We start from the raw sequence: 57,671 nt of genomic DNA on the forward strand, positions 1-57,671 counted from the left end.
AAAGGAAAATAAAATCCCTACACCAGTAAATGAATTTGTCACTAATCTTATTCATTCAAAAGAAAGCCAGCGTCAAGCACAATAAATAATATAAGTAGTCCATTATCTTTATCATTTAAAAAGATGTGTACTACTTTTTTTGTGGAATGTTAGATATGCTTGAGTCATTTGTTGAACGGGTAAAACGAACAATGCAAATAAAAAGGAGTTGTTATCATGTCTAACACATGTAGGAGAATCATGTTGACAGGTATTGCAGGAGGATTTATTGGTGGTGCAGTTAAAATGGGGATGGGAAGCACTTGTTCCGCCAAGAACACCTGAACGTGACGAAGAACCTCCACCAATGACATTACTTCATAAACTTAACTTATCAGAAAATGTGAAAAACGCTAAATATACCTATAATCAAAATGACATTCCAATTACAGTGATGGGTGTACATTATGGGTTCTCAATAGCAAATGCTTTTGTGTATGCGCTGCTTACAGAAAAATGTCCGAAATTCTCAACGTTTAGAGGAGGGGCATTTGGTATTATGATTCATATTCTTTTCCCTGAATACTTACTTCCTAGACTTGGTATAACACCAGAGGTTGAAGATTTACCAAAAGAAGGACGACTTTCTGAGCTATTCGCACATATGATTTAGATGAATTCGATTGAATTTGTAACATTAGCTATCAAATAATATGAGGGTGGTACAGAAATCGTATTAAATTCGTTGACCCACCGAGGTCCCCCGTACCCCAACTTGCAATGTCTGTAGAATTTCTGAGAGAAATTATGGAGATCCAGGCTTGTAAAAGATAAAATGTCTTCAATAAATTGAAATAAAGCACGATTTACAGCGAGTTTAAGTAGAGATATAGTCTCTAAACGTGTGCTGTATATCGTGCTTTTTTTAGTAGTTCATCAGTGGTTTCTAATGTCTTCGGCTTCTTTACTTGTTAAATTTTGTTGTAATTGAAGCGCTTCATGTCGAGCAAGCTTTTGGTAATATGAATGTGCAAAATGCATTTGCACGATTAAGAAAGCAGCACTTATACTCCAGTATAAGCCTATAGCTGCCGCTGAATGTAGGGAGGCGTAAGTGATAAATAGTGGTGAAAACACCATCATAAAATAATATGTCTTGCGCTGTTCTTTAGGGTAATGTATTGAGTTGACAAGTGGTTGTATAAAATACATCATTGCCGCAATAAAAGTCATAATAATATCTGGCTTAGTTAAGTCAAACCATAAAAAATGATGATACTTAGTGATTCCATCACTTGTAGGATATTTCAAGCTCATATATAAGCCCATCAAAATAGGCATTTGAATAATGACGGGCAGACATCCAATCATGTTTTTTAGTGGATTGATGTCATATGATTTATATTTTTTCATTAAAAGCTGATTAGCTGCATTTCGTTCTTCTTGTGAATCAGCGTGTTTAATTTTTTCTCGTACAGCATCTAGTTCTGGTTGTACAATTTTCGTTTTTTCTCGCATCATATGCATGTTTTTAACTTGAATTAACATTAAAGGAAGTAAGATAAAACGTACGATAAGCACGATGGCTATAATCGCAAATCCGTAATTATCATGAAAAAGTCTTCCTAAAAAGTGAAGAAACCCATCCATAGGTTTAACGAAAAAGCTATAAAAAATACCAGTTTGATTTTCCTTTTTAGAATAGTCGCATCCTGCCAATAATACAATTAAGCTCATTATTATAAAAATCAATCGTTTACGCATAGCTATACTTCCTTTTTCTATCTGTTCCTAGTATATATATAATTATTCTAATATTCGCCTTTAACAATTACGCACAAAGTAATTAAATTTAAATTTGATTGTACGCTCTTAAAGTAACAAAATTTATGCCTATGCGTCACTACTGATTACTAAATGTTCATATTATTTTCTTAAATGTTTTGTTTGATAACTAATGACTTTGATTGTTTAGTCAGAATGATTAGCGATAACCAAACTGTTACCATTAAAACAAAGAAATAGATACTTGCAATTAACCATTTTGGGTATGAAGGTAACCAAGATAAGATAAATGACCAACTTGCTCCACTGAAAATAAATATTGGAAGTAAATAAGCCACTATATTAAATAGTGTGAATAAAGTAATGATGATGATAAAAGTGATGAAAGATTGCTTTTTATCGTTATAAATTAAAAGTTTACGTCGTAAATCTCATTAGCGTTAACATTGTAAATAATAACGTACCAAGTATAGCAATGATTGTGGTTGTAAGTTATTCACTTTTTGATTGATTTATCTTGTCTTCAAGTGTTGTATAATGATCATTATTTAAAATTTGTGAGTTTATATTGTTCGCCAATTCAAATACTTGTTTAGATTTCATATTTGCTAAAACAACGATTCCGTAAGATTTTTTAGGATTTAACAAGATTTCAGATGAAAAATTGTCTAGTATTCCTGTATGAAAAATAATATTATCATCCGTATTGACGAACCAACCTGCACCATAACCGTCTGCATCATCTTTACCGATAGATGTAGCAAAAGCTTTGTGAGATGTCTCGATAAGAGGTTGACTAGTCACTGGTGGCTTTAATTGAAATTTAACCCAGTTTCTTAAATCTTTAGTACTAGACATCATAAAGGCGGCGGGTGTGTCTCCAATATTAAATTCAGGTTTAGATTTTTCTACATTTCCATTGAATAATTCATAGCCCGTCGCATCATCTTTACCTTTGACATTCGTAGTTTTGAATGTCGTATGCACCATATTTAGAGGGTTTAAAATGTGATGTTGAATATAAGAAATATAAGATTTGTGTGATACATTTTGAATGACTAGTCCTAGAATATCGTAATTCATATTGGAGTATTCAAATGTTTCACCTGGACTATGATTTAGCGACTTACCTTTTGCATACTTAACAATATGGTCTATCGTATTGTAATCTTTAAAATAATGATTTTCTTCAGTGATATCAAAAGGTATTCCACTAGTTTGACCGAGCAATTGTTTGATGGTTATATCTTGTTTTTCATCGTCATATTTCATATAAAAATCAGGTATGTATTTAGATACCTTATCGTTTAGATTGACCTTTCCTTCACGAACCAGTTGCAAGATAGCATATCCTGTGAAAGCTTTAGTATTAGAGGCGATTTCAAATTTTGTTTTCGGGGATACCTTTTTCTTTTGTGCTACGTTGGCATACCCATATCCTTTATCCATAAAGACTTTGTTATCTTTAATAATTAACACAGAGACACCGGGGATATCTCCTTTTTCCATTGTTGAAAGAACCATTCTATCAATTTGTGTTTGAGAATGATCTGTAAGCATTGTTATATTTTTACTATGAGCAGTGTAGTGCTTAGTTACTATGGCTACAAATAATAAAATAATTAGTGTGACGACAGTGATTTTAAACTTTTTTCTTTTCATTGAACATCCTCTACCTAATTCCTTTCAGTTTATTGTTCACAATTTAGATGTAATAAGTGAGTTTATTATAACAGTTTTTTTGAAAAATTATTCAAATGAAGTCACATTACATCGTTTACAACTAGTTTTTTTAGTTAAAAGTTGCAAATTTTCAACTAAAAATAAGTGTACAATAACACTATTGGAGTAAATGAGGTGTTAAAAAATATGTGAAAAACCTATACATTTTAAATTTATGGGAGTATAGTGTACCCATCGATATAAGAGTTAAAGAGGTAGGAGTCATGTTCAATCAATTTAAAAGACTTTTAATCGGTAGACCTAAGAAAAATAGAGATTTGAAGGATGAAAAAATTACAAAATTCAAAGGTCTAGCAATCTTGTCTTCCGATGCTTTATCATCTGTTGCATATGGGCCAGAGCAGATTTTGATTACTTTATCGGTAATTGGAGCAGTCGCTTCTTGGTATACTTTACCTATTGCCGGTGCTGTTTTAATATTACTTACAGCTTTAATTATGTCGTATCGTCAAATTATATATGCTTATCCTAAGGGCGGGGGCGCATATATGGTGTCTAAGACGAATCTCGGTGAAAAATGGGGATTGCTTGCAGGCGGTTCTCTATTAGTAGACTATATATTGACAGTTGCTGTGAGTATTTCATCAGGAGCAGATGCTTTTGTAGCTGCCTTTCCTAATTTGTATCACTTTAAAGTATTAATTGCTTGTTTATTAGTATTGTTTATTTTGATTATGAACTTACGAGGGTTGACTGAATCAGCAACTGTATTATCTTATCCAGTCTACTTATTTATCGTAGGATTAATTATTCTAATAATTGTAGGAACATATCGTGTCGCTATTGGGGATGTACATCCACACATGCAGTCAACTGTTGGAACTGCAGTACCAGGCGTTACGTTATTTTTACTTTTAAAAGCATTTTCTTCTGGTGCATCATCCTTAACAGGGGTCGAAGCGATTTCTAATGCTGTCACTAACTTTAAAGATCCAGCACCGAAAAATGCTGTTAAAACTTTAGTGATGATGGGTACAATATTAGCCGTTCTATTAGTGGGTATTGTCTCATTATCATATGTATATGGCATTATGCCACAAACCGAAACGACAGTGCTTTCACAGCTCGCTTCAAAAATATTTGGTGAAAATGTCGCATTTTACTTTGTACAAGCAACGACTGTAATGATTTTAGTTTTAGCTGCGAATACAGGATTTACAGCATTTCCAATGTTAGCAGCATCAATGTCTAAAGATAAATATATGCCACGTATGTTTATCGTGCGTGGTGATCGATTAGGCTATTCTAACTCAATCATTACATTAGGTGTGTTAGCCATTATCTTAATTATTGTGTTTAATGGTATGACTGAAAACCTAATACCTTTATATGCGGTAGGTGTGTTTATTCCATTTACACTAGCTCAATTTGGTATGGTTTTAAAATGGACTAGAGAACGACCTAAAGGTTGGAGTATCAAACTGTCATTTAACTTAGTTGGTGGAACGATTACTTTTATTGTTTTTATGATTTTATTAGTCACTAAATTCAATCAAGTATGGCCAATTCTTTTATTCTTACCATTTGTCGTACTCGTATTTATAAGAATTAATGTACATTATAAAAATATTGCAGATGAATTACGATCTGATATTGATGTCCATGATATACCAGTTGTTGATCGTAGTTTGGCGATTGTTCCTATTCAAAGCATTACAACAGCAGTAGATAAATCTATTTACTATGCTCAAATGCTGGCAAATAATGATGTTATCGCAGTGCATGTCACATTTGGTGATGAGGATGAAAAGGCCTTTTTGGCTAAGTGGAAACGTCATTTCCCTGAAGTAAGGCTTGTTATTTTGCATTCTGAGTATAGAAGTATCATTCGTCCTATATCGCGTTTTATTGATAAGATTCGCAAAAAAGCGAATGATCAAAACTATTTAATCACTGTAGTTGTACCAGAATTTATTCCCAAAAAACCTTGGCACAATTTATTACACAATCAAACAAGTGTAAGATTAAAAATGCATTTGATTTATCAAAAAAATGTTATATTATGTACTATTCCATTTAAACTTATGAAATAAAAAAAGAGGGTCAGAACGTACATTCTAGGATGGGTTTTTGATCCTTTTTTAGATTTAAATATTTCTACTAATTCTTTGATCTGAAGTGCTTTGTCTACGTGCAAGCGCCTCAGCATTCTTTTTATATTTCTTATAATAGAAGAACAAGAAAATAAACTACAGTGGTGAAATAAAAATAGCAGCTCGGGTATTGTTGCTAAAGAATAATAAAATAAATACGAAGAAGAAGAAAGCAAGTACAATGTATCCCATCATTCGACCACCTCTTAATTTAAATTTATTTTCTTTATGTTCTTGTGGATTATAGACAATGTAAGACATAATAATCATTGCCCAAACAACTAAGAAGAGAACAGTTGATAGCGTTGTGATATAGATAAATAATCGTATTGCATTTGGAAAAATAAAGTTAAGCAGTGCTGCAATTAATAAGGCGAATGATGATACGAACATTGATAAGTATGGTATCCCATTAGCATTGGTTTTTGTAAGTTTTTTAGGCCCTAATCCCTGTTTAGCTAATCCAAATAAGATTCTACTGTTAGAGTATATTCCACTATTTGTTGCAGAAGCAGCTGCAGTTAATAATACCAGCAGCTAATGGCACGCCAATCAAAGTAAACAATTTAACGAATGGACTGCTGTCTGGGTCAATATTATACCATGGGATGACTGACATAATGACGAGTAGTCCTCCAATGTAGAAAAGTAGTATTCTAATAGGAACGTTATTAATTGCTTTAGGTATTGTCTTTTCAGGCTCCTTTGTTTCTCCAGCAGTGACATCAATCAGTTCAATACCAATAAATGAATAAACTGCAATTTGGAAAGACATTAAGAAACCGAATATTCCGTGAGGGAACATTCCATGATGATGAACTAAATTTCCAAATGAAGCATGACCATATTCTGTTTTAAATGATAGAAAAATAAGTACGAGACCGACGATAACCATTGCAATAATTATTACGACTTTAATAATTGAAAACCAAAACTCTAGTTCCCCAAATAATCGAGCACCGAGTAAATTAAACGAGATTAAAATCAATACAATGAATAGTACAGTTAGCCAATGGGGGACTTGTGGATACCAAAAAGCAAAATATTGTCCCGTAGCTGTAAGATCAGACATACTTGAAACAATCCAACAAATCCAATATGTTCAACCAATAACAAAGCCACCAAAAGATCCTAGATATTCATCGGCGATATCATCAAACGAATTAAATTTAGAATTGCTTAGCAGTAATTCTCCTAATCCACGCATAAATGCGAATAATATCATACCAATAATCATATAAGTGAATAACAGTGGTGGTCCAGTTAATGCAATTGTTTGCCCTGAACCTAAAAATAACCCAGACCTATTGCACCGCCAATAGCTATCAATTGGATGTGACTGTTACTCAATTCTCTATGCAACTGCCTAGCCATAAACTTCCCCCTAAAAGTTCTTTTATGAAAGCGTTTACTTAAACATAATGTTATAGAAAGCATAATTATAAAGCAAGAATTTTCAGAAATATAAGTAAATACATATATTTGTATGACTATGATAACTATTACTTATAATTATTTTAATTTCAATATGTTGGAATATTTATAATGAAAATTATGATTAATTATAGTCTTTATTTTTGAAATAGCAAGTATTTGTATCATGCTCAATGATTAACAATCAGTATGGACTATGTAATAATGATGTTTATTGTATTAAAAGTGAAAGAGTGGGTAGTGAAGATGAAAATAGGTGTAATTTCAGATTTACATATAGATCGACATTCACATTTAATGCTAAAAGCATATATAACAACACTATGTGATGTTGTTAAACAAAGAGACATAGAAATGCTTATCATTGCGGGAGATATTTCCAATCATTATCAACGTAGCTATCAATTTATTAAACAGTTAAAAGCTAATAGTGAGATATCTGTTGTCTTTATTCCGGGTAATCATGACTTTTGGATAGATGAAACTGATCAATCTTCAGCGGAAATACTAGAATTTTATCAGTCAAAAGCAGAGTGTTTAATTGGAAATCCTCATATCATTAACGATTCTTGGGCGATAGTAGGGCATACAGGTTGCTATGATTATAGTTACACAGATAGCCGTTTTTCTCAGTATAAAATAGAAAGGGGACAACATTATGGGGGAACTTGGTAAGATAAAGTTCGTATAGACTGGTCTATTTCTGATCAGCAACTATCTATAAGTGCTGCAAAAAGGGTAGAATCGGATATCAAGAAAGTAGGAAACAGGCAAATCATTCTAGTGACGCATGTCGTCACGCATCCTCAATTTGTAGTACCTACACCTCATCGTATTTTCGATTTTTTTAATGCATTTATAGGTACACATGATTTCGATCAGATTTATGAAAATTATCCTATTCGTTATAGTATTATAGGGCATGTTCATTTTAGAAAAAAACTTTATGAACATGGTATTCATTATATTTGCCCTTGTTTAGGTTATCAAAGACAATGGAGAACTCAAGATATAGTTAAAGAAATGAATGATGCATTAGTAGAATTTCATATATAAGTGTAGGAATATAGCAAACCACAAAGAAATAACTTTATTTCCTTGTGGTTTATTTTATTATGATTATTAATGAGGTTGAATATAAATACATTTTTGACCTGGTGCGTTATAACTTTGTTCTAACTTTTCTTTTTTAATCTTAATAATTTGTTTATTGTTAGGAATGATAGATGGGAATATAATATATTTTGATAAACGACTCCATAGCGGATCAATGTAATAATGGTAATGTTCATCATATCCAATTAATAACGTAATATGAATATTTGAAACTAGCTTGGTCGGTTTGTTATCTAAATGAAATACGCGTCGAAGTGCCTTTGCACCTAAACTTGTATGATAAATCATCACGGGTTGACCTTGATTGATGACGTGTTCAAGTTGTTTCAAACTTGTACCTGTACCATTAATAAAATGTGAATCATATTGTGTAAGATAAGGAACAAACGCATCAGGAAAAATGGTTTGATGATGACCCAATTTAACCAATAGTGGATGACCCACGTATCCTTTATAAGGATTATTAGGATGTTTCGGCCACTTACTCATAATTTCAGTAGCTTTTACAGAATAATGATTAAATTGTAGTAACATCGCAGCTGAAACACCTTCACATCCCATGACTATAGGTATTGGGAATAATTGGCTTATAGGTTTAACTGGTAAAATTTTCTTCATAATATTTTCCTCGACGAAATATAATATATACAACAAACAATATTATATAACGTACCATTCATTTAGTATATAAAAATGATTTAGCACATTGATAGTGGTAATCGTTTCTGAAAAGGGTTATAAAAATTAAAATAAACATGAGATAGGGGTAACTAAAATGGACTTTAAAAAACAATCAATAGGAGATATAAAGGTTATTGGTGTATACAGACATTTTAAAAGCAGGGGGCATGCACAAAGTAATATTCCAGACTTTTGGGAAGATGTTCACAATATGAAGCTAGATCAACGTTTATTAGAAAAGAGCAATCATATATTCCATGGATTACTAGGTATATGTATACCTCAAGAAGATTCAACTATGAATTATGCAATTGCTGTGACCAGTGATGACAAACCTCATGATGGATTGGAAACATTCAACATAGATGCTGGCAACTATATGGTGGTTGAAGCACTTGGACCTGTTCCACAAAGTGTGCAACAAACAATGAAACAAGTTCATAGTAAATTAATGAACAATAGTGAGATTCATTTTAAAAATGGCCCTTTTTTTGAAGTGTACAGTGAAGGAAATATGCAAAGTAAAGACTACGTAACTGAAATTTGGTTACCTGTAGACTAGAAAAAAAGGCAATTTCTGATTCTACCATGCAAAAATTGCCTTTTAATTATGATTTTGATTGACTAGAAATCATTTTAAAGTAGATTAATTGAAGAACAATAAGTAAAATAGCTGTCATACTTATAATAAGTAAATAAGGCGTCATATCTTGTTGACCATTTAAACCTACTAGTGGTGAAATCATACCACCTAAAATAAATTGAAATAAGCCAAGCAAACTTGATGCGTTGCCACTTCCACCGGAACGTTCAGCCATTGCCATTGAAAAACTTAATGGTGCAATTGAAGTGACGGGACAAATATTGATAAAAAAGCCAATCAGTAGTACATATAAAGGAAGGTGCAACGTTAGAGCTAATATGAGAATGATGACACCAATGATTTGACATATTGTTAAATAAATCAACATAGTATGTCGGTTTGTTTTTTCTACTAAGATAGCAGTAATTTGGCTTAAAAGAATTAATCCAATACCGTTCATTGCAAACATAAAGCTATATTGTAGTGCACTCATGTGATACATTTTTTGAGTTATAAAAGGAGAAGCGGCAGAATAACTAAATAGCATGACATAAGTTAAACCTTGCAATAACATTGGTATGACAAATGCAGGTCTTTTTAGTAGTTGACCAAAGTCTTTAAATATTGTTTTGAAATTAAGTTGTACATGTGACGTTTGGATATGAGAAGGCATTTTAAGAAGAATACCTATCGATACAATTAAAGTAATCATTGTAAGGAAGACAAATATCATTCTCCAACTTGCAATAGATAATGACAAACCTCCCAAAAGTGGAGCAATAATTGTAATGATTCCATTAACAACCATCAATGAAGTTAAAAATTTCGCCAATTCATCCCCATCATATTTATGTCCTATAGAAGCTTTAGCAATGACAATTGCGCCACCTCCAGTTAGTCCTTGAATCAACCTGATAGCTAAGAATAGTGTTAAATGAATTGAAAATATTGATATTAAAGTCGCTATAAGATAGACAGCTAATAAAATAAGTGCAACCATTTTGCGACCATAAACATCTGATAAAGGGCCAAAGAGAAATTGACCAATAGCTAAACCTATCATCGCAAAGGATAATGTGAGTTGAATTTCTGAAGTTGTAGAATCAAACGCTTGTTGAACTCTAGGTAAAGAGGGTCCATACATGTCGATTGTTAATGGACCAAATGCTGTCATAACGCCTAGTATAATGATTAATATCTTTGGAAAGTGTTGAGCACTTGAAGTCGTCATCATCAAGCTCCTTTTAAAAAAGTTACAGCATTAATTATATACGTTTTACATGAATTTGTAATTACATAACGTTAATATTGATATTTGAATATATAAAATCCTAAGAAGATATATTGCTATAAATCTTCCTAGGATTGTTTACTGATTAGAGAATCGTTAATTATTTTAATTTCCTGAATTGGAACCATTTAAAATGCTTTCTAACTTTGATTTGATGCTATCAAATTTTGTATTAATATCTTCTAGCATACTATTGATTTTGCTTTGATTTTCGTTATTTTGTTGAGCGTTATTGGCACTTTTAAGTTTATCAATCTGTTTTTGATAAAACTGAGTGAACTTGGAGTCGGCATTGTTTTGTTCTTGTTGTTTTAATCGATCAATTTGATTTTGTAATTTTTCAATTTGAGATTCACTATTTTTTTTGTTTTTAATGTCACTCTTAGCTGAGTCTACCTGCTGATTGATATCGTCATTTTGACTTTCAACTTGTTTTTCATAATTTTGAGATACATTTGGATCATTGCTTGCTTTATCATCGTTATGATTCATGATTGCACGCGTGATAAAGATTGCTACGATAATTAATAAAATAATAATGATAGCGATGAGCCACTTTTTCGTTTTACTTGATTTTTCATTTTCCTCTTCTAACTGTTGTTCTCTACGATAGTCACGACCATTATAGTAACGCTCTGGTTGGTCTTCGTAGTCTCGAGGATTTTTTTGTTGGTCAGGTCGATGATTCATTCTATTTTGAGACTGTTGTGTGTGACTATACTCATCTTCTTCTGAATGTCTTCGATGGTTCTGGTATTGATTGTCATACTTGTAAGAATTTCTATACTTATCTGTTCTTTTCATTCTGCCACCTCATTAAAAAATTTCTTTATCAATTGTTGTTCCTTTTATCTTGAGTTATATTAACCTAGCGATATTGGTTGCGGTGTGATTCAAATAACGTGTGCCGTTTTGGAGAGCATCATTTAAATCGCCGGGATGCTCAATAATACTAAACACACTATCTATTCCGTGAATGTATATCTCCTGATAGTCTTTACCTAAGCTACCACAAATGGCAATAACAGGGATATGAAAAGCTTTAGAATCTTTGGCAACACCTATAGGGGTTTTCCCATAAATGGTTTGTTTATCTATTTAACCTTCTCCTGTTATGACTAGATTGGCATCTTTTACTCGATTTGTAAAATGTGTTTCTTCAAGAACAACTTCAATTCCTAGTTGTAATTGTGCATCTAAAAATGCCAATAATGCAGCACCTGTTCCTCCAACGGCGCCTGCTCCAGGAATATGTTTAATCGTTTTGTTTAATTCTAATTCAATTTTATCATGATAGTGATTAAGTGCGTAATCCAACTTTGGTATCATCTTTTGTGTTGCACCTTTTTGAGGACCATAAACAGCCGTGGCCCCATTTTGATCTAAAAAGGGATTTGTTACATCACACGCCACCTTAATTTCAATATCTTGTAACTTAGGATTGATATGAGAGACATCAATCCTTTCGATATTTGCTAAATTAATACCGCCTGGTTGAATCTCATGTTGATACTGATCTTTAAATGAAATACCTAAAGGTTGTAACATGCCAACGCCACCGTCATTCGTAGCGTTTCCCCCAATACCTAAAATAATCTTTTTAACCTTATGATTAAGCGCATCATTAATCAGTTGCCCAGTACCATAAGTAGTTGTATAAAGTGGGTTGCGTTCATTGTCGTCTAGTAATGCTAAACCTGAGGCAGCCGCCAATTCAATAATTGCGGTTTGATGCTTATCACTTCTTGCATAATTAGCTTCAATATCTCTAATCATGGATCTTTGATTTTAACCGTATAATTAGTAGCATCGAGTGCTTCTCGTAATGTTTCAGTCGTTCCTTCACCACCATCAGCCATAGGGATAATTTCGTAAATCACATTTTCGTCAAATATGTTTTGAAATCCTTCTTGAATAGTTTGAGCAACTTCCTTTGCTGTCATGCTTTCTTTAAATGAATCTGGTGCAATGACTACTTTGTAATGAGACACTCGCATCACTTCCTCAATAGATATCTTACTTTCATTCTATATAAAAATTAAGTTTAACTAAAGTAATCTTATTATTTAAGATGGAAATAGATAGTGAATTGTATAATAATATGATTATAATGAAATAAATAAAGAATTTGATACTTTAAACTAGAGTAATAGCTATCATCAAATTTACTGTCATACTTAGCTCATTTCTTATAATTGGTGATAAAAATATCACAACTAAAAAAGCGCAGAGAGGGAACACCATGAAGCAACTAAGACACAACGAATACCTTTTGTGGTATATAGGAATTTTTGTATATTATAGTATTATGTCAGTGATTACACCATTGTCGTATGTAGATTGGCACGTTCATTTAAGTCAACTCATGCATCATATTTCACAAGAAAATGGACGTTACTTAGGAAATCTCTTTGAATGGCTTGCCATGAATAGTAGCATTTTAAAAATATTGATATATGCTACACTTTCATGTGGAATCATTTATCTATGTACACTCGTTGCTCAAGTACATAAAAATGTATTCTATGTGATTATCAGCTTTATAGCACTCTTGTGTATGCCTAGTTCAATTTATGGGGAAACATACGGATGATTTGCTGGTTTTTATAATTATATTCCTTCAACAATCATTGCGCTTTATATATTTTATATAGTTGTTCGTATTGTTGATGATAACAAAATACTTTCTGATATATATTTATGGTTATTTCTATTAGCAAGTTTATGTGGACAATTTTTTCTTGAAAATATTTCAATAACAAATAATTTAGTGATATTAATAGGTAGTATCTTATACTTCTATTTTAAAAGAAAGTTGAGCTATTACTTAATTATGAGATTAATGCTTAGCTTGATTGGTGCTATTATCATGTTTTAAAATCCAATTTACTTTAAAATTAAAGATGGACAAAGTGTATATTACTCATTTTCAGATAGTAAAAGGCTTATACATAAAATGGGTGTTACAGTATTAGAGCAATTACCTAAATACATCTTAATCAATATCTGATTTTAACAATTATTTCATTAATTATTGCGGGATTATTATATCGAAATGAAAGATTTCGAAGTCAAAAGATAGTGATAAGAGTAGCACTCATAATGAGTTTGTTTACGGTTTCATTTTATAAAGTGATGGTCTATGATCAATTTAATTTTGAGTCTTATCAAAAGGTATTGTTCATAGATATACTTAATGTGCTCGTATGTTTTATCTATTTTGTTAGTCTCATTTATTTTTTGATAGTGATTGTAAATGAGCGTTATACCTGTATGATTGCACTTGGATGTCTTCTTTCGATTGCATTATCAGTGATACCGCTATTATTCGTATCACCGATAGGCAATAGAAATTTTTACTATATATATGTTTTATGGCTTATAATTTTACTTTGTATTATTAAACAATATAAGGTTACAACTTCCTATGTACAGTTCATTTTACGAATATTGGCATGTACAGTAGGTACTATCACGATTTTATGATTTAGTTTGATATACTTTAATAGTGTACAAAGAATTGTAGAAATTGAACAACAACTCGCTCATGGGAAGCGTCACAATAATATAGTCTTAGAAAAGTTGTCATTCGAAAACTATACACCCTTTTCAACACCAATGACAAGTCAACATTTCAACGACTTTAAGAACTATTATCACTTACCTAAAGATTTAAAAATTAAAATCATGCCGTATGGTTCAAATGAATAAGTATTAAAGGAGAAACATATGAGATTAAACCAAACACATTATGAAATCATTAAATTTGTAATAGTGGGTGTAATTAATACTTTAAATTACTATATTGTATATCTTTTCCTTCTTAAGTTATTAAATGTTAATTACTTAGTCAGTCATATTGCAGGATTTATTGTAAGTTTCATCATTTCATATTACCTAAATTGTTATTTTGTTTATAAAGTTAAACCAACTTTGAAGAAATTTCTTAGTTTTCCTTTAACTCAAGTGATTAATATGGGAATACAAACGGTACTTTTATATGTATTTGTAAAATGGTTTCATGTGTCATCGGAAATTGCACCTTTTGCTGGATTAGTTATCACTATTCCTATTACATTTATTCTTTCAAAGTGGTTATTAAAGGATTAATTTATCGTACCATGCTAAGTCAATATATTTAGGTGGTACTTTTAATTATCAAACGTGATTAAAAAAAGAGAAGTTATTTTTCTAGAAACGTTGAATTAGGTTTATCTAAAAAAATCATTTGATTATAAATATAAAAAATATGAAAATAAAAAAACGTTGTAATGACCAAATGAATGATTCATACTATGATTACTAGAGGATTTTAAGGTGGTAAGTAAGGATGTCTCAAAGCGAAAATTTGAAGATTGCTCAACGTGGAGCTTTCCTTAGTTTAGTGGTATATATCGTTCTTTCAATCGCTAAATACATTACTGGGTATGTATATGATTCAGCAGCCGTTCGTGCAGATGCTTTGAACAATATGACCGATATTATTGTGTCAGTTGCTGTGATTGTAGGACTCAAAATTTCTATTAAACCTGCAGATAAAAATCATCCGTATGGACATATGAAATCTGAGAATATCTCAACGTTATTAGTTTCATTCATTATCATGTTTGTAGGTATACAAGTCGTTATTGAGAATGCGCCAAGATTATTTACTCAAGACACACATGTACCCAATTTCGTGACGATAATCGTCAGTGTACTCAGTGGTATCATTATGCTAGGAGTATATTTTGTTAACTCTTTACTTGCTAAAAAAACAAATAGTAGTTCATTAAGTTCGGCATCAAAAGATAATCTATCTGATAGCTTAGTGAGTATAGGTACAGCTATTGGTCTGATTTTCACCCAAATTGGGTTTCCTATCGTCGACATTATTTTAGCGAATATTTTAGGTTTATTGATTATTTATACAGGCTTTGGGATATTTAAGGAATCTATTTTTGCTTTGAGTGATGGTTTTAATGAGCAAGATTTAGAAGAATATCGCAAAGATATTTTAGAAGTAGACGATGTGATTGCTGTCAACAATGTTAAGGGAAGATATCACGGTAGCAGTATCTTTTTAGATGCTACGATTGTCGTAAACCCTAATTTATCTTTATATGAGGCACATCAAATATGTGATAGGGTAGAAATTCATTTGCATAATAAAGGGATTTCATCCGTTTATGTGCATCCTGAACCAAGTAAAGCAAAGTTTAGACAATAACTTTATTCCAATCTTATGTATACAATTGAGTGGCAACCAGTATAAAAAAGTATGTACGTGTTTTTTAGGCTGCCGACAAACATTTCAAATTTTGTTGGCAGTTTTTTATGTATTTATTTCTGAGATGACTTTAGCTGTCAGATGTTGACTAGCATTTATTTTTTGTATCAGCGAATCTAGTTAAATTTTTATTTTTAAGCTTTAAGTTAACAAGATATTACGAAAATAGTCATATAATCGTTTTGGAAAATAAGTTTAAGAGTTTTATAATGGGAGTAGAGAAAGATAAAAGTGAAATCAATGATTCATGTAATCGTAAGAACATGTTAATAATCTAATTGTTATGTAACAAATTCATCACTGAGATTGTTAATACGTTGATTACATAATTACAAATGAGAAAGGTGTTTGAACTTATGCCAAATTTAATATTATGTCGTCACGGACAAAGTGAATGGAATGCAAAAAATTTATTTACAGGTTGGGTGGATGTAAAATTATCTGAACAAGGTATTGAAGAAGCACAAACTGCAGGTAAAAAAATTTATGAAAATAAAATTGAAATAGATGTTGCTTACACATCATTACTTACAAGAGCTTTAGAAACTACTCAATATATTTTAGCTAGTTCTGAACAACAATGGATTCCAGTTAATAAAAGTTGGCGCTTGAATGAACGTCATTATGGAGGTTTACAAGGCTTAAATAAAGATGCTGCCAGAGAAAAATGGGGGGAAGAACAAGTTCACCAATGGAGACGTTCTTATGACGTTCAACCTCCAAAAGAAAGTGAAGAACAAAGAGAAGAATATTTAAACAATCGTAGATATCAACATCTAGATAAAAGAATGATGCCATATTCTGAAAGTTTAAAAGATACTTTAGCACGTGTAGTTCCTATTTGGGCTGATCGTATCTCTCAACATTTATTAGATGGTGAAACTGTGTTAGTATCTGCACATGGTAATTCAATTCGTGCACTTATTAAATATCTTGAGAACCTTTCAGAAGAAGAGATTGTAGGTTATGAAATTAAAACAGGAGCACCACTCGTTTATGAACTTACAGACGATTTAGAAGTTAAAGATAAATACTATTTACAATAGAAGCAATCATTTTTAAATATCATTAAAAATGTTAGTTAGAAAGAAGCCATTAAATGAAACGTCATACTTTCATTTAATGGCTTTTCAATTGTGTAGTTATATTGTTAGTATTTGAGAATTTGAAGAAGTAAATATACGTTTGAAAAGATTTAAATCAATGGTTTAACCATTGAAGAGAACAGTTAAATAAAGTAAGAAGTATTATTATTTATCTTGATTTTGGTGTTGTTTAATTATTTTTAAGGCACGTTTGCGCGTTTTAATATTAGGACTATTAAGATTACGACGTGCAGTTTGTAAATCTTGTTTCATCATATCTTCCTCCTTATGTAGATACATTACATTATGAAAGAAAATCATCACTTTGTAAACAGTAATTATTGTGATTTGTAAAGTTTTTATTAGTCAAATCTTTGATGAGCCGACTTAATGAACATTAAGATATAAATATGTATGTATAATTAGCTGATGTCTTATTTGATTGTATATGGAGGGGCAATAGGGTGAGCTTAACATTTAAGTTAATCATGATTATAATGATGTTGCTCGGAGGGTTTTTTGGTTTATTAAATGAAACGTTATTAACAACAGCATTACCAAGTATTATGAAAGATTTCAATATTGAATATTCCCAAGTTCAATGGTTAACAACTGCATTTTTACTAACTAACGCTGTAGTCATACCATTATCAACACTTGTTATTCAACGATTTACGACACTACAAGTATTTTTAACAGGTATATTTATCTTTTTCATTGGAACAATTGTAGGTGGTTTTAGTCCTAATTTTTCAATGTTGCTTATTGCGAGAATTATTCAAGTGCTCGGTTCAGGTATTATGATGCCATTAATGATGACAACTATTTTAGATATATTTGGGCCTAATGAACGCGGTAAATACATGGGGATATTTGGTCTAGTTATTGGATTAGCTCCTGCTATCGGTCCAACATTGTCAGGATATTTAGTAGAGTATTTCAATTGAAGATCTTTATTCCACGTTGTTGCACCAATTGCAGCAGTCACTTTTATCATGGCACTATTCACAATTAAAAATGTAGGAACTATTATGAAGGTACCCATTGGCATTCTTTCTATTTTACTCTCTATTTTAGGTTTTGGGGGATTACTCTATGGAACAAGTTCAATTTCACATGATGGTTGGAATAATCCATTAATATTAATAACAATCATTGGAGGTATGATACTTGTTGCTTTGTTTATTTAGAGACAATCACGTTTAAAAATACCTTTACTTAATTTTAGTGTATTTAAAAATAGATAATTTACTATAGGCATATTAATTATGGCCGTCACTATGGTTTCATTGATTGATTCAGAGACAGTATTACCTATGTTCGTTAAAAATTTACTGCATCACTCTGCCCTTGATTCAGGACTTATTCTGTTACCTGGAGCTATAGTTATGGCAATCATGTCCATGACTTCTGGTGTCATGTATGAAAAGTTCGGAGCTAAGCCCTTAGCCATTATTGGTATGCTAATTGTTATCATAACAACTGCTTACTTCGTAGTGATGGATGAACATACATCAACTATAATGCTAACGACTGTATATGCAACTCGTATGATAGGAATCGCAATAGGGTTAATGCCTGTGATGACATATACTATGAATCAGCTCTCTCCAGAAATGAATGCACACGGTTCATCTATGACTAACACAGCACAACAAATTGCTGGATCAATAGGTATAGCTGGTTTAATAACTATTTTGAGTCAAGCAAGTCAACATTACTCACCTAAAATGGGTAATTATCAAGGAATGAATAAGCAAGAAATGATTGAACAAATTAAAATAGACATAATGCTACACGGTTATCATGCAAGCTTTTTATTCGCAGTTTTAATTACAGTGATTAGTTTTTTATTTACGTTTATGTTGCAGAAAAAGTCTAAACAGTCGCAAACGACAAAGATTCAAAACTAAACTGCTAACCTGGTTTAAGATTCAATTTATAGATTTGATGTAAAGAACTTCTTGTTGACTATTATAATTGAAAGGGATAAAATGTTTTTATTCAGATTAGAATAATAAGAATAAGGAGTTTTGATTAATGAAGAGACTTTTACTTTGTGTCGTATCACTTGTTTTTATATTAGCAGCATGTGGTAATAACAATTCATCTAGTGATAAAGAGAGTAAATCAGATAATAAAGATGGAAATACAATACGAGTAGGTACTGAAGGTACATATGCACCTTTTACTTTTCATAATAAGAAAGATCAACTTACTGGCTACGATATTGATGTAATTAAAGCAGTAGCTAAAGAAGAAAATCTTAAATTAAAATTTAATGAAACATCATGGGATTCAATGTTTGCTGGTTTAGATACAGGACGTTTTGATGTCATTGCCAACCAAGTTGGAATTAATAAAGATAGACAGAAAAAATATAAATTTTCAGATCCATATACATATTCAAGTGCGGTGCTTGTAGTTCGTGAAAATGAAAAGAATATTAAATCATTTAATGATGTAAAAGATAAAAAGTTAGCACAAACATTTACTTCTAATTACGGTCAATTAGCGAAGGATAAAGGTGCTAGTATTGCTAAAGTAGATGGATTTAATCAATCTATGGATTTATTACTTTCAAAGCGCGTGGATGGAACTTTTAATGATAGTTTATCTTATTTAGATTATAAAAAACAAAAGCCTAATGTTAAGATTAAAGTAATTAAAGGTCATGCTGAACAAAGTAAATCAGCTTTTGCATTTTCTAAGAAGGTTGACGATAAAACAGTTGAAAAATTTAATAAAGGTCTCAAAAAGATTAAAGACAATGGTGAATTAGCTAAAATAGGTAAGAAATGGTTTGGTCAAGATGTTTCTAAGTCTGAATGATGAACAGCAACACGCTTTAGATGCTGCTAAACAGGCTTTTGGCCCTATGTTAGAGGGATTGGTGAAATACTCAATCCCTATTACTTTAGTTACATTTATTTTGGGATTAATTATAGCGTTGTTTACTGCTCTAATGCGTATATCAACTAGTAAAAATTTAAAAGGCATTGCGCGCATTTATGTTTCAATTATTCGTGGAACTCCGATGATTGTTCAACTATTTATTATATTTTATGGTATTCCAGAACTTGGTAGATTAATAATAAATGATGCAGATAATCAATGGACATTAGCTCCAGTTGTTGCAGCGATTATTGGATTGTCCTTGAATGTAGGGGCATATGCTTCAGAAATTATTCGTGGTGGAATTCTTTCCATTCCTAAAGGTCAAACTGAAGCGGCATATTCGATTGGTATGAATTATCGACAAACAGTTCAACGCATTATTTTACCACAGGCAATTAGAGTATCTATCCCAGCGTTAGGTAATACATTTTTAGGGCTGATTAAAGATACGTCATTAGTAGGATTTATCCTTGTAGCTGAAATGTTTAGAAAGGCTCAAGAAGTTGCCTCAACAACATATGAGTACTTAACAATATATCTTTTAGTCGCATCAATGTACTGGGTAGTATGTTTTATTATTTCAGTGATTCAAGGATGGTATGAATCACGCATTGAAAGAGGGTATCGCTCATGATTGAATTATCAAATATCCATAAATCTTTTAATGGTACTGAAGTAATTAAAGGTATTGATTTAAAAGTTAACAAAGGTGAAGTTGTCACTTTGATTGGTCGTTCAGGTTCAGGCAAAACTACATTACTAAGAATGATTAATGCACTGGAAATACCTACTGAAGGAACAGTTTATGTTAATCGACAAACATATACCGAGAAGGATAAAAAGTCACAAATTACAGTACGTCAACAATCAGGTATGGTCTTTCAAAGTTACAACTTGTTTCCACATAAATCTGCAATAGAGAATGTGATGGAAGGTCTTATCGCTGTAAAGAAAATGAATAAACAAGAAGCAACACAACAAGCGATGGAGTTACTAGAAAAAGTTGGACTCACTCATGTAAAGAATCAATGGCCCCACGCGTTATCTGGCGGACAACAACAACGTGTAGGGATAGCTCGTGCTTTAGCGATGAACCCTAAAGTCATGTTATTTGATGAACCTACATCAGCACTTGATCCAGAATTAGTTAATGATGTACTTAAAGTGGTTAAAGAGTTAGCAGATGAAGGTATGACAATGGTAATAGTTACACATGAAATGCGTTTTGCAAAAGAGGTTTCCAATCAGATTGCATTTATTCATGAAGGTGTTATTGTTGAGCAAGGTTTACCTAATGAACTATTTACACATCCAAAAACAGAAGAATTAAAACGATTTCTTAACGTAATAAATGACGATTAGATGATGAGAGTGGTACAGCATTCGTATTGAATTCATTGTCCCATTCTGGGTTCCGAGACACAATTAGTATTGTTGTAAAATTTCTGAATGAAATTCCTAATGTTGGGCTCGGACTAATTTTGAAAAAAGCTTGATATAAGTAAATTTTCAATTCAGTCATCGACTACCAACACGTAAAAGATGCCTAAGATATTGATTGATGTCTTAGGCTTTTATTGTGTTAAAGTAAGTGTGATTGAATTCATAATCATTACTTAGAGGTGGGAAATTTGGAACACTCGATGAAATTATTATATGGACCATTTGAAGCTGCCCGTTCGGGTAATAAAAAAATTGAAATTCGTTTAAATGATGTGAAAAGACAGTCGGTTCAAATTGATGATGTGATTATATTTTCTAAAGTAGAAGAACCAGAAGTTAAATTAAAAGTTAAAGTTATTGAGAAAGATACCTATGATACATTTCAACAATTATTAAGTCATTACGATAATGTTGAATTAGGTTTTGATAATCAAGAGACTTTGGCTCAAAAAGTTTCTAGACTATATTCAATTTATGACCAACAAGATGAGTTGAACTATGGTGTAGTCGCATTGAAAATCGAATTAATTTAAATAAGAAAACGTACCGTATGATTTAATCTAGTGTATCATGCGGTACGTTTTTCATTATTTACGGTTTTCAAGTGTTCGCTTTACTTTATAGAATAGTGGTTTGATAGGTTTAATAAAGTCTCCAATATATTCATAGACTTGCGCATTGAAACCTTCTTTGAACTTTTGAACACCTGTGTCTTCTGCAAGTTCACTGAAGTCTCCAGTGATACCATAGAAGTTGTAACGATCAATATTGTGTTTTTTCGCAAATTTAATCATATCCCATTGTAAGCGATACGCTCCCATATAAGCATTATATTTAGGGTTTGAACCACTAGATAAGTAATAGACTTCATGCTCATTATAAATATACAATGCTGCAGCCAGGTTAATTACTTGTCCTTCTTCTGCTATTTTTTCTTTAGTTTGGTTTATTTTACGTTCATTACTATCATATTGCTGTTTGACTTGAGTATGCTTTGTTTTATTCTTTTTAGAATTAGGATTTTCTTCTAATGTTTTTTCCACTTCTTTAAGCTGTTTCTCAAGGTCATCATGTTTATGATGTAATGTGTTCAAATAGTCTTGTAAGTCGATATAAGCAAGTTTTAGCATTGCATGATCTTCATAAGTTTTTTGCATTTCTACAAAATATGGTTTTTCACGGAATTTAAAGCCGTGTTTTTCTTCTGCCATTTGGAATAATTCAAAAAATGTATCTGTCTCTTCAATAGGTAACGTTTTTACTTGAACGCCCATCTCATAAGTTTTTTTAATATTTCGACGTGTTTGATAATCCATTTCTTTCATTAGTTGATCTTCAGATTTATTTTTAAGATTTAAAACTGATAGCCAACGAATTTGACTCATTGTATCATAACCAACTGTATATCCTTGATGCTTATAGCCTAAATCTTCCATCGTTTTAATGAATGGTCTATTATCATGTGATTCTACAATTTCTCCATCAGCATTACGTATATTTTCTAACAGATAAGGATCTACAAGTACGTATAAACAATTACGTTTTTTTAAATATTCAGTGAGGGATTTAAAGAAGAAACGAACTAACACTAAATTACCATAGTCCATGACTGGACCTCTATGTGTATAAAAATATTTGAAGAACTTAAGAGAACGTGCTTCTGTTAACAAACATGCAGCAATGACGTTACCATCATCATCTTTAACTCCCACAAGATGAACGTCACCTTTCGTTTTATTACGATTATCATAATGTATACTCGATTGAGTATAATGAGAAAAATTTTCTGAAGTAAACTGATTAAATTCTTCAGAAGTTAAGTTAACAAAATTCATTATATATCTTCCCCTCTAATATCTATTTCCTAGTCAAAATTTCCACGAGTAATATATTACCAAACTCTAAACATCATTACACATAATAACATATAAAATTGTATCATACTCTTGTCTTAGATAATTTTACTCTAGATAGAATATGTATAAAGGTTAAAGAGTTATCAAAAATAAAATCAAATCGCATCTTAACTATTTAGATGATATGATAAAATTTAGAAAGAAAAGGTAAAATATTTTTGTTAATTAATTATCAAAAAAGTAGTAATTTATAGAGAAAGAAGACTTCTAAGGGAACTTGTAACTATGATAAAATCGGTGAAGCCGATAATAGATTAAGTTTATTAAAATAGATAATGATGGTAGGAGTGAGTAATTTGAAAAAGTTAGCAGTTATCTTGGCTGTATTGGTAATACTACTTGTTGGATGTAGTAGTGGTAAGTATACAGATAAAATAGATAAGGCTGTGAAGATACAAGAAAAAAAACAACAAAAAATTGCTAAAAATGATTCAGGTGATGAAGTAAAGCATTTTGATAAAAAAGATGCTAATATTTATGTTTTTAACAAAGGTAAATATGTAATTTTGGAATACAAACCTCTAAGTGATGATGCTGAAGTCTGTTACTATACATATGAATTTGAGAATAGTAAAGCGCATTACAAAAAGGATTTTAATTCCAAAAGGTATTATCAAGCCCATGAACCGGATTATAAAGAAGAAAATATGAATTAATCATTTTAGTGTGAAGGAGCACCAATGAAAAAAGTAATTGGATTTGTATGTATTATATGTATGATAGCATTGTATAGTTGTTCAAATCAATCAAGTTCTTTAAAAGAGTCGGAAAAAGGTAAACCTGTTGTAATGATATTTGGTGACTTTAAATGTTCGTACTGTAAAAAAGTAGAAGAAAACGTCATGTCACAATTAAAAAAGAAATATATTGATACGAATAATGTTAAATTTCAATACGTGAATTTAGCTTTCTTAGGAAAAGATTCCATTATAGGTTCAAGAGCACAACATGCAGTCAATCACTATGCCCCTAAGTATTCACTCCAATTCCAAAAATCAATGTTTAAACAACAACAAGATGAAGATAAACAGTGGATTACTGAGAAATTAGTTGATCGACAAATCGATAAATTAAATATCAGCAAAGAAGATAAAAAAGCTATTAAAAAAGATTATAAAACAAATGGCTCGACATCATGGAAAGAAGCTAAAAAGGATCAACAAATAGCTAAAGATAATCATATAAAACAGGTACCAACAGCGTTTGTTAAAGGTAAGAAAGTTGAAGATCCATATCATTTTAGTAATTACGTTGAGTTATTGGAAAATGAATAAATGTTAATTAAATGAGAGGAACTATATCAATATTTTTAATAAAATAATATTTTAGTTCCTCTCATATTGCTAGATTTGAGAGTTTTACTAAAAATGAATTTATGAGGTTCGACGATGTCAGTTAAAAAAGATAAAAATAGAATTATTTTTTCAAGAACATTCGATGCATCTATTGATAGCGTGTTTGATGCATACACACATAAATCGCTTTTTGAAAAATGGTTTCATCCACAAGGTACTACAACGAAGGTTTATGAATTTAATGCTGTAGAAGGTGGTAGAGCATTTTTCGCAATTAAAACATCTAATATGACAAGTTATACAGTTTCTGAATATCAAAATGTAAAGCGTCCGCATCATATTGAGTACTTAGATTATTTCGCTACACCACAGGGAGAAAAAGATATGAGTATGTCTAAGATGCGAATCTTTTTAGACTTTAAAGAAAAGCAGGGTCGAACAACTGTAACTTCCACATCAGTATTTTCTACTCAAGATGCTGCACAACAAGCATTAGATATGGGAGTAGAACAAGGTATGAATTCAACACTTGATCAATTAGAATTGTTGCTAAAAAGATAAATTGGAATTCTTTATAAGTGAGATGTGTAGTTGAAAATAGCTTATTAATAATTAATTCTCACAAAATTTTTAAAATACCGAGTCTGGGACATCAATCATTGTCTCAGGCATTTTTTGTATTGATAATCGACTAAACTGAAAATACACTTCAAGTATCAAGCTTTTTTCAACCATAGTGAGGCCCCAACATAGAGAATTTCAAATAACAGACAAAGAAAGTTGGGGTTCGGGGGTGCGTTGGAACAACAAATCCAATACCAATTCTATCCCACTCAGTTTTATTCTTAATTGAGCTAGCATAATGTAATTTTTATTTTAGTAATTAAATTTTCATATAAATAAAATTTAATATACACATATTATATTCTAACCAATATAATAAATGAGAGTACATTTTAAATTGAGATAGGATGAGTTGACATATTGAAGAACAGTAAAAGTATTGAAGATACATATGCTAAAAAGTCCATTATTCATAAAATAGTTGGACAAGTTCAAATAAAAGAATTTATGGCGGATCAAACACCAATGCGTTATACACTTAAAGCTATAATGGCAGGCTTTTTATTGTCTATCGTTACAGTTTTCATGTTAGCAATCAAAACACAGTTTGCTATCACGCATAATGATGGTTTGATTAATTTGATGGGAGTAATTGCATTTAGTTTAGGTCTTGTGCTCGTCGTTTTAACTAATAGCGAATTACTGACAAGTAATTTTATGTATTTCTCTGTAGGTTGGTACTATAAAGCGATAAGTTTAAAGAAAATGACGTGGATATTAATTTTTTGTTTCATTAGGTAATATCATTGGTGGTTTTATTTTATTCTTTTTAATGAAGTATGCTCATGTGATGACACTGGAAATGACAGGTAGTTTAAAAGCACTGGTACATAAAAAACAATTGAATCTACATGGCTAAATATTTTAATTAAAGGGATTTTTTGTAACTTCTTTATCAATATCGGTATTTTTATATCTATGCAATTTAAAGAAGGTCTATCAAAGGCGTTCTATATCGCTTGTGGTGTAGTCGTTTTTGTATTTATGGGATACGAACACGTTGTTTTTAATGCTGGACTATATGCAGGTATGATTTTCTTTAATGATGATGCTTTATCAAGGTTAGGTGTATTAAAAAATGTAATATTTGCTTTTTTCAGTAACTTTATCGGTGGAGGAATTTTTATTGGACTTGTTTATGCATATTTAAATGGTAAACGTAATAGCATTCAGTTTTAAGAGGTTTTAAAGTTATCAAGTATAATGATTAAAATATTGACTAACTTCCTTTAAAAAATTACGCTATTATTCAGGTATATAGATAAATTAAGGGGAGTAAGAGAATGTCAGAGATACAAATAAGAATTGCAAATGAACAAGATACAAAAGAGATACATCAATTAATGTATGATGCATTTACACCACTAAGAAATTTAGGCATTAATTGGCCATCTGTTAACGCGACTTTAGATGTAGTGAGAGACAATTTAAAGCATAATACGACTTTTGTATTGGAAAATGAGAAAGAGATTATTTCGACCATTACAGTGAGATATCCTTGGGAGATCACTAAACAAATCTCTGGTTATCTATTTGTATGGTGGTTTGCAAACCCACCCTTCATATGACGGTAGAGGTTATGGGAGTCAATTATTGAAGTATGTTGAAGAAACTTTTTTAAGAGACACCTTAAAAGCCGCTGCTGTTACTTTAGGTACATCAGCACGTATACATCCGTGGTTCTAAGATTTATGAAAGAAGGGGATATGAAAGTTATGCTGAACATGAGAATGATGATGGTGATTTAGGTGTATTCATGCGTAAAGTTTTAATACCGGAAAAATTTAGTGAAGAAATATTAGGTCACCCATCTTTTTAAAATATTGAATTTGAAAAACCACCTCTAAAAGATGTTTGATACATAACATAGAGGTGGCTTTGTTATCTATTGATACTTTATTCACTTTTACTAAGTTTATAATCAATTAAATATATAGATTCAGGCGTCACTTTAAAATGTTTAACTTTATTGCTCACACCGTCAATCTGATGATTATAAGTAATATAACTGTTTGGAATATCTTGTTTTGATTGATCTAAAATTTCATTAGTTACAGTAGCTCGTTGTTTATCACCAAAAGTAGTGTTTAGCTTTTTAATCAATTGAGTAACGTCTTTATTATTATAATGACCTTTATTTAAAGCACCATCAGATAAATATGCTGTGTTAAAGAAATAACCAGTGTCACCACGAGGGATACTTAAGTAACTATACATTGAGATGTCCCAAGCTTTTGTATCTTTTAAGTAACCATCAATATCATCAACGTTATGTAACTGGATATCTATATTGGCTTTTTTAGCTTCAGATTGAATTACCTGTCCAATTTTAGGCAATTCAGGTCGACCATTGTATGTTGACATTTTCAGTTTTAAAGGATTGGATTGAGTATAGCACTCTTTAGCTAGAAGCTTTTTAGCTTTGTCAATATTTTGAGGTTGAACCTGTTCTTTTTCTAATGATTTTAATCTGTGATTAAAAGGTCCTGCCGCAGGTTTTGCGTAATTTTTAGAAACATTTTGAGCTATTTCTTTACGATTAATAATCATATCTAAAGCTTCTCTGACATTTTTATTCATTTTATTACTTTCGTGATTATATAACAGTAAATGTGTTCTGAAACCAGATGTGCTTTGGATGTCAGCTTTTTTAGATTGTTTAACATCATTAATTCGATCAATAGGGACGTCAGTTGTTAAATCAGATTTACTTGATAAAAGATTATCTACACGCGTGTTTCCGTCTTCATGGTAAGTGACATTAATCTTATTTAATTGAGGGGTTCCTTGCCAATAATCTTTAAATTTAGATAACTCAATTTTTTGAGAGCGTTGATATTTATCAATTTGATAAGGGCCTGTTCCCACTGGTTTATCAGTGACTTTACTATTCGCTTTGATATCATAAATCGCCGCAAATGGATTAGCAAGCTCTGATTTTAATTCTGGATAAGGTTCATTTGTAGTAATTGTTACTTTTTGATTGTTTGCAGATATTGATTTTATAGGTAAAGATCCTTTTAATAAATCACTTTTTTTCATGGCTTCTTCTAGACTTTTTTTAACTGCTTCACCTGTTAATTGATGTCCATTTTGGAATTTTACATTATCTTTTAAAGTGAGTTCTAGAGTATCATCTGATTTTTGATGATAACTTTTTACTAAAAGTGGTTTAACTTTTCCATCTTTTGACATTTTAAATAATGATTCCAATGCGCCAACTCTTACAGGAATATCTGTTTCATATGGTGCGATTGATTTTGTTTTCAAAGGGATTTCTACATTCAAAGTATTTTTATCATTGTTTGAATTACCTCCACAGCTTGCTAAAATAAAAGATATCATTACAATAAGAGTTATAAATTTTTTCATGAAATAAGTCCTTTCTAAAAAATGAATGACATGAAAAGGTATAGGAGTTTAAAATGTCTATGATTAAAACCAATATTATTAACTACTGGAATGCACGCGCAGCTTCCTTTGCTCAGAATAAAAAAGAAGAACTTGAAAGCTAACAAACTCAGTTATGGTTGTCAGAAATCGAACGTCACATCAAACTTAATGATAATGTGAAAGTTCTAGACATCGGCACAGGAGCCGGATTTTTAGCAATGACGTGTGCACAAGAAGGTTGTATTGTTACAGGTATTGATATTTCAAGTGAAATGATTAACTGTACACATACTTTAGCGCAAGATATAAAAATACCCGCAACTTTTAAGGTTATGGATGCAGCACATTTGCACTTTGATGATGCAACTTTTGATTTGGTTATCGCTAGAAATGTGACATGGTTAATGCTTACCCCTCTAAGAGCATATAAAGAATGGTTGAGAGTCCTTAAGCCAAAAGGACACCTCATTAACTTTGATGCTGATTATGGTAAAGATGATTTTATAAATAGTGCTTTGTTATCTCAACAGCATATTCATCGAAACATTGATAAGTCGATGCTCGAGAAATATGAGTAACTTAAAAGGAAAATTTTGATTAATCATCGCGAAAGACCTTTATATGACCAATAATTACTAGACGAAATTGGTGCATCTAAGGTCGAAATCGATTTTACAACGCATCAAAGAGTTAGTCCGTTTAATAGCGCATTTTATAATCCAGTTCCTGTGTTTAGCATACACGTTATTAAGTAATTTGCATTAGTTATAAATAATATTGTTTTTGATTTTAGACATAATTGTAAACTGCCAACGTATTTATTATATAACTTATAATTAAAAATTTAAAATTTTTGTCAGAAATAATGACATCACGTGCTTTATTTTTTAATATTTTACAACTATTAATAATCAATTTTACAAAGGATGGGATGATAATGATAGGAAATATTTTAGTTGCACATGGAATGAGGAAAGGAGATCAAAATAAAGCATTAGAAGAGTTTATAACTACGCTTTTAAAAGATGAACAATATCATTATGAGTTGGCATTTCTTGAAAGTGATACACAAAATCTTGAAATAACAATGGAAAGCATGATTCAGCAAGGCGTAACTAGATTTAGAATTGTTCCTTTACTCATTTTTAGTACGATGCATTATATCAGTGATATTCCCCAAACTTTAAAAGAGATGAATGGTAAATATCCTCATATTGTTAGTGAAATGAGTGAACCACTTGGAACACATCCTTATATGGCAGAGTTAGTTGAGAAAAGAATTGCGGATGTTCAGTTAAAAGAAGGTTCAAAAGTAGCAACAGTTGTTATCGCACATGGTAATGGGAGTGGAAGATTTACAAAAGCACATGATGAACTTAAAGCTTTTGTAAAAAGTATTCATACTGATCATCTTATACACGCAAGAGCGCTATATGGTGTATTGTCATTTAGAAACGATTTAGATGAGATTTCAAACAACTATGATGAGCTTATTATTGTTCCATTATTTTTATTTGATGGACGTTTAGTCAATAAGGTTAAAACATTTATTGATCAAATGACGCTTTTTAGTGACATACATATTACGCCATCAATAAACTTTGACCATATTCTGAAACTTATTATCAGAGAAAAACTAGAAGAACTTTGTGTTTAGAAAAGGAGCAGACATAAGTCAATGTTAATGATATTTATTCAAAAAGTGATTGCCTTGGAAGGATAATATACATATCTTTCTAAGGTTTTTTAATATTTTTGACGGTTAATAGATAGATGTAAATAGGCTTAAAACCTTCTTTTTAAACAGCTACAATATCGGGATTTTATACATTTTACGAATATTAGGGAATTCCCCGATTTTACCTGAAAATGTGAATATAATCACAAAAATATTGATTTTTGGTATAAGATAAAAGTGAAGTAAGAAACACAAAAATCAAACATCTAACCTTTTTATAATTTTGCATTTAGGTTCTTAATTAAAATTTAAAGTGATAGAAGGGGCATATAAGTATGATGAAACAAAAATTAGTAATGATTGGTAATGGAATGGCGGGTTTGAGAACGATAGAGGAAATCCTAGAGCGTTTGGATTCGCAATTTGATATTACAATAATCGGAAAAGAACCCTATCCGAACTATAACAGAATTATGTTATCAAATATTTTACAAAAAAAGATGACTCTTGAAGATATAATCATGAATTCATATAAATGGTATGAAGAACATGATATTATGCTTATTACTGATGATCCTGTTCAAAAAGTAGATAGAGACAATAAAGTTTTAACTACTTCAAAAGGTGTCACTGTTGATTATGACATTTGTATATTTGCTACGGGTTCTAAAGCTTTTGTATTACCTATCAAAGGTTTCGATTTTCCAAGTGTGATTGGTTGGAGAACAATTGATGATACCAATAAAATGATTGAAATTGCGAAAACAAAAAAACATGCAGTCGTTATTGGTGGGGGTCTATTAGGATTAGAATGTGCACGTGGCTTATTAGATCAAGGAATGGAAGTGACTGTACTGCATCTAGCTGATTGGTTAATGGAAATGCAACTTGACCATAAAGCTGGAGAGATGCTTAAAGCAGATTTAGAAAAACAAGGAATGAAAATTGAACTTCAAGCAAACTCTAAAGAAATTATAGGCGATGAAGATGTTGAAGCTATTAAATTGTCGGATGGTCGTGTCATAGAGACTGATTTAGTTGTCATGGCTGTAGGCATAAGACCATATACTGAAGTTGCTAAAGACAGTGGACTTGAAGTTAATAGAGGAATTGTAGTAAATGACTATATGCAAACGTCAGATCCTAACATATATGCTGTAGGAGAGTGTGCTGAGCATAATGGAAAAGTTTATGGTTTAGTAGCACCTCTATATGAACAAGGTAAAGTACTTGCAGATTATTTAACAGGTAAAGAATCAGATGGCTATAAAGGTTCTACAACATTTACATCTTTAAAAGTTTCAGGTTGTGATTTATATAGCGCTGGACAAATTGTTGAAAATGATGAGGTACATGGTGTAGAAATCTTCAACAGTGTCGATAATATTTATAAAAAGGTTTATTTAAGTGGAGGACAAGTTGTTGGAGCTGTACTCTATGGCGATACAGATGATGGTTCAAGATTTTATAACATGATGAAAAAACACGAAACACTTGAAGATTATACACTCGTATCTTTACTTCATAAAGGCAATGAGGATGCAACTACGTCAATTGCGGATATGGATGATGACGAAATAATTTGTGGATGTAACGGCGTTGATAAAGGAACAATTGTAAATGCCATTACGACAAAAGGTTTAACATCAGTTGATGAAGTAACTAAAGCTACTAAAGCTGGTAATTCATGTGGTAAATGTAAAGGACAGATTGGCGAATTGTTACAGTATACACTCGGTGATGATTTTGTAGCGGCTAAACCTTCAGGTATTTGCCCTTGTACAGATTTAACAAGAGATCAAATTGTTACTCAAATTAGAGCTAAAGGATTCAAAACATCTAAAGAAGTCCGCCATGTTTTAGATTTCAAAGATAAAAATGGATGTCCTAAATGTCGACCTGCTATTAACTATTATTTAAATATGGTTTATCCATTCGAGCATCATGATGAAAAAGATTCACGTTTTGCTAACGAAAGATATCTTGCAAATATTCAAAATGATGGAACTTTCTCAGTCATCCCTCAAATGCGTGGTGGAGTTACTGACGCCGATCAATTGATTAGATTAGGCGAAGTAGCTAAAAAATATAATGTGCCACTTGTTAAAGTTACAGGTTCACAACGCGTTGGTCTATATGGATTGAAAAAAGAAGAGCTACCGAAAGTATGGGAAGATTTAGGTATGCGTTCTGCGTCAGCTTATGGTAAAAAGACACGTTCAGTCAAAAGTTGTGTAGGTAAAGAATTTTGTCGTTTTGGAACACAATATACGATTCGACTAGGTATTAGACTTGAAAAGACATTTGAATATATAGATACACCTCACAAATTTAAAATGGGTGTTTCAGGATGTCCAAGAAGCTGTGTTGAATCTGGTGTTAAAGACTTTGGTGTTATTTCAGTTGAAAATGGCTATCAAATTTATATCGGTGGAAACGGCGGCACTGATGTAACAGTTGGTAAGTTATTAACTACTGTGGAAACTGAAGATGAAGTGATTCAGCTATGTGGAGCAATTATGCAATATTATAGGGAAACAGGTATTTATGCTGAAAGAACAGCACCATGGTTAGAGCGTATGGGATTCGATAATGTTAAAGATATCGTATTAAATAAAGATAAACAAAAAGCGTTATATTTAAGAATCATGGAAGCGAAAAAAGCAGTTGAAAAAGAACCATGGGAAGCAATTGTTGAAGATAAAAACGAACAAAAAATCTTTGAAGTTGAGAAGGTGAAATAATGAGAGCCATTGAGAAAATTAAAGTAACTCGTGTTGAAGCGTTGGCACCACAAATTGGTAAAAAAGTCGTTGTAGATGGGAAAGAAATAGGTATATTTTTAACTGAAAATGGAGATATTTACGCGATAGGAAATATGTGTCCACATAAACAAGGACCATTAACTGAGGGAACTGTAAGCGGCGATTTCGTGTATTGTCCTTTGCATGATCAAAAAATTGCATTGAAATCAGGTGAAGTGCAAGAGCCAGATACGGGCTGTGTAGAAACATACGAAGTAGAAGTGATTGACGGGGACGTTTATTTATGTCTGTAGAATTACCTGGCACAGTTTACCTTATAGGTGCAGGACCAGGAAACCCAAACTTATTAACTAAAAAAGCGGAACGGTTAATTAAAAAGGCAGATGTTATTTTATATGATCGTTTAGTTAATCCATTAATTTTGCAATATGCATCTCCTGAAACAAAAGTTATTAATGTAGGTAAAAAGCCATACTTTAAACATATTCAACAAGAAGAAATTAATTTGAAAATAGTTGAAGCTGCAAAACATTATCAATATGTAGTGCGATTAAAAGGTGGCGATCCTGCTATTTTTGGTAGAATTACTGAAGAAGTTCATACACTAGCAAAGCATCAAATTAACTATGAAATTGTTCCAGGAATAACGTCAGCTAGTGCAGCTGTAGCTTCGATGAATATGGGACTAACAATGCGCTCTGTTGCACCAAGTGTGACATTTTCAACTGGTCATTTTAAAGATTCTATTGATCATGATACAGATATACGAAATCTTATTAATGGTGGAACTTTAGCAATTTATATGGGGATTAAACGATTAGGCCATATTCTCAAACAAATAGAAACATATACAGATGAAGACTATCCAATTGCTATTGTCTTTAATGCTTCGTGTTTTAACCAACAAATTATTACCGGAACACTTAGTACGATTGAGCATGAATTAACATTACATCACCTAGATGGTCGACCGGGAATATGTATTTTAGGACATTTAATATCATACTTTGATAATACTTCAATATGTAAACATGAAATATTGTCGCACAAGTACTATGTTATCAAAGGAGATAAACCTCTAGCACTCGCTAAAGCTGAAGAACTATATGAAGATGGCTACCAATGTCTGATAGATTTTGATCACCATTATCATGTTTCACAACAACATTTATACAATGAGCTATTGCAATACAAAGAAATTGAATATGTATATGTTTAAAAAGAGGCACATTGGGTGCCTCTTTTTCTAGGGATTCCCCGTAATCAAATAGGTAAATCCCTAATATAAAAATATTGTGAAAAAATGTACAATTAAATTACATGATACATGTATGAGTGAGGATTAAACCTTTTATGGTGGGAGGATTAATATAAATGAGAAAATTTGGATTAAATTTCTTTAAACCAACAGAAAAGTTTAATGGAAATTGGTCAGTTTTGGAACATAAAAGTCGAGAATGGGAAAAAATGTATAGAGAAAGATGGAGCCATGATAAAGTTGTGCGAACAACGCATGGTGTTAACTGTACCGGTTCATGTTCTTGGAAAGTATTTGTTAAAAATGGTGTTATCACTTGGGAAAACCAACAAATAGACTATCCAAGTTGTGGTCCAGATATGCCTGAATTTGAACCTAGAGGGTGTCCTAGAGGTGCTTCATTTTCATGGTACGAGTATAGTCCTCTAAGAATTAAATATCCCTACATCAGAGGTAAGTTATTAGATTTGTGGACTCAAGCGCTTGATGAAAATAATGGTCATCGTATTGCGGCGTGGGCATCAATAGTCGAAGATGAGGATAAAGCAAAGCAATACAAAGAAGCAAGAGGTAAAGGTGGACATGTAAGAGCTAATTGGAAAGATGTCACAGATATCATTGCTGCGCAAATTTTATACACAATTAAAAAGGATGGCCCAGATCGAATTGCTGGTTTTACCCCAATTCCAGCAATGTCAATGATTAGTTATGCTTCTGGTGCTCGATTTATTAATTTACTCGGTGGGGAAATGTTGAGCTTTTATGACTGGTATGCCGATTTACCGCCAGCATCCCCTCAAATTTGGGGTGAACAAACTGACGTACCTGAATCTAGTGATTGGTACAATGCATCATATATTATTATGTGGGGGTCCAACGTTCCATTGACTCGTACACCCGATGCACATTTTATGACTGAAGTGAGATATAAAGGTGCAAAAGTTGTTTCAGTGGCACCAGATTATGCGGAGAATGTAAAATTTGCTGATAATTGGTTAGCACCAAACCCAGGTACTGATGCTGCAGTTGCACAAGCAATGACACATGTGATTCTACAGGAATTTTATGAAAATAATCCAAATGACAAGTTCATTAATTATGCTAAACAGTATTCTGATATGCCATTTGTCATTATGTTAGATGAAGATGACAATGGTTATAAAGCAGGGCGTTTTTTACGTGCAAGTGATTTAGGAATGTCTAGTGAGAATAGTGCATGGAAACCAGTTATTCAAGACAATATTAGCCAACAATTGCTTGTTCCAAATGGGACAATGGGGCAACGATGGGAAGAAGGAAAAGAGTGGAATTTAAAACTTGAAACAGATGATGGTACTCCAATTGAACCAGCTCTTTCTATGACTGAGAACGATTACGATATTACGACAATTCAATTTCCTTATTTCGATAGTAATGGAGCTGGTATTTTTAAAAGACCTATTGCTACAAGAACAATTCAATTAGCTAATGGTAAAAAGGTGCGTATTGCAACTGTTTATGATTTAATGACGAGTCAATATGGTATTAAACGCTTTGGTCACCAATTAGAAGCAAAATCTTATAATGATGAGGAGTCAAAATACACTCCAGCTTGGCAAGAAAAAATAACAGGAATTAAAAAAGATCTAGTGACGCAAGTTGCTAGAGAATTTGCTCAAAATGCGATTGATACTGGTGGACGTTCAATGATTATTATGGGAGCTGGTATTAACCACTGGTTCAACTCCGATACAATTTATCGTTCTGTACTTAACTTAGTATTGTTATGTGGTTGTCAAGGTGTCAATGGCGGAGGTTGGGCGCACTACGTTGGACAAGAAAAATGTCGTCCTATTGAAGGGTGGAACACGATTGCATTTGCTAAAGATTGGCAAGGACCACCACGTTTGCAAAATGGTACAAGTTGGTTCTATTTTGCAACGGATCAATGGAAATACGAAGAATCAAATGTGGACAAATTAAAATCTCCTTTAGCTGAAAATATAAAACATCAACATCCTGCTGATTACAATGTGACAGCAGCTCGTATGGGTTGGTTGCCATCATATCCGCAGTTTAATAAGAATAGCTTATTATTTGGTGAAGAAGCTAAAGATGAAGGTAATAATTCAAACGAAGCAATATTACAAAAAGCAATACAATCAGTGAAAAATAAAGAAACACAATTTGCAATAGAAGATCCAGACCTTAGAAAGAATCACCCAAAAACGTTGTTTGTGTGGAGATCAAACTTGATTTCAAGTTCAGCTAAAGGTCAAGAATATTTTATGAAGCATTTACTAGGTACGCGTTCAGGATTAATGGCTGAGCCTAATGAAGAAGATAAGCCAGTAGAAATTAAATGGCGCGAAGACACAGTAGGTAAATTAGACTTACTCGTATCACTTGATTTTAGAATGACAGCTACACCTTTATATTCTGATATCGTGCTTCCAGCAGCAACTTGGTATGAAAAATACGATATATCATCAACAGATATGCATCCGTTTATACATCCATTTAACCCTGCTATAGATCCATTATGGGAATCACGCTCAGATTGGGATATATATAAGAAACTAAGTAAAGCCGTTTCAGAAATGGCAAAAGATTATTTGCCAGGTAAATTTAAAGACGTTGTTACAACACCATTAGGTCATGATTCTAAACAAGAAATTTCAGCAGAGTACGGCATAGTTAAAGATTGGTCTAAAGGAGAAATTGAGGGGATTCCTGGTAAGACAATGCCTAACTTCTCAATTGTTGAACGTGATTATACTCAAACCTATGACAAATTCGTGACTGTTGGTCCAATGCTTGAAAAAGCTAAAGTAGGTGCACATGGTGTGAGCTTTAGTGTTAAAGAAGAGTATGAAGAATTAAAAAGTATGATAGGTACGTGGAATGATGTTAATGCATCTTCTATTAAAAATGATAGACCACGTATTGATACAGCTAGAAAAGTTGCCGATGTGATTTTAAATATATCTTCAGCAACGAATGGTAAATTATCACAAAAATCTTATGAAGATTTAGAAAAACAAACTGGAATGCAATTAAAAGATATATCTATAGAGCGTGCATCTGAAAAAATTTCATTCTTAAATATTACATCACAACCTAGAGAAGTCATACCGACAGCAGTCTTCCCTGGTTCAAATAAAAATGGTCGCAGATATTCACCATTTACAACTAACATTGAACGATTAGTTCCTTTTAGAACTTTAACTGGCAGACAAAGTTATTATATTGATCATGAAGTGTTCCAACAATTTGGAGAAAGTTTACCTGTATATAAGCCAACATTACCGCCTATGGTATTTGGTGCACGTGATAAAAAAGTTAAAGGTGGACAAGATGCATTAGTACTACGTTATTTAACACCACATGGAAAATGGGATATTCATTCAACTTACCAAGATAACGAACGCATGCTTACGTTATTTAGAGGAGGTCCAGTAGTGTGGATGTCCAATGAAGACGCAAAAGAACATGACATTAATGATAATGATTGGTTGGAAGTATATAACCGTAACGGTGTAGTCACAGCAAGAGCTGTAACTTCACATCGTATGCCAAAAGGAACAATGTTTATGTATCATGCTCAAGATAAACATATCGAAACTCCGGGTTCAGAAATAACTGATACACGTGGTGGTTCACATAATGCACCAACTAGAATTCACTTGAAACCAACTCAACTTATAGGGGGATATGCGCAAATAAGCTACCACTTTAACTATTATGGGCCAATCGGAAATCAAAGAGATGAATATGTAGCTGTTAGAAAAATGAAGGAGGTCAATTGGCTTGAAGATTAAAGCGCAAATTGGAATGGTGTTGAATCTAGACAAATGTATTGGTTGCCATACTTGTAGTGTGACTTGTAAAAATACTTGGACAAACAGACCTGGTGCAGAATATATGTGGTTTAACAACGTAGAGACCAAGCCAGGTGTTGGATATCCACAAAGATGGGAAGATCAAAGTCATTATAAAGGCGGATGGGTGCTTAATAAAAAAGGAAAATTAGAATTAAAATCAGGGAATAGATGGTCAAAAGTGGCATTAGGTAAAATTTTCTATAATCCAGATATGCCACTAATCAAAGATTATTATGAACCGTGGACGTACAATTATGAACATCTTACTACTGCCAAAGCAGGTAAGCACTCTCCTGTAGCAACAGCACATTCTTTAATTTCAGGGGATAAGCATAATCTTGAGTGGGGACCCAACTGGGAAGATGATCTTGCAGGAGGTCATATTACAGGACCGAAAGATCCTAATATTCAACAAATTGAAGAAGATATTAAGTTTCAATTTGACGAAACATTTATGATGTATTTACCACGTCTTTGTGAGCACTGTTTAAATCCAAGTTGCGTAGCATCTTGTCCTTCTGGTGCAATGTACAAACGTGATGAGGATGGTATAGTGCTTGTAGATCAGGAAGCATGTCGTGGTTGGAGATATTGTATGACGGGCTGTCCGTATAAAAAAGTCTACTTCAACTGGAAAACGAATAAAGCTGAAAAATGTACATTCTGTTTCCCTAGAATTGAAGCGGGAATGCCAACAGTTTGTTCAGAAACTTGTACAGGAAGAATGAGATATTTAGGCGTATTATTATATGATGCGGATCGTGTCCAAGAAGCAGTATCCTCGACAGATGAAAAAGATTTATACGAAAAACAATTAGATTTATTTTTAGATCCTTTTGATGAAGATGTCATTGCACAAGCAGAAAAAGATGGCATCAACCATGAGTGGATTACAGCAGCTCAAAACTCACCAGTATACAAACTAACAATTGAATATAAAATGGCATTTCCGCTACATCCTGAATTTAGAACAATGCCAATGGTTTGGTATTGCCCTCCATTAAGCCCAATTATGAGTTACTTTGAAGGTGAAAATGCTGGACAAAATCCAGATATGATTTTCCCAGCAATTGAAGAAATGCGTTTACCAATTCAATATTTGGCTCATTTATTAACTGCTGGCGACGTGCAACCCGTCAAAAAAGGCTTACAAAAAATGGCTATGATGAGAAGTTATATGCGTTCTCAAATTACTGGACAACCTTTTGACACAACAAAATTAGAACGACTAGGGTTAACTGAAAGACAAATGACAGAGATGTATCGCTTACTTGGAATAGCTAAATATGAGGATCGCTTTGTAGTTCCTTCTACTCATAAAGAAACCTATTTAGATACTTATAGAGCTCAAGGCAGTCAGGGTTATGGTGGCGAGTATTTTGGTGCAAACTGTGAAGGTTGTGGTGTTACAGTTACCTCAAATAAAACTGGTCAAGAAATGTATAACGAAAATTTCTATGGAGGGATTTTCCGTGATTAACCTTGAAAAATTAAGTCAGTACCAAGAAAGCTTAGGTTACCTTGGTCAGCAAATGAATTTTCCTGAAAAGATGACATTTCATCCTAAATTATTTGAAGATACAATCACAACTGCACATCCAGGTTACGAAGACCTTGTTGTGTATAGAGAAATAATGATGAACTATACTTTATCTGAAATAAAAGCTATTTATACAGATACATTTGATTTTAGTAAAAAGAATCCGCTCTATATGACATTTAATAAATTTGATACTCAAAAAGAACGAGGACAAATGTTAGCTAAACTGAAAGTTTTATATGAAATGTTCGGTTTGAAAATGGTTGATAATGAATTGTCTGATTATCTTCCGTTAATGTTACAGTTTCTACAGGTTGCAGATTTCAGTAATGACGACAGAGCGCGAGAAAATCTTCAATTAGTCATTATGATTATTGAAGATGGAACATATGAAATGGCTAATGCGATTGCTAAGAACAATAATCCTTATGCTTTTGTAGTAAGCGCATTAAGAAAAACTTTAAAAGCTTGTATCATGTCATCGAAAGAGGTGGGAAATCATGCTTAATCAATTCATATGGATTATCTATCCGTATTTATGTTTAGCGATTTTTGTCATAGGACATATTGCTCGTTACAAATATGACCAATTTTCTTGGACAGCCAAATCTAGCGAAATGATTGAAAAAAGACGACTTAAATGGGGAAGTTTGTTATTTCACTTAGGTGTGATACCTGTATTTTTCGGACATGTCGTTGGCTTATTAATACCTGCAAACTGGTTAGAGGCAGTGGGTGTGGATAATCATATCTATCATATTGGAGCAGTTTATATAGGTAGCATTTTTGGTATAATAACTTTAATAGGTATGCTTTTATTGACGTTGAGAAGACTTACAATTAAAAACGTGAGACGTCTAAGTTCATTCTCAGATATTTTTGTAAACATCGTTTTACTTATTATTTTGCTTATGGGTTGCTATTCAACGCTTGTCACAAATGCGGTTCAACCGGACTTTGATTATCGTCAAACGATTGCGATTTGGTTTAGACATTTATTTATGTTTTCACTTAACTCCAATTTAATGGTGAATGTACCATGGTCGTTTAAACTTCATATATTATTAGGTTTTACAGTATTTGCATGCTGGCCATTTACCAGATTAGTACATGTGTGGAGCGTACCATTGTCATATATGAATAGAAGATATATTGTATATCGAAAAAATAAAATATGATAAATTAGAGGGTGAAAGTGTGGAATCAGAATCATTAAAACGTAATCATGATTTGCAAATCAATTTAGATAAATTAAGAATAAAAGAAGGATATGACTTCGGCGGTATAGCATTACATGATCACCATCACACATCATCACCAATTAAATGGCAGTATGTTTCAGGTAATACAAATGATAGATATAAACTTATCATTTTAAGAAAAGGAAGAGGATTTGCTGGTATGGTGATGAAGACAGGTAAACGTATGGTTATAGCCGATGTAGAGACTGCATTATCACCAGCACAAAAGGTGAAATTCCCGATTATTTTAAGTGAATCTCTCACTGCTGTAGTTGCAGTACCTCTATGGTTAAATCAATCAATGTACGGTGTGTTATTACTAGGACAAAGAAATCACAAATCTTTGCCTCAGTCATTAGATCAACTGGACATTGAAGAACAATTAGGTATTTTTACTGAATTAAATTAGGTGATAAATATGTTGAAGCAAACTGATGTTAATTTAGAGCAACTACTTAAAGATTATTATGAAAGTACGAATGAAAAGATAGTATTTGTTAATCAACATGGCAAGATTATTGCAATGAATGACGCTGCGAAAGAAATACTTTCTGAAGAAGATAATTACAATGTAATGACAAATGCAATTTGCAACCGGTGTGAAGGTTATTCTAACGAGTATGATGTGCAATCATGTAAAGATTGCTTTTTAGACACTTATCAAATTCAGAAATCTAACTTTCAAGTATTTATGAAAACTAAAGAAAATGAAGTGAAACCTTTTACAGCTACTTATCAAATTATTGATAACGAAAAGGGTATTAGTGCGTTTACGTTACAAAATGTCGCTCCCCAAATTGAAAGACAAGAGAAGATGTATCAACAAAAAATGTTGCATCGTTCAATTCAAGCTCAAGAAAATGAACGTAAAAGAATATCTAGAGAATTGCATGATAGTGTCATTCAAGAGATGTTAAATATTGATGTAGAGTTAAGATTATTAAAGTATAAGTTTAAAGATAGTGATGTGGCTGAAAGTTCACAACATATTGAAGGATTATTATCTCAACTTATTGACGATATTAGAAATATGTCAGTAGAATTACGTCCGTCATCACTTGATGATTTAGGCATTGAGGCAGCTTTTAAATCGTACTTTAAACAATTTGAAGAAAATTATGGCATGCATATTAAATATCATTCAAATATCAAAGGTCAACGTTTCGATAGTGAAATTGAAACTGTAGTTTATCGAGTTGTTCAAGAGGCGTTATTTAATACTTTAAAATACGCAAATGTCAATGAGATTGAAGTGAGTACACATAGTGATCAGCATCAATTAGTTGCAGAGGTAGTTGATCGTGGAAATGGCTTTAATATGAATAGCCATCCTAGAGGTTCTGGATTAGGTCTTTACGGCATGAGAGAACGTGCAGAATTAGTAAACGGAAATATTAATATAGAGACACAAATCGATCGTGGTACTATAATTACGTTGGACATACCAATTTAAATTGATTATGTACGCTGGGGGAATTTAAGTGAAGATAGTCATAGCTGACGACCATGCTGTTGTAAGAACAGGCTTCTCAATGATACTTAATTATCAAGAAGATATGGATGTTGTTGCTACAGCTGCTGATGGTGTTGAAGCTTATCAGAAGGTATTAGAATATAAGCCAGATGTTTTAATCTTAGATTTAAGCATGCCACCAGGTGAATCGGGTTTAATTGCAACAAGTAAAATTTCTGAAAGTTTTCCAGAAACTAAAATTTTAATACTAACAATGTATGATGATGAGGAATATTTATTCCATGTACTTAAAAGCGGAGCAAAGGGATATATCTTAAAAAATTCACCAGATGAACAATTAATACTTGCTGTACGTACTGTCTATAAAGATGAAACATATGTTGATATGAAACTAACCACATCTTTAGTGAATGAATTTGTAAACCAATCTAGTTCTGATAAATTATCTCAATCATCAGATCCTTTTAAAGTATTATCAAAAAGAGAGTTAGAAATCTTACCTTTAATTGCTAAGGGTTATGGTAACAAAGAAATTGCTGAGAAGTTATTTGTTTCTGTTAAAACAGTAGAAGCACATAAAACACATATTATGAATAAATTAAATTTAAAAAGCAAGCCAGAATTGGTTGAATATGCTTTAAAGAAAAAACTATTAGATTTTTAATAGAGATAGTGTACAATCGTCTTTCAAACTGTCTATGAAGTTAATCACTTTGTGGACAGTTTTTTTATTAATCAATCATTATCTAGGGAAAAATACTAAACTAATAAGGGTAAGTCCTTATGTTCAAAAATTCACAAACAGATTAAAATTAACTTGTAAATTGGTACTTTGCTGGAATTTTATCTATAGTTATAAGCTTTTGACCTCTTATTAAACCCTACAAAGTACCAATGTTCCTTATAATTAATTTAAATGAAGGTGAATTTGAATGAACATGAAAAAGGGAATTTCTCAACTCACTTTGCAAACTTTGAGTTTAGTTGCAGGATTTATGGCTTGGAGCATCATCTCTCCTTTAATGCCGTTTATAACACAAGATGTAAAAATCTCTGCAGGACAAATTTCAGTAATATTGGCAATACCAGTTATTTTAGGTTCTGTTCTACGTGTACCATTTGGTTATTTAACTAATATTGTTGGTGCCAAATGGGTATTTTTCTGGAGTTTTATTGTTTTATTATTTCCTATTTTCCTTTTATGGCAAGCACAAACTCCTGGAATGTTAATGTTATCAGGTTTCTTTTTAGGAGTTGGTGGAGCAATATTTTCTGTTGGTGTTACTTCAGTACCTAAATATTTTTCAAAAGATAAAGTAGGTTTAGCTAATGGTATTTATGGTGTAGGAAATATTGGAACAGCGATTTCATCATTTTGTGCCCCAGTTTTAGCAGGTGCTATTGGTTGGCAAAATACAGTTCGTAGTTATTTAATTATTTTGAGCGTTTTTGCTATTTTAATGTTCTTTTTAGGGGATAAAAATGAGCCGAAAGTTAAAATACCTTTAATGGATCAGGTTAAGGATTTATCTAAAAACTATAAATTATACTATTTAAGCTTATGGTATTTTATTACATTTGGAGCATTTGTTGCTTTTGGAATCTTCCTACCTAATTTCTTAGTTGATCATTTTGGTATTAATAAGGTTGATGCAGGTATTCGTTCAGGCGTCTTTATTGCATTGGCAACATTCTTGAGACCTTTAGGTGGAGTGATTGGTGATAAATTTTATGCAGTTCATGCACTTATTATTGACTTTGCAGTGATGATTGTTGGTGCACTTATCTTAAGTATGTCTAGTCAAATTGTACTATTCACTGTGGGATGTTTAGCTATTAGTGTATGTGCAGGTATTGGTAATGGCTTAATATTTAAATTGGTACCTTCTTACTTCGCTAAAGAAGCAGGCTCTGCAAACGGTATTGTTTCCATGATGGGGGGTGTAGGAGGCTTCTTTCCACCGTTAGTGATTACTTTTGTCACAGGGCTTACTGGCTCAAGTCACTTAGCTTTTCTATTACTTGCAATCTTCGGAATTATTGCACTTATGACAATGCTACATTTAAATAAAAAAGAAAAAGCTATAGATATTGAATCTAACTAAATTAAGTTTATCAAGAAAAGCTGGAACGACGCCACGTTCCAGCTTTAAATTTGTACAACAACTCATTTATGATGAATATTTCACATAATTATATCATGTTAAAAGTGGTCAAAGATGAATGTCTGTAATAACTTAAAATACTGATTACAATTAATGTATTGAAATTGTTGTTGTATCGTCACCTTCATAAACTTTTTTAGGAAGTGTGACACTTAAAACTCCATCTTCATAACTTGCTTCAATTGCGTCTTTATTAATATCTTCAAATTCAAAACGACGCAATAACTCTCCATTTGTACGTTCATCTAATTGCAAATTTTTATTGTCAACATTAATATTTTTGTATGCTTTAATCGTTAAAGTACTGTGTTCGAATTTCAATGAAATGTCTGCTTTTTTAATACCTGGTAATTCAGCGTCTAATATATAAGCATTTGATTGTTCATAAATATTTGTAGAAATGTTCTTGATGAAAATTGGTTATAAACTTGTTTACCTAAGTCTTTAAACACTTCGCTTGGATCGTTTTTAAAAAATGGACTATTAAAGAAATCATTGTTCATTATCTTCACTCCTTAAAGTGTCTTACAGTTCTTCATTAAGATAATTACTATTTTTAAGTCCATTATATTAATAGTATAATTATAGGCAAAGCAAAAATACTCAAAAATAATAAGTATTTATATAAGTTTAGTAGGAATTACGCGCAAAAAAATAGGTTTATTGTACGAGAGAATAAGACAAAAGCTTACTTTACACATACTGCTTATTATTAAATTGTGTCGCTTATGCCGAAGTTGAAATTGTCAAAGATTTCTAAAAGTCTACTTTTGTCTTTTTCTCTATAAGTATCACTTTTCTGTTATTTTATCAAAATTGCAAGAAACGAAATTTTGTAAGTTTTCAATTAATTCTTTAATTTCTTCTTGATTAATATTAAACTCACTATAGACTTTCGTGGAAATGTCAGCTAATATTTTTTTAATATCTTGCCCATGTTCAGTTAATGAAATTTGAAGGTTTCGTTCATCTTTTTCTTCACGACTTCGAACAACATAATTTTTCTTTTCTAATTTTTTCAGTAACGGTGTGAGGGTTCCCGAATCTAAAAAGACACGTTCACCAAGTTTTTTAATATTAAGTTTCTCATCATCTTCGATCGCCATTAGTACAATATAACCCGTGTATGTAAGTCCATACTCTTTCAGATGATTTGTGTACTTCTTGATGATTTCTTTCGATGAAACATAAAATAAAAAACATAATTGATTACTTAAATAACTATTCTCTACATACATTAAATCACTCCTTGTTAAAGTAACAATATTATGAAGTGTATCACTTGTCAAGTACTGATTTCATCACTATAATCGAATTGTTTTAAATTAAATTTAGACAAAATTTCAATGGATTTGATTTGATAAAAAACGAAAATAATTTTTGAAAAATAAAGGAGAAAAAATAGATGATTCAATTTAATGACTTTAACGAAATATTAAACGGTAGAAAGTCAGTAAAGGTTTTCGATAGTAAATATAAAATTCCTCATAAGGAAATGGATGAAATGATAACCAAAGCTACAAAAGCCCCTTCATCGGTAAATATGCAACCTTGGAGAATAGCTGTTATAGAGAGTGATGAGGCTAAAGAAAAAACTAAAGAAGCTTTTGGCTTTAATGTAAAACAACTCACTACATCTTCAGCAATGATGATTATATTTGGAGATTTGCGTAATTATGAAAAAGCTGAACAAATTTATAATGATGCTGTAGAACAAAATCATATGACTGAAGATATTAAGACACAATTATTAGACTGGATTCTCCCATATTACAAGGGTCTTTCTAAAGAGGGAATGAAAGATATAGTAAATATCGATAGTAGTTTAATGGCAATGCAATTCATGCTTATTGCTAAAGCTTATGGATATGATACAAATCCAATTGGTGGTTTCGATAAAGAAAATATTGCTGAAATAATTGGCTATGATTCTGAAAGATATATACCTGTTTTGGCTATAGCCATTGGAAAAAAAGCTCAAGAAGCACATGATTCAGTTCGATTACCAGTACATGAAATCAGAGAATATCTATAAACGTCGCTAATTGTTCACATTAATATAAGAACATTTTATTACAATTTAGATGCATCTCTTTTTCATCGATATTATATGGTTCATACTTAATTAGATAAGACAAAAGGAGTTTCTATCATGAGTAGAAAACAGATAATTTTTAGAGTTATAATTATACTAATCATATCTCTTACACTAGCAATTGTATTTTTCTTTGGTCTCAAAACTTATCAAGGACACAAAAATGTTGAACTTATAGACAGTTATATTAATGAACATCATCTTAAAGATAAAATAAAAAAAGAAGAGACACTATATAGTTCAAAAAAAGGCCTTTATTACAAAGAAATAGTTTATAAAGATGAACCGAACATCACTTATGTAGTTCAACCTATAAGTACTACTAAAGGTATCTTCTCAGAAGGATTTGACAGTGAAACTAAGAAAAGTATAAAAAAAGCTAAACATAGTGATTTTGATAAAAATTATAAACCTTCAAAATAATTAATGAGTGCGCGCAGTTTCAATGTTTTTATTTGGAGCTGTGTGCTTTTTCTTAAGTGCTAAATTTCAAAAAATTTGTAACAAAGATTCGTTAAATTTTTAAATTTAAAATTTATATAGCTATTTTGATGTTATCTGATATAATTAAGTGATGTCAGATGAAGGGGAGTTTGCTTTATGGCTCTGTTTAAGAGAAAAATAAATTTGCCAACGCAAGTTATTATTGCTTTGGTACTGGGCGTCATCGTCGGACTATTACTATATGGTCAGAATAATGTTGCAAATTACATTAAGCCATTTGGTGATATTTTCTTAAATTTAATTAAAATGATTATTATACCGATTGTGTTCTGTGCACTTGCCTTATCTATTTCGAATTTAGGGGATTCGAAAAAAGTAGGAAGTTATGGGTGGAAGGCAATCCTTTATTTTGAAATTATAACGACCATCGCTATTGGTTTAGGACTCATTATTGGTAATCTATTTAAACCTGGTTCTGGATTAGATCCTCACAAGTTACCTAAGGGTGATATATCTAAATATCAATCATCAGCAAATTCAGTAGATCATGCTTCTACATATGGTAACCACTTGATAGATACGATAGTCAATATCGTGCCAACCAATTTATTCGAATCCTTGGCTAAAGGTGAATTATTACCAATTATCTTTTTTGCCGTGTTTTTTGGTTTGGGTTTAGCTGCTATAGGAGAGAAAGCTGAGCCAGTAAAGGGATTCTTAAATGGTACTTTAGAAGCAGTTTTTTGGATGATTAATAAAATTTTAAAATTAGCTCCAATTGGAGTTTTCGCATTTATATGTACAACTGTTATGACATTTGGTGCGTCAGCATTAATTCCATTATTAAAGTTGTTACTTGTCGTTGTTTTTGCAATGATTTTCTTTGTAATTGTTGTTTTAGGAATTGTTGCAAAAATGGTAGGTATAAGTATCTTTTCAATAATAAAGATTCTTAAAAGTGAATTACTTCTTGCTTTTTCAACATCAAGTTCAGAAGCAGTATTACCAGTTATTATGAAAAAAATGGAACATTTTGGTTCACCAAAAGACGTCACGTCATTTGTGATACCAATCGGTTATTCATTTAACTTAGACGGCTCTGCGCTATACCAATCTATCGCAGCTTTGTTCGTTGCTCAAATGTATAACATTCATTTATCATTAACTGAACAAATTGTTTTAATGGCTACTTTAATGATAGCTTCTAAAGGAATGGCTGGGGTCCCTGGTGTTTCAATTGTTGTTTTACTTACAACTTTAAGTTCGATGCATCTGCCAGCACAAGGTTTAGCTTTAATTATCGGCATTGACCGTTTATTAGATATGGTTCGTACATGCGTAAACGTTATAGGTAACGCATTATCTACTGTTGTTATTGCGAAATGGGAAAATGTTTACGATAGAGAAAAAGGACAAGAATACTTAAATTCAATATAAAAAATTTATATCTGACATTTTAGAGCCACTTACAATCTATGATTGTTAGTGGCTCTTATGCATTTATAAAGAAAAAGTGGCTAAAATCCCAATAGATGTATAGCCACTTCATATATTTATCCAATTACATACTGTGTTTCATGTTACCTACATCATGGATTTTTGACATTAAACCATGAGGTACGTCATCGTGATCAACTTTTTTAACTTTAGTGATTTCACCTGATTTTTCATCTTTAAAAATCATTATGAAATCTTCACTTTTAACTGATACATTTGCATCTGAAGGTAATTTAACATTTTTTTCGATCTTTTCATCTTTAGCATTAATCATTTTATCTATAGTTGTACTATCTTTTATAATACCATAATAAGTATCCTTCTTACCTCCAACCATCATCATAATAACTAGGATGACGCATACAATTAGCATTATCGCGATAAGACCAAAACCTAAAGCTTTTTTATTTTTCATTGCTGTAAAACTCCTTTATTTATGTTAATTCATTTATACATAGTTTTAGGACGATTTGTAATTGTATGTGGCAGGATATAGACACTAAAATAAAAAATTCATTAAATGGTAACATTCAAGAAAAATCATTGATAATTATAAAAAAAGATCGTCCATGAATGATTCAAAATCATAGGACGACCAATTTGATGAACTAAAATTCAATTGTTGCTGGAATATCTAATTCATCATTGTTCATTAATTTAATAGATTTAGGAACAACTTTTAAAACACAAAGTTCTGGATCATTCTTAGAATCAAAGAATGTTTTATCTTGAGTTCCCCATAACCAATCAATTACTTTTTGATCTTTGACAACATCAATTGTAGCATCAATTTCTACAAAACTATTATTCGTAGTTTCATTATAACCAAGTAAGATATATGCACTATGGTTGTTTTCAATTTCATCAACTTTTACTGAATTAATATTAGTTTTAGTATATAAATTTAAATCATTATGATAGAAAACCATATATCTACTATTTGGCTTGTTATTATGAACTGTTGATAAAACACCAACTTTTGAAGTATTTAATACTTTTTCTATAGCTTGAGTCACTTGTTGTTTATCCACTATCATCATCTCCTTACTCATCTATATATCCGAATGAAGATAAATTAAACTATACAATATGTTTACAATCTAAAAAGATTTAAAGCAGATATATTTCACTTCATCGTGTTTTAGAGTAAGTTGAATGTCTTTATTGCTCTCTTCTTGTACAGCCAATTCTGTCTTAGGATGATTACACTTGTCTAATTCTTTTAAAATATTACGTTCAAAGTATAGTAATTCTTTACTTTATGGCAGTAAATTTTGAATAGAAACATGTTCATTGTTGAGAGTATTAATAATTATGAGTGAATTCTCTGGCAAGTTATTTTGAAATACATATTGTTGTTTACTATCAGAGAGATATCTGTCGTTAATCTTATTAAATAATAGAAAATGAGAATTGCCGTCCTTACGACTCATCAAATAGTTGTTTCCAATTTCTAAAGGTTCATTCACAAATGCTACAACCATTTTATAAATGTGCATCAAAGGTAGAGGACTTCCATAGCTATTAAATAAAGCAATATATTGAGTGTCATTTTGAATAAGCTGATAGCTAATACCTCAACTATACCTCATTAAAGCAATTAAATGACATACTAAATCAGATAAATGGAGAGGATGTGTGCTATTATTCATATATTTAAAACATTTTAAAGATAAATGATTATAAAAAAATTTTGTGGTTGAAATGCCTGAATCCAACATAAATTTTTTATAGTTTTCGAAATGAGCAGAAGAATGATGATACGTTTTTCGTCTAGTTAATAATAAGTTTTTTGTTTCTAGATTCTCTATATCAATAAAATAATAATCAAAGTTCAAACATTTCATGATATCATATGCACGATCAATTGATGGAGTATCTTTGATTAGCCACGATGTCATTGATATGTTGGATGAAAATAACCGGTTGTGGTAAATATGAAAAGTCTATATCATAATACTCATTAAAAACAAATTGAAAGAGTTCATTAAAGTTCTGAAAGCGTATAAAAGCTTTTGAATTTTTAGTGCGATCTTTGGGGTTAAATTGATTGATATCTTTCACGGTTGTTTCTGTAGCAAGTTGGTCATTAAACTTAAATTGTTTTATTAAATCCTTGAATTGTAAATAATCTGCATCACTGAATTGAATAGTTGGATTTAATTCTATTTTAGAAATATAAGTTCGGAATTGCTTAGGACTATAGCCTAAGTAATTTTTGAATTGAGTGGTAAAATTCGTATGACTGCTAAATCCAGCTAGTTCAGAAATAGCATTAATGGATTCCTCAGTGGATAATAATAATTTTATAGAGTAATTAACTTTTAGACTCGTAAAGTAGTCTTTGAAATTCATGTTTAGATAACGAACAAAAAGGTTTGAGCAATAAGATTCAGAAATATTACAATGATGAGCTACTTCACGGAGTGATAATGACTCTGAAACTTTTGAATGTATATAAGTTAAGCCTTTTATAAAAATTGGATGATTAATTGCAACTTTAGGAATATACTTCTTTTTATAGCGAATTACAGATTCTTTAAATAGTGTTTGTATAATCTTAGAAATTGCATGAGAATCTTGCTTTTCATTTTTAATAAAGTGATTAATAGCTTGTAGAATAATCGTTTTTACGAAACCACTTGATTGCAGTAAATGTCTGTCAAAGTAACATTTAAAAAATTGTTCATCTTCATTATAAAAATAAAAAACTGGAATTGAGAGTGTTACTAGATTTGTAGCATGATTAACATAATAAATATCTGATTGATGATTGCAATGTGATTACCTAGGTCTTTAGTTACTCCATTAATTGTTAATTCCAGTTTATTTGTTAAAGAAAACATAAGAATGATTCGATTGATATTACGTGTTGGGGGAGAATGATATTGTTTATATATATTTAAATGACACGTCATTGAATGTGAACTCTCGCCTTTAAAAGAATTGTTGAACAACTAAGTCATGACATACAAAAAGAAATCGAAATTTTGTATTAACTTAGCGTTCTTTTTGAATATTAAATGTTATTATAAGCGATAGATGAAAAAATAGTAATATCAAAAATTAAATTTTTTTGTTGGAATAACCTGAAATTTGTCGGTAATTATAAATTTTATGCAATATAAATTGAAAATTAGGAATATAGGGTTCTTATTTTGGAAATTTTAGATAGAGTGCAAGAGGATTTTTTGTTACATAATAAATATAGATTCCGATTCATTAGAAATTCAAAAAAAGTAAATATTACTTATTGGAGGAATTTGCAAAAATTCTTCGTTGAATTAATTTGAAGCGAAATCATTGCAATTAAATGTACGTTGTTCTTTACCACCATCAAGAATCGACACCAAAAAAGAGATAACAAAGAACAACACACAGGTTTAAATAAATTGTCTAACTATTCCTATAGAATATACAACATGCAAAATCAGCTATACTTAATAATTTTCTCGAAACTTTTCCATCTACATCTTAGATTAAGTCAACTAGAAAGAATGACACCATGAATAAAGGTGACCTATCATCTTAGAACAGCAACACGACCAATGGTTATCTTAATAGACAACTAGAATCAACAACAATTGTTTAGTAGCAACAATTAGAATTTTGAATTAAAATTACTCTCCCCCGATGTACTATTAATTATAAACAGTTTAACTATTTCATGGAGTGTCATGGTAAGAGTTTTATATTTTATTAATTATCAGCTTAATTTTTAATTCATTAAATGATAATAGTAATAAGACGAGATGATCATCATACTTTCTAACTGCAAAGTTTTAGACTATTAATGTGTGAAATATCTCAAGTCATTACCTCTTTTAGTAAGAAATAAAACTACACATACATTTTTGCAGCGTCTAGGACATAAAGCTCAGAAATATAGCCCAAAATGAATTTTAGAAAATTTCATTTTGGGCTTTTCTAATATCTATGTTTCGTAATGTTACTGTGTATACATAGGGAAAGGTTTTCATCTTCGATTTTCGACTCGTACGGTTTCTTCAGGAGTCTCTAAGTCTCTCTATATATTACTACGTATATGCATGAACAATAACTTTAAATAAATATATACTACAAAAAGGTGTATTATATATTAAGAATTGTACTTTATTGAAGATAGATTACTTCATATTTGACAGATAAATGTTTTAGAAACTTTAATAATGTCTCTAAACTTAATTCATTGTTTAAAAACATTTCTTTCATACACCGTGCTTTTAATTTTTCTTCTTTGGATGCTTGGTTCTTGAAATAACCCCACATATGTTCATACGCATTAATAATGGAACCTTTAAGTAGGTGGAACTGTTATCGCTTTGTCTATTTTAGATTGAATAGCTAACAGAGAAGTATTCTCTTTTAAAGTTTGTCTAATATCTTTATAAGCGTTTTGATCATGCAATAATACGCGATATTTTTCTTTACGCCATAATTTTTCTATTTTTCCTCTTTTTTTCATTATCGTCACACCTCTAAAAGCTATATAAATTTTTACCAATTAATCATAATTTTAAAATATATTATCACTATTTATGATAAAATAAAAAATCGGTTGTGCAATTGTATGGAACCGGTTACAATATGAGTGATAAAATGGAACCAGTTCTAAAACAGGGAGGCTTTAAAAAATGAGCTACAAAAAATCTGCTGAGGAGATATTGGACGCAATTGGCGGAGAAGACAATTTAGATGTGATGGCACATTGTGCGACTAGATTAAGACTTGTACTAAATGACGAAAGTAAAGTGGATGAAGATGCATTATCTAAAATGGATGGTTGTTAAAGGAACTTTTTCAACAAGGGGCCAATTTCAAATAATTATTGGTTCAGGAACTGTTAATAAAGTATTTCATGAGATGGAGAAGATAACTGGTAAAGAAGCATCAACTACATCTGACTATCGTAGCTGGTGGTTTATTAATGGGATTAAACAATATTCTGACAGCAAAAGATTTATTTTATAGCAGTGAATCTATTATTGATATGCATAGTCAATTTGCTGGTTTAGCAGATATGATAAATATCTTTGCTAATGCACCATTTACGTTATTACCAATTCTTATTGGTTTCAGTGCTGCTAAATCCATTTTTAGGTGCCGCATTAGGTATGATTTTGGTACATCCAAACTTGATGAGTGCTTATGATTTTCCTAAAGCGATAGAAGTAGGTAAAGCAAATACCACATTGGGATGTGTTTGGGTTACATATTAATCAATTAGGTTATCCAGGACAAGTGTTGCCAATGTTAGTTGCTGCGTATATTTTAGCAGCTATTGAAAAGTCGTTGTGTAAAGTTATTCCTACTGTTTTAGATAACTTATTAACACCTTTATTATCCATTTTTATCACTGCATTTATTACGTTCCTTTTTGTAGGGGCCTATTACACGACAACTAGGATATTGGTTATCTGATGGATTAACTTGGTTGTATGAATTTGGTGAAGCAATAGGTGGACTGATTTTTGGGGTATTATACGCGCCAATCGTTATTACAGGTATGCATCACAGTTTTATAGCAGTTGAAACAACATTGATTGTGGATTCTGCAAAAACGGGAGGGTCTTTCATCTTTCCGATAACTACAATGTCAAATGTGGCTCAAGGTGGTGCAGAGCTTGCAGCACTTATCATTATTAGACAAAATAAAAAATTAAAAGGTGTAGCTTCAGCTGCTGGTATTTCTGCATTGTTAGGTATAACAGAACCAGCGTTATTTGGTGTGAATCTTAAATTAAGATATCCATTCATTGGTGCGATTATCGGTTCTGGAATAGGAGCTGCATATATATCATTTTTTAAAGTTAAAGCTATTGCACTTGGTACAGCAGGTTTACCAGGATTTATCTCAATTAATCCCACACATAGTGGATGGTTACATTATCTTGTAGGAATAGCCATTGCTTTTGTTGTTTCAGTGATAGTAACTATTGTTTTATCTAGAAGAAAAGCTTATCGAACTAGTGCAGAATAGCAACTAATATCAAAGCCTTAGTAAATGATAATGAACTTCTAAATTTAGTTTTAGAGTGTCCAAAAAATTTTACTAAGGCTTTTTCTAATTATTTATATGTGAAATTGCTAATTTTAATCACTTATTTTTATAGCTTTTGCTTACGCCATAAGAAAATGCTGACAATAGCTACAAGAATTAACGAAATGCCTACTACAATAATCCATGAGATATAACTATGGGCATCAATAGGCAGTGATACGTTCATGCCGAAGAAACTAAAGACTAGCGTTGGAAGAGTTAAAAGAACTGTAAATAACGTTAGTGTTTTCATTATATTGTTCATATCGTTAGATAATAATGACGCATAAGAAGTTGTAATACTCTCAAGAATACGTTGATGTAATTCAGTTGTTTCAATGGCTTGATTATTTTCGATCACTAAGTCTTCTAACAATTCTTCATCCTCTTCAAAGCGTTTAACAGCGGGTAAGCGGAATAACTTTTTGATAATAGTATCATTGCCTTTTAATGCTGCTAAAAAGTAAACTAAACTCTTTTCTACTTCCATTAGTTTAAACAAATGCTTATTAGTGATATTATTTTTTAATTCTCGTTCAATTCTGATTCTAGATTTATTTAATAGTCTTAAATTTCGATTATAGTGATTTGCGATAGTTAATAAAATCTCTAACGCAAAGCGACTGTGGAATTTTAAATTAATATTATCTAGTCTTGCGAAATTCTCTAAAAATTCGTTTTCAGCATCGCAAACTGTCATGATCATTCCATTGCCAATAATAATCCCCAATGGAATCGTTACAAATGATAAAACGCGACGATTCGTTGAGTTAACTATTGGTAAATCAATAATAATAAGTGAATATCCAGTATCTTCATCGTATTCGATACGTGCACTTTCTTCGGAATCAAGAGGATCTCGAATGAAATCTTCAGGAATGTTATAGTAGCCCATCAAGTTTTCAATTTCCTCTCTGTCAGGTTCAACAACATTAATCCAAGAAGCACTATGATCCACGTTAGTTTCAATGATTTCTAGAGAATCATTGCTAGCATGTTTGTAAGCAGTAATCATAACTCATAATTCCTTTCAAAGTCTTTTATATTCTGGAAAATGGTTAAATAGTAACGATTAAGTCCTATGATATTTATATCTATGTTCCGCCATAATTCGAAGTGGCCCTTTATAGAAAATTTTGTAAATATGTTGAGTTAAATCTTCTACAGAAATTCGTTGCGTATCTAATACCCAATATTTGATGATAGACATAGTAGCGCCTGAAACATAACTATGAAAATACATTTTTGGGATACCATCAATTTCTGATTCAATGTTCATATATTTCTGCATGTTTTCTTTAATTAACTCACTTAATTTGTCTTCTAGCCTGCTTTTGCGTTCTAATTGCAAAATCGTGTGATAAAATTCCAAGTTATCATAAATATGTTGAAGTATCTTAGATAAAACATTTTCAATAAACAAACGAGAGATATCTTCAACATCTTTACCTCTAACTTCATTAAACTTCGCGATGTTAGACAGTTCTGAAATACACTCATCTTCCATATCATTTAAAAGAATGTATTTATCTTCATAATGCAGATAAAAAGTTCCTCGATTGACATCAGCTTGAGTTGTAATATCTCTAATGGTTATCTTATCAAGCTTTTTTTCTTTTAATAATTGTGTAAATGCCTTTTTTATGGAAGATTTTGTTTTTCTAATTCGCCTATCTTCTTTCAATTAAATAAGACCTCCCCATCAATTAATAGACAGTTTACAACTATATGTTCAATATTAGACAGAACACTAAAAATTGAGCATTGTTAAATTGCACTTTCCTATTATAATAGACAACGTGCAAAATATTCAACACATTGTTCAATAAAAAGGAGGTATCTTGATGAATATATTTAAAAGCAAATTACTTTGGTTTACACCATTAGCTATATTAGCGTTACTCATTGTCTTTGCTCTAGCATTTTATCCAACATTTAATCCTAAACCCAAAGATTTACCGATAGCAGTTGTTAATAATGATAAAGGTACGACAATTCAAAGTAATAAAGTAAATATAGGTAAAAAAATTGAAGATAAATTGTTAGATAGCAATTCTAATAAAATTAAATGGGTTAAAGTTGACAAAGAAGCTGATTTAAAAAAGGATTCGACAATGAAAAATATAATGGGGCAGTCGTATTTGATAAAGACTTTTCTAAAAATGCTATGAGTAAAACTCAAAAAATTGTTATGGATAGTAAAAAGTCAGAAATGAAACAAAAAGTTGAATCTGGCAAAATTCCAGCTCAACAAGCTCAAAAAATGAAAGAAAAATGGACAACCAAAATATTGATGTTAAGCAAGCTAAACTCAAAGCTATTGTGAGCCAAGGTTCAAATACACAAGCATCAAATATTGTTACAAATGTTTTATCTGGAATCCGACAAAATTTGAACACTCAAATTACTAAACAAAGTTTATCTACACTTCAAAAGCAAAACGTAGATGTAAGTCCTAAAGATATTCAAGGCTTAACAAATCCAGTCAAAGTTGATAATCATAAAATCAATAAAGTTAAAGATCATCAAGATGGAGGTAATACACCATTCTTAATGTTTATGCCTGTATGGATGGGTTCTATAATTACATCTGTGATGTTATTCTTTGCTTTTAGAACGAGTAATAATATTAAGCTTTACTATCGTATTATTGCTTCAATAGGTCAAATGATAGCAGCAGTTGTAAGTGCTTTTTTAGGTGCATTTGGATTCGTATATTTTATGGGATTATTAGGTTTTGATTTTAATCATTCTGGACGAGTGACTTTATTTGTAGCAATTGCAATATTAGGATTTGTAGGTTTGATTTTAGGTGTCATGGTTTGGCTTGGTATGAAAGCATTACCTATTTTAATCCTTCTCATGTTCTTCAGTATGCAAATGATCACTCTACCGAAAGAAATGTTACCGAAAGGATATCAAACATGGTTATACGAAATAGATCTATTAATACACTATACGACTAACTTGAGACAAATTATTT

At 31.5% G+C, this 57,671-nt stretch carries 42 protein-coding genes and 14 pseudogenes (2 of these 56 cut by a window edge); 38 read left to right on the forward strand and 18 right to left on the reverse strand.

The genetic code is table 11. The annotated features are described in order from the left end of the window. Both DYE57_RS02290 and DYE57_RS02295 read left to right on the forward strand, forming a co-directional pair. A pseudogene (locus DYE57_RS02290) lies at window positions 1-85 on the forward strand (2-dehydropantoate 2-reductase) (it extends 762 nt beyond the left edge of the window). Between the two features lie 131 nt (window positions 86-216). After that, window positions 217-652 (forward strand): annotated as a pseudogene (locus tag DYE57_RS02295) (DUF1440 domain-containing protein). Between the two features lie 263 nt (window positions 653-915). Here the strand turns inward: DYE57_RS02295 and yidC are convergent. Then, window positions 916-1,743, reverse strand: a complete 828-nt coding sequence (yidC, locus tag DYE57_RS02300; protein ID WP_115312713.1) for a membrane protein insertase YidC — start codon at window positions 1,741-1,743, stop codon at window positions 916-918. A 170-nt stretch (window positions 1,744-1,913) separates the two neighbouring features. Beyond that, a pseudogene (locus DYE57_RS02305) lies at window positions 1,914-3,426 on the reverse strand (serine hydrolase domain-containing protein). Window positions 3,427-3,710: 284 nt separating this feature from the next. On the opposite strand from DYE57_RS02305, the gene DYE57_RS02310 reads away from it, so the two are divergent. Then, on the forward strand, window positions 3,711-5,540 hold the full coding sequence (locus DYE57_RS02310; RefSeq protein ID WP_115312714.1) for an APC family permease: 1,830 nt from the start codon (window positions 3,711-3,713) through the stop codon (window positions 5,538-5,540). 156 nt (window positions 5,541-5,696) lie between these two features. Here DYE57_RS02310 and DYE57_RS02315 read toward each other — a convergent pair. Then, window positions 5,697-6,930: pseudogene (locus tag DYE57_RS02315) on the reverse strand (amino acid permease). A 350-nt stretch (window positions 6,931-7,280) separates the two neighbouring features. Here DYE57_RS02315 and DYE57_RS02320 point away from each other — a divergent pair. Further along, window positions 7,281-8,090, forward strand: a pseudogene (locus tag DYE57_RS02320) (metallophosphoesterase). Between the two features lie 66 nt (window positions 8,091-8,156). On the opposite strand, the gene DYE57_RS02325 reads toward DYE57_RS02320, so the two are convergent. Further along, window positions 8,157-8,771, reverse strand: coding sequence for a C39 family peptidase (locus tag DYE57_RS02325; RefSeq protein WP_165417857.1), 615 nt, complete (start codon window positions 8,769-8,771; stop codon window positions 8,157-8,159). Window positions 8,772-8,925: 154 nt separating this feature from the next. Between DYE57_RS02325 and DYE57_RS02330 the strand changes: the two genes are divergently transcribed. Continuing rightward, entirely contained in the window at window positions 8,926-9,393 is a 468-nt protein-coding gene (locus DYE57_RS02330; RefSeq protein ID WP_115312716.1) for a GyrI-like domain-containing protein, read from the forward strand. A gap of 46 nt (window positions 9,394-9,439) precedes the next feature. Here the strand turns inward: DYE57_RS02330 and DYE57_RS02335 are convergent, their stop codons facing one another. The 3 genes and pseudogenes from DYE57_RS02335 to DYE57_RS02345 form a co-directional block, all read right to left on the reverse strand. Further along, window positions 9,440-10,645 carry a putative multidrug effflux MFS transporter TcaB gene (locus DYE57_RS02335; protein WP_165417830.1) on the reverse strand — a complete coding sequence of 402 codons (1,206 nt, stop codon included), beginning with the start codon at window positions 10,643-10,645 and terminating at the stop codon, window positions 9,440-9,442. Between the two features lie 165 nt (window positions 10,646-10,810). Next, entirely contained in the window at window positions 10,811-11,509 is a 699-nt protein-coding gene (locus DYE57_RS02340; protein ID WP_115312718.1) for a hypothetical protein, read from the reverse strand. 54 nt (window positions 11,510-11,563) lie between these two features. Beyond that, a pseudogene (locus DYE57_RS02345) lies at window positions 11,564-12,696 on the reverse strand (glycerate kinase family protein). 251 nt (window positions 12,697-12,947) lie between these two features. On the opposite strand from DYE57_RS02345, the gene DYE57_RS12205 reads away from it, so the two are divergent. The 5 genes from DYE57_RS12205 to DYE57_RS02365 all read left to right on the forward strand — a co-directional run bounded on the left by DYE57_RS12205 (window position 12,948) and on the right by DYE57_RS02365 (window position 17,020). Further along, complete coding sequence (locus DYE57_RS12205) at window positions 12,948-13,298, forward strand: hypothetical protein (RefSeq protein WP_232619688.1); 351 nt, start codon at window positions 12,948-12,950, stop codon at window positions 13,296-13,298. Between the two features lie 899 nt (window positions 13,299-14,197). Next, window positions 14,198-14,416, forward strand: a complete 219-nt coding sequence (locus DYE57_RS12210) for a hypothetical protein (protein ID WP_232619687.1) — start codon at window positions 14,198-14,200, stop codon at window positions 14,414-14,416. A gap of 18 nt (window positions 14,417-14,434) precedes the next feature. Then, window positions 14,435-14,815 (forward strand): GtrA family protein, encoded by a 381-nt coding sequence (locus DYE57_RS02355; RefSeq protein ID WP_115312719.1) that lies wholly within the window; start codon window positions 14,435-14,437, stop codon window positions 14,813-14,815. 220 nt (window positions 14,816-15,035) lie between these two features. Beyond that, a complete protein-coding gene (locus tag DYE57_RS02360) occupies window positions 15,036-15,914 on the forward strand; it encodes a cation diffusion facilitator family transporter (protein ID WP_115312720.1) in 879 nt (292 codons plus the stop codon). 416 nt (window positions 15,915-16,330) lie between these two features. Next, on the forward strand, window positions 16,331-17,020 hold the full coding sequence (locus tag DYE57_RS02365) for a 2,3-diphosphoglycerate-dependent phosphoglycerate mutase (protein ID WP_115312721.1): 690 nt from the start codon (window positions 16,331-16,333) through the stop codon (window positions 17,018-17,020). Between the two features lie 204 nt (window positions 17,021-17,224). Here the strand turns inward: DYE57_RS02365 and DYE57_RS02370 are convergent, their stop codons facing one another. Then, entirely contained in the window at window positions 17,225-17,332 is a 108-nt protein-coding gene (locus DYE57_RS02370; RefSeq protein ID WP_115312722.1) for a putative metal homeostasis protein, read from the reverse strand. A gap of 191 nt (window positions 17,333-17,523) precedes the next feature. Between DYE57_RS02370 and DYE57_RS02375 the strand changes: the two are divergent. The 5 genes and pseudogenes from DYE57_RS02375 (at window position 17,524) to DYE57_RS02395 (ending at window position 21,933) form a co-directional block, all read left to right on the forward strand. Beyond that, window positions 17,524-18,972 (forward strand): annotated as a pseudogene (locus DYE57_RS02375) (MDR family MFS transporter). A gap of 127 nt (window positions 18,973-19,099) precedes the next feature. Next, window positions 19,100-19,891: a transporter substrate-binding domain-containing protein gene (locus tag DYE57_RS02380; RefSeq protein ID WP_115312723.1), complete on the forward strand. Its 792-nt coding sequence runs from the start codon at window positions 19,100-19,102 to the stop codon at window positions 19,889-19,891. Then, window positions 19,872-20,591 (forward strand): amino acid ABC transporter permease, encoded by a 720-nt coding sequence (locus tag DYE57_RS02385; RefSeq protein ID WP_115312724.1) that lies wholly within the window; start codon window positions 19,872-19,874, stop codon window positions 20,589-20,591. The genes DYE57_RS02380 and DYE57_RS02385 overlap by 20 nt, the downstream gene beginning before the upstream one ends. Continuing rightward, the gene (locus DYE57_RS02390; protein ID WP_115312725.1) at window positions 20,588-21,319 is read left to right on the forward strand and encodes an amino acid ABC transporter ATP-binding protein; all 732 of its coding nucleotides are present in this window, start codon (window positions 20,588-20,590) and stop codon (window positions 21,317-21,319) included. The genes DYE57_RS02385 and DYE57_RS02390 overlap by 4 nt, the downstream gene beginning before the upstream one ends. 260 nt (window positions 21,320-21,579) lie before the next feature. Next, a complete protein-coding gene (locus DYE57_RS02395) occupies window positions 21,580-21,933 on the forward strand; it encodes an ASCH domain-containing protein (RefSeq protein WP_238994485.1) in 354 nt (117 codons plus the stop codon). A gap of 54 nt (window positions 21,934-21,987) precedes the next feature. Here the strand turns inward: DYE57_RS02395 and DYE57_RS02400 are convergent, their stop codons facing one another. After that, entirely contained in the window at window positions 21,988-23,235 is a 1,248-nt protein-coding gene (locus DYE57_RS02400; RefSeq protein ID WP_115312727.1) for an aminoacyltransferase, read from the reverse strand. 359 nt (window positions 23,236-23,594) lie between these two features. Here DYE57_RS02400 and DYE57_RS02405 point away from each other — a divergent pair, with 359 nt between their 5' ends. The 5 genes and pseudogenes from DYE57_RS02405 to DYE57_RS02425 all read left to right on the forward strand — a co-directional run bounded on the left by DYE57_RS02405 (window position 23,595) and on the right by DYE57_RS02425 (window position 27,054). After that, complete coding sequence (locus DYE57_RS02405; RefSeq protein ID WP_185802536.1) at window positions 23,595-23,972, forward strand: DUF4467 domain-containing protein; 378 nt, start codon at window positions 23,595-23,597, stop codon at window positions 23,970-23,972. Between the two features lie 24 nt (window positions 23,973-23,996). Continuing rightward, window positions 23,997-24,590 (forward strand): DsbA family protein, encoded by a 594-nt coding sequence (locus DYE57_RS02410; protein WP_115312728.1) that lies wholly within the window; start codon window positions 23,997-23,999, stop codon window positions 24,588-24,590. Between the two features lie 114 nt (window positions 24,591-24,704). Further along, window positions 24,705-25,172, forward strand: a complete 468-nt coding sequence (locus DYE57_RS02415; protein ID WP_115312729.1) for an SRPBCC family protein — start codon at window positions 24,705-24,707, stop codon at window positions 25,170-25,172. Window positions 25,173-25,682: 510 nt separating this feature from the next. Next, window positions 25,683-26,414: pseudogene (locus DYE57_RS02420) on the forward strand (formate/nitrite transporter family protein). A 104-nt stretch (window positions 26,415-26,518) separates the two neighbouring features. Then, a pseudogene (locus DYE57_RS02425) lies at window positions 26,519-27,054 on the forward strand (GNAT family N-acetyltransferase). A 77-nt stretch (window positions 27,055-27,131) separates the two neighbouring features. Here DYE57_RS02425 and nikA read toward each other — a convergent pair. Further along, the gene (nikA, locus tag DYE57_RS02430) at window positions 27,132-28,607 is read right to left on the reverse strand and encodes a nickel ABC transporter substrate-binding protein (protein WP_115312730.1); all 1,476 of its coding nucleotides are present in this window, start codon (window positions 28,605-28,607) and stop codon (window positions 27,132-27,134) included. Between the two features lie 158 nt (window positions 28,608-28,765). Here nikA and DYE57_RS12215 point away from each other — a divergent pair, with 158 nt between their 5' ends. From DYE57_RS12215 to DYE57_RS02495, 13 genes are all read left to right on the forward strand, one after another. Beyond that, the gene (locus tag DYE57_RS12215; protein ID WP_232619686.1) at window positions 28,766-29,206 is read left to right on the forward strand and encodes a class I SAM-dependent methyltransferase; all 441 of its coding nucleotides are present in this window, start codon (window positions 28,766-28,768) and stop codon (window positions 29,204-29,206) included. Window positions 29,207-29,565: 359 nt separating this feature from the next. Beyond that, window positions 29,566-30,285, forward strand: a complete 720-nt coding sequence (locus DYE57_RS02440) for a sirohydrochlorin chelatase (RefSeq protein WP_115312731.1) — start codon at window positions 29,566-29,568, stop codon at window positions 30,283-30,285. Between the two features lie 356 nt (window positions 30,286-30,641). Beyond that, the gene (gene nirB / locus DYE57_RS02445; RefSeq protein ID WP_115312732.1) at window positions 30,642-33,050 is read left to right on the forward strand and encodes a nitrite reductase large subunit NirB; all 2,409 of its coding nucleotides are present in this window, start codon (window positions 30,642-30,644) and stop codon (window positions 33,048-33,050) included. After that, window positions 33,050-33,364 carry a nitrite reductase small subunit NirD gene (nirD, locus tag DYE57_RS02450; RefSeq protein ID WP_115312733.1) on the forward strand — a complete coding sequence of 105 codons (315 nt, stop codon included), beginning with the start codon at window positions 33,050-33,052 and terminating at the stop codon, window positions 33,362-33,364. Before nirB ends, nirD begins: the two co-directional genes overlap by 1 nt. Continuing rightward, complete coding sequence (gene cobA / locus DYE57_RS02455; RefSeq protein ID WP_115312734.1) at window positions 33,355-34,290, forward strand: uroporphyrinogen-III C-methyltransferase; 936 nt, start codon at window positions 33,355-33,357, stop codon at window positions 34,288-34,290. The genes nirD and cobA overlap by 10 nt, the downstream gene beginning before the upstream one ends. A 155-nt stretch (window positions 34,291-34,445) precedes the next feature. Beyond that, window positions 34,446-38,129, forward strand: a complete 3,684-nt coding sequence (locus tag DYE57_RS02460; protein ID WP_115312735.1) for a nitrate reductase subunit alpha — start codon at window positions 34,446-34,448, stop codon at window positions 38,127-38,129. Then, window positions 38,119-39,672, forward strand: coding sequence for a nitrate reductase subunit beta (gene narH, locus DYE57_RS02465; protein WP_115312736.1), 1,554 nt, complete (start codon window positions 38,119-38,121; stop codon window positions 39,670-39,672). Before DYE57_RS02460 ends, narH begins: the two co-directional genes overlap by 11 nt. Next, window positions 39,650-40,240, forward strand: a complete 591-nt coding sequence (narJ, locus tag DYE57_RS02470) for a nitrate reductase molybdenum cofactor assembly chaperone (protein WP_115312737.1) — start codon at window positions 39,650-39,652, stop codon at window positions 40,238-40,240. The genes narH and narJ overlap by 23 nt, the downstream gene beginning before the upstream one ends. Then, window positions 40,233-40,910 (forward strand): respiratory nitrate reductase subunit gamma, encoded by a 678-nt coding sequence (gene narI, locus DYE57_RS02475; RefSeq protein ID WP_115312738.1) that lies wholly within the window; start codon window positions 40,233-40,235, stop codon window positions 40,908-40,910. Before narJ ends, narI begins: the two co-directional genes overlap by 8 nt. Before the next feature lie 19 nt (window positions 40,911-40,929). After that, the gene (gene nreA / locus DYE57_RS02480) at window positions 40,930-41,382 is read left to right on the forward strand and encodes a nitrate respiration regulation accessory nitrate sensor NreA (RefSeq protein ID WP_115314113.1); all 453 of its coding nucleotides are present in this window, start codon (window positions 40,930-40,932) and stop codon (window positions 41,380-41,382) included. A 9-nt stretch (window positions 41,383-41,391) separates the two neighbouring features. After that, window positions 41,392-42,426 (forward strand): sensor histidine kinase, encoded by a 1,035-nt coding sequence (locus DYE57_RS02485; protein ID WP_115312739.1) that lies wholly within the window; start codon window positions 41,392-41,394, stop codon window positions 42,424-42,426. A gap of 28 nt (window positions 42,427-42,454) precedes the next feature. Beyond that, the gene (gene nreC / locus DYE57_RS02490; RefSeq protein ID WP_115312740.1) at window positions 42,455-43,111 is read left to right on the forward strand and encodes a nitrate respiration regulation response regulator NreC; all 657 of its coding nucleotides are present in this window, start codon (window positions 42,455-42,457) and stop codon (window positions 43,109-43,111) included. Between the two features lie 268 nt (window positions 43,112-43,379). After that, window positions 43,380-44,552 carry a nitrate/nitrite transporter gene (locus DYE57_RS02495; protein WP_115312741.1) on the forward strand — a complete coding sequence of 391 codons (1,173 nt, stop codon included), beginning with the start codon at window positions 43,380-43,382 and terminating at the stop codon, window positions 44,550-44,552. A 150-nt stretch (window positions 44,553-44,702) separates the two neighbouring features. Here the strand turns inward: DYE57_RS02495 and DYE57_RS02500 are convergent. Together DYE57_RS02500 and DYE57_RS02505 are read right to left on the reverse strand one after the other, a co-directional pair. Continuing rightward, window positions 44,703-45,115 (reverse strand): annotated as a pseudogene (locus DYE57_RS02500) (Hsp20 family protein). Between the two features lie 288 nt (window positions 45,116-45,403). Continuing rightward, window positions 45,404-45,850 carry a MarR family winged helix-turn-helix transcriptional regulator gene (locus DYE57_RS02505; protein WP_115312742.1) on the reverse strand — a complete coding sequence of 149 codons (447 nt, stop codon included), beginning with the start codon at window positions 45,848-45,850 and terminating at the stop codon, window positions 45,404-45,406. A gap of 167 nt (window positions 45,851-46,017) precedes the next feature. Between DYE57_RS02505 and DYE57_RS02510 the strand changes: the two genes are divergently transcribed. The 3 genes from DYE57_RS02510 to DYE57_RS02520 all read left to right on the forward strand — a co-directional run bounded on the left by DYE57_RS02510 (window position 46,018) and on the right by DYE57_RS02520 (window position 48,588). Continuing rightward, window positions 46,018-46,647, forward strand: coding sequence for a nitroreductase family protein (locus DYE57_RS02510; protein WP_115312743.1), 630 nt, complete (start codon window positions 46,018-46,020; stop codon window positions 46,645-46,647). 117 nt (window positions 46,648-46,764) lie between these two features. Beyond that, on the forward strand, window positions 46,765-47,130 hold the full coding sequence (locus DYE57_RS02515) for a DUF3139 domain-containing protein (protein WP_115312744.1): 366 nt from the start codon (window positions 46,765-46,767) through the stop codon (window positions 47,128-47,130). Between the two features lie 177 nt (window positions 47,131-47,307). Then, window positions 47,308-48,588, forward strand: coding sequence for a cation:dicarboxylate symporter family transporter (locus tag DYE57_RS02520; RefSeq protein ID WP_115312745.1), 1,281 nt, complete (start codon window positions 47,308-47,310; stop codon window positions 48,586-48,588). Window positions 48,589-48,712: 124 nt separating this feature from the next. Here the strand turns inward: DYE57_RS02520 and DYE57_RS02525 are convergent, their stop codons facing one another. The 4 genes and pseudogenes from DYE57_RS02525 to DYE57_RS02540 all read right to left on the reverse strand — a co-directional run bounded on the left by DYE57_RS02525 (window position 48,713) and on the right by DYE57_RS02540 (window position 53,113). Continuing rightward, window positions 48,713-49,063 (reverse strand): DUF4889 domain-containing protein, encoded by a 351-nt coding sequence (locus DYE57_RS02525; protein WP_115312746.1) that lies wholly within the window; start codon window positions 49,061-49,063, stop codon window positions 48,713-48,715. A 193-nt stretch (window positions 49,064-49,256) separates the two neighbouring features. Beyond that, a complete protein-coding gene (locus DYE57_RS02530; RefSeq protein WP_165417828.1) occupies window positions 49,257-49,679 on the reverse strand; it encodes a pyridoxamine 5'-phosphate oxidase family protein in 423 nt (140 codons plus the stop codon). 69 nt (window positions 49,680-49,748) lie between these two features. Continuing rightward, a pseudogene (gene rsp, locus DYE57_RS02535) lies at window positions 49,749-51,566 on the reverse strand (AraC family transcriptional regulator Rsp). A gap of 1,195 nt (window positions 51,567-52,761) precedes the next feature. Continuing rightward, window positions 52,762-53,113 (reverse strand): annotated as a pseudogene (locus tag DYE57_RS02540) (YbgA family protein). 169 nt (window positions 53,114-53,282) lie between these two features. Between DYE57_RS02540 and DYE57_RS02545 the strand changes: the two are divergent. After that, window positions 53,283-54,628 (forward strand): annotated as a pseudogene (locus DYE57_RS02545) (PTS transporter subunit EIIC). A gap of 127 nt (window positions 54,629-54,755) precedes the next feature. Here the strand turns inward: DYE57_RS02545 and DYE57_RS02550 are convergent. Both DYE57_RS02550 and DYE57_RS02555 read right to left on the reverse strand, forming a co-directional pair. Further along, window positions 54,756-55,703 carry a magnesium transporter CorA family protein gene (locus tag DYE57_RS02550; protein WP_115312748.1) on the reverse strand — a complete coding sequence of 316 codons (948 nt, stop codon included), beginning with the start codon at window positions 55,701-55,703 and terminating at the stop codon, window positions 54,756-54,758. Between the two features lie 57 nt (window positions 55,704-55,760). Then, window positions 55,761-56,372, reverse strand: a complete 612-nt coding sequence (locus DYE57_RS02555; RefSeq protein WP_115312749.1) for a TetR/AcrR family transcriptional regulator — start codon at window positions 56,370-56,372, stop codon at window positions 55,761-55,763. 160 nt (window positions 56,373-56,532) lie between these two features. On the opposite strand from DYE57_RS02555, the pseudogene DYE57_RS02560 reads away from it, so the two are divergent. Further along, window positions 56,533-57,671: pseudogene (locus DYE57_RS02560) on the forward strand (YhgE/Pip domain-containing protein); it runs 134 nt beyond the window's last position.

The organism is Staphylococcus saccharolyticus (assembly GCF_900458815.1).
GTDB classification, from domain to species: domain Bacteria; phylum Bacillota; class Bacilli; order Staphylococcales; family Staphylococcaceae; genus Staphylococcus; species Staphylococcus saccharolyticus.

Coding starts and splice junctions, on each gene's coding strand:
- nirB (WP_115312732.1), top strand. CDS start 30,642: ATGATGAAACAAAAATTAGTAATGATTGGTAATGGAATGGCGGGTTTG.
- DYE57_RS02550 (WP_115312748.1), bottom strand. CDS start 55,703: ATGATTACTGCTTACAAACATGCTAGCAATGATTCTCTAGAAATCATT.
- yidC (WP_115312713.1), bottom strand. CDS start 1,743: ATGCGTAAACGATTGATTTTTATAATAATGAGCTTAATTGTATTATTG.
- narI (WP_115312738.1), top strand. CDS start 40,233: ATGCTTAATCAATTCATATGGATTATCTATCCGTATTTATGTTTAGCG.
- narJ (WP_115312737.1), top strand. CDS start 39,650: ATGGAGGGATTTTCCGTGATTAACCTTGAAAAATTAAGTCAGTACCAA.
- DYE57_RS02335 (WP_165417830.1), bottom strand. CDS start 10,645: ATGACGACTTCAAGTGCTCAACACTTTCCAAAGATATTAATCATTATA.
- DYE57_RS02330 (WP_115312716.1), top strand. CDS start 8,926: ATGGACTTTAAAAAACAATCAATAGGAGATATAAAGGTTATTGGTGTA.
- DYE57_RS02400 (WP_115312727.1), bottom strand. CDS start 23,235: ATGAATTTTGTTAACTTAACTTCTGAAGAATTTAATCAGTTTACTTCA.
- DYE57_RS02355 (WP_115312719.1), top strand. CDS start 14,435: ATGAGATTAAACCAAACACATTATGAAATCATTAAATTTGTAATAGTG.
- cobA (WP_115312734.1), top strand. CDS start 33,355: ATGTCTGTAGAATTACCTGGCACAGTTTACCTTATAGGTGCAGGACCA.
- DYE57_RS02365 (WP_115312721.1), top strand. CDS start 16,331: ATGCCAAATTTAATATTATGTCGTCACGGACAAAGTGAATGGAATGCA.
- DYE57_RS02510 (WP_115312743.1), top strand. CDS start 46,018: ATGATTCAATTTAATGACTTTAACGAAATATTAAACGGTAGAAAGTCA.
- DYE57_RS12205 (WP_232619688.1), top strand. CDS start 12,948: ATGAAGCAACTAAGACACAACGAATACCTTTTGTGGTATATAGGAATT.
- DYE57_RS02505 (WP_115312742.1), bottom strand. CDS start 45,850: ATGTATGTAGAGAATAGTTATTTAAGTAATCAATTATGTTTTTTATTT.
- DYE57_RS02440 (WP_115312731.1), top strand. CDS start 29,566: ATGATAGGAAATATTTTAGTTGCACATGGAATGAGGAAAGGAGATCAA.
- DYE57_RS02460 (WP_115312735.1), top strand. CDS start 34,446: ATGAGAAAATTTGGATTAAATTTCTTTAAACCAACAGAAAAGTTTAAT.
- DYE57_RS02390 (WP_115312725.1), top strand. CDS start 20,588: ATGATTGAATTATCAAATATCCATAAATCTTTTAATGGTACTGAAGTA.
- DYE57_RS02520 (WP_115312745.1), top strand. CDS start 47,308: ATGGCTCTGTTTAAGAGAAAAATAAATTTGCCAACGCAAGTTATTATT.
- DYE57_RS02415 (WP_115312729.1), top strand. CDS start 24,705: ATGTCAGTTAAAAAAGATAAAAATAGAATTATTTTTTCAAGAACATTC.
- nirD (WP_115312733.1), top strand. CDS start 33,050: ATGAGAGCCATTGAGAAAATTAAAGTAACTCGTGTTGAAGCGTTGGCA.
- DYE57_RS02340 (WP_115312718.1), bottom strand. CDS start 11,509: ATGAAAAGAACAGATAAGTATAGAAATTCTTACAAGTATGACAATCAA.
- DYE57_RS02485 (WP_115312739.1), top strand. CDS start 41,392: ATGTTGAAGCAAACTGATGTTAATTTAGAGCAACTACTTAAAGATTAT.
- DYE57_RS02360 (WP_115312720.1), top strand. CDS start 15,036: ATGTCTCAAAGCGAAAATTTGAAGATTGCTCAACGTGGAGCTTTCCTT.
- DYE57_RS02495 (WP_115312741.1), top strand. CDS start 43,380: ATGAACATGAAAAAGGGAATTTCTCAACTCACTTTGCAAACTTTGAGT.
- DYE57_RS02410 (WP_115312728.1), top strand. CDS start 23,997: ATGAAAAAAGTAATTGGATTTGTATGTATTATATGTATGATAGCATTG.
- DYE57_RS02385 (WP_115312724.1), top strand. CDS start 19,872: ATGTTTCTAAGTCTGAATGATGAACAGCAACACGCTTTAGATGCTGCT.
- DYE57_RS02380 (WP_115312723.1), top strand. CDS start 19,100: ATGAAGAGACTTTTACTTTGTGTCGTATCACTTGTTTTTATATTAGCA.
- DYE57_RS02370 (WP_115312722.1), bottom strand. CDS start 17,332: ATGAAACAAGATTTACAAACTGCACGTCGTAATCTTAATAGTCCTAAT.
- DYE57_RS02525 (WP_115312746.1), bottom strand. CDS start 49,063: ATGAAAAATAAAAAAGCTTTAGGTTTTGGTCTTATCGCGATAATGCTA.
- DYE57_RS02405 (WP_185802536.1), top strand. CDS start 23,595: ATGGTAGGAGTGAGTAATTTGAAAAAGTTAGCAGTTATCTTGGCTGTA.
- DYE57_RS02515 (WP_115312744.1), top strand. CDS start 46,765: ATGAGTAGAAAACAGATAATTTTTAGAGTTATAATTATACTAATCATA.
- DYE57_RS02310 (WP_115312714.1), top strand. CDS start 3,711: ATGTTCAATCAATTTAAAAGACTTTTAATCGGTAGACCTAAGAAAAAT.
- nikA (WP_115312730.1), bottom strand. CDS start 28,607: ATGAAAAAATTTATAACTCTTATTGTAATGATATCTTTTATTTTAGCA.